Annotated in this window: 77 protein-coding genes, 1 tRNA gene and 1 pseudogene (2 of these 79 only partly in view); 67 read left to right on the top strand and 12 right to left on the bottom strand. The window is 50.1% G+C overall.

Annotation, left to right across the window (positions count from 1 at the left end):
• From E6C60_RS15450 to E6C60_RS15435, 4 genes are all read left to right on the top strand, one after another.
• Positions 1–472, top strand: the final stretch of a protein-coding gene (locus E6C60_RS15450) for an alpha-L-fucosidase (RefSeq protein ID WP_217496342.1). Its footprint begins 1001 nt before the window's first position; 472 of the gene's 1473 nt are visible here — the last part of the coding sequence; its start codon lies beyond the left edge, outside the window; it ends in the stop codon at positions 470–472.
• 172 nt (positions 473–644) lie between these two features.
• Positions 645–1034 (top strand): ZIP family metal transporter, encoded by a 390-nt coding sequence (locus E6C60_RS15445; protein ID WP_175415330.1) that lies wholly within the window; start codon positions 645–647, stop codon positions 1032–1034.
• A 36-nt stretch (positions 1035–1070) separates the two neighbouring features.
• Positions 1071–1817, top strand: coding sequence for a GTP pyrophosphokinase (locus tag E6C60_RS15440; protein ID WP_138226658.1), 747 nt, complete (start codon positions 1071–1073; stop codon positions 1815–1817).
• 197 nt (positions 1818–2014) lie between these two features.
• Positions 2015–2269: an AbrB/MazE/SpoVT family DNA-binding domain-containing protein gene (locus tag E6C60_RS15435; RefSeq protein WP_138226657.1), complete on the top strand. Its 255-nt coding sequence runs from the start codon at positions 2015–2017 to the stop codon at positions 2267–2269.
• Between the two features lie 304 nt (positions 2270–2573).
• On the opposite strand, the gene E6C60_RS15430 is transcribed toward E6C60_RS15435, so the two are convergent.
• Both E6C60_RS15430 and E6C60_RS15425 read right to left on the bottom strand, forming a co-directional pair.
• A complete protein-coding gene (locus E6C60_RS15430) occupies positions 2574–3641 on the bottom strand; it encodes a phosphodiester glycosidase family protein (RefSeq protein ID WP_407669167.1) in 1068 nt (355 codons plus the stop codon).
• Positions 3642–3649: 8 nt separating this feature from the next.
• Positions 3650–4060 carry a hypothetical protein gene (locus E6C60_RS15425; RefSeq protein WP_175415329.1) on the bottom strand — a complete coding sequence of 137 codons (411 nt, stop codon included), beginning with the start codon at positions 4058–4060 and terminating at the stop codon, positions 3650–3652.
• A 376-nt stretch (positions 4061–4436) separates the two neighbouring features.
• Here E6C60_RS15425 and E6C60_RS15420 point away from each other — a divergent pair, with 376 nt between their 5' ends.
• Entirely contained in the window at positions 4437–5093 is a 657-nt protein-coding gene (locus tag E6C60_RS15420) for a response regulator transcription factor (protein WP_138226655.1), read from the top strand.
• Between the two features lie 89 nt (positions 5094–5182).
• On the top strand, positions 5183–6394 hold the full coding sequence (locus tag E6C60_RS15415) for an aminotransferase-like domain-containing protein (protein ID WP_138226654.1): 1212 nt from the start codon (positions 5183–5185) through the stop codon (positions 6392–6394).
• Between the two features lie 12 nt (positions 6395–6406).
• Here the strand turns inward: E6C60_RS15415 and E6C60_RS15410 are convergent, their stop codons facing one another.
• Complete coding sequence (locus E6C60_RS15410; RefSeq protein ID WP_138226653.1) at positions 6407–7150, bottom strand: DUF2161 family putative PD-(D/E)XK-type phosphodiesterase; 744 nt, start codon at positions 7148–7150, stop codon at positions 6407–6409.
• 282 nt (positions 7151–7432) lie between these two features.
• Here E6C60_RS15410 and E6C60_RS15405 point away from each other — a divergent pair.
• A pseudogene (locus E6C60_RS15405) lies at positions 7433–8296 on the top strand (protein prkA); the annotation flags it as partial.
• Between the two features lie 15 nt (positions 8297–8311).
• Here the strand turns inward: E6C60_RS15405 and E6C60_RS15400 are convergent.
• Positions 8312–9955 (bottom strand): recombinase family protein, encoded by a 1644-nt coding sequence (locus tag E6C60_RS15400; RefSeq protein WP_138226652.1) that lies wholly within the window; start codon positions 9953–9955, stop codon positions 8312–8314.
• A gap of 491 nt (positions 9956–10446) precedes the next feature.
• Here E6C60_RS15400 and E6C60_RS15395 point away from each other — a divergent pair.
• Positions 10447–10518, top strand: a tRNA-Gly gene (locus tag E6C60_RS15395).
• A gap of 39 nt (positions 10519–10557) precedes the next feature.
• Here E6C60_RS15395 and E6C60_RS21000 read toward each other — a convergent pair.
• Entirely contained in the window at positions 10558–10701 is a 144-nt protein-coding gene (locus E6C60_RS21000) for a hypothetical protein (RefSeq protein WP_175415328.1), read from the bottom strand.
• 102 nt (positions 10702–10803) lie between these two features.
• Here E6C60_RS21000 and E6C60_RS15390 point away from each other — a divergent pair, with 102 nt between their 5' ends.
• From E6C60_RS15390 to E6C60_RS15225, 35 genes are all read left to right on the top strand, one after another.
• Entirely contained in the window at positions 10804–11091 is a 288-nt protein-coding gene (locus E6C60_RS15390) for a YjcQ family protein (protein ID WP_138226651.1), read from the top strand.
• Positions 11092–11110: 19 nt separating this feature from the next.
• A complete protein-coding gene (locus E6C60_RS15385) occupies positions 11111–11347 on the top strand; it encodes a hypothetical protein (RefSeq protein WP_138226650.1) in 237 nt (78 codons plus the stop codon).
• A gap of 47 nt (positions 11348–11394) precedes the next feature.
• Positions 11395–12126 (top strand): hypothetical protein, encoded by a 732-nt coding sequence (locus tag E6C60_RS15380; RefSeq protein ID WP_138226649.1) that lies wholly within the window; start codon positions 11395–11397, stop codon positions 12124–12126.
• Positions 12127–13326, top strand: a complete 1200-nt coding sequence (locus E6C60_RS15375) for an SGNH/GDSL hydrolase family protein (protein WP_138226648.1) — start codon at positions 12127–12129, stop codon at positions 13324–13326.
• A gap of 10 nt (positions 13327–13336) precedes the next feature.
• A complete protein-coding gene (locus tag E6C60_RS15370; RefSeq protein ID WP_138226647.1) occupies positions 13337–14005 on the top strand; it encodes a helix-turn-helix domain-containing protein in 669 nt (222 codons plus the stop codon).
• Positions 14006–14193: 188 nt separating this feature from the next.
• Positions 14194–14430 (top strand): hypothetical protein, encoded by a 237-nt coding sequence (locus E6C60_RS15365; protein ID WP_138226646.1) that lies wholly within the window; start codon positions 14194–14196, stop codon positions 14428–14430.
• A gap of 394 nt (positions 14431–14824) precedes the next feature.
• Positions 14825–15352, top strand: coding sequence for a hypothetical protein (locus E6C60_RS15360; protein ID WP_138226645.1), 528 nt, complete (start codon positions 14825–14827; stop codon positions 15350–15352).
• On the top strand, positions 15330–17201 hold the full coding sequence (locus tag E6C60_RS15355; RefSeq protein ID WP_138226644.1) for a phage terminase large subunit family protein: 1872 nt from the start codon (positions 15330–15332) through the stop codon (positions 17199–17201). The genes E6C60_RS15360 and E6C60_RS15355 overlap by 23 nt, the downstream gene beginning before the upstream one ends.
• Positions 17202–17226: 25 nt before the next feature.
• The gene (locus E6C60_RS15350; protein ID WP_138226643.1) at positions 17227–17466 is read left to right on the top strand and encodes a DUF6148 family protein; all 240 of its coding nucleotides are present in this window, start codon (positions 17227–17229) and stop codon (positions 17464–17466) included.
• Positions 17463–19073 (top strand): phage portal protein, encoded by a 1611-nt coding sequence (locus E6C60_RS15345; RefSeq protein ID WP_138226642.1) that lies wholly within the window; start codon positions 17463–17465, stop codon positions 19071–19073. Before E6C60_RS15350 ends, E6C60_RS15345 begins: the two co-directional genes overlap by 4 nt.
• On the top strand, positions 19042–20220 hold the full coding sequence (locus E6C60_RS15340; RefSeq protein WP_138226641.1) for a head maturation protease, ClpP-related: 1179 nt from the start codon (positions 19042–19044) through the stop codon (positions 20218–20220). The genes E6C60_RS15345 and E6C60_RS15340 overlap by 32 nt, the downstream gene beginning before the upstream one ends.
• Positions 20220–20603 (top strand): head decoration protein, encoded by a 384-nt coding sequence (locus tag E6C60_RS15335; RefSeq protein ID WP_138226640.1) that lies wholly within the window; start codon positions 20220–20222, stop codon positions 20601–20603. Before E6C60_RS15340 ends, E6C60_RS15335 begins: the two co-directional genes overlap by 1 nt.
• 15 nt (positions 20604–20618) lie before the next feature.
• Positions 20619–21653, top strand: coding sequence for a major capsid protein (locus tag E6C60_RS15330; protein WP_138226639.1), 1035 nt, complete (start codon positions 20619–20621; stop codon positions 21651–21653).
• 20 nt (positions 21654–21673) lie between these two features.
• The gene (locus E6C60_RS15325) at positions 21674–22006 is read left to right on the top strand and encodes a hypothetical protein (RefSeq protein ID WP_138226638.1); all 333 of its coding nucleotides are present in this window, start codon (positions 21674–21676) and stop codon (positions 22004–22006) included.
• 14 nt (positions 22007–22020) lie between these two features.
• On the top strand, positions 22021–22377 hold the full coding sequence (locus E6C60_RS15320) for a hypothetical protein (protein WP_138226637.1): 357 nt from the start codon (positions 22021–22023) through the stop codon (positions 22375–22377).
• On the top strand, positions 22374–22940 hold the full coding sequence (locus E6C60_RS15315) for a phage tail protein (protein WP_138226636.1): 567 nt from the start codon (positions 22374–22376) through the stop codon (positions 22938–22940). Before E6C60_RS15320 ends, E6C60_RS15315 begins: the two co-directional genes overlap by 4 nt.
• A complete protein-coding gene (locus E6C60_RS15310; RefSeq protein ID WP_138226635.1) occupies positions 22937–23452 on the top strand; it encodes a hypothetical protein in 516 nt (171 codons plus the stop codon). The genes E6C60_RS15315 and E6C60_RS15310 overlap by 4 nt, the downstream gene beginning before the upstream one ends.
• A complete protein-coding gene (locus tag E6C60_RS15305) occupies positions 23442–23771 on the top strand; it encodes a hypothetical protein (protein ID WP_138226634.1) in 330 nt (109 codons plus the stop codon). Before E6C60_RS15310 ends, E6C60_RS15305 begins: the two co-directional genes overlap by 11 nt.
• Positions 23772–23773: 2 nt before the next feature.
• A complete protein-coding gene (locus E6C60_RS15300; protein ID WP_138226633.1) occupies positions 23774–25213 on the top strand; it encodes a phage tail sheath family protein in 1440 nt (479 codons plus the stop codon).
• A gap of 14 nt (positions 25214–25227) precedes the next feature.
• Positions 25228–25752, top strand: coding sequence for a phage major tail tube protein (locus tag E6C60_RS15295; protein WP_138226632.1), 525 nt, complete (start codon positions 25228–25230; stop codon positions 25750–25752).
• 20 nt (positions 25753–25772) lie between these two features.
• Positions 25773–26123 carry a phage tail assembly protein gene (locus tag E6C60_RS15290; RefSeq protein ID WP_138226631.1) on the top strand — a complete coding sequence of 117 codons (351 nt, stop codon included), beginning with the start codon at positions 25773–25775 and terminating at the stop codon, positions 26121–26123.
• 169 nt (positions 26124–26292) lie between these two features.
• Entirely contained in the window at positions 26293–29151 is a 2859-nt protein-coding gene (locus E6C60_RS15285; RefSeq protein ID WP_138226630.1) for a phage tail tape measure protein, read from the top strand.
• The gene (locus tag E6C60_RS15280; RefSeq protein ID WP_138226629.1) at positions 29148–29360 is read left to right on the top strand and encodes a tail protein X; all 213 of its coding nucleotides are present in this window, start codon (positions 29148–29150) and stop codon (positions 29358–29360) included. The genes E6C60_RS15285 and E6C60_RS15280 overlap by 4 nt, the downstream gene beginning before the upstream one ends.
• Entirely contained in the window at positions 29357–30388 is a 1032-nt protein-coding gene (locus E6C60_RS15275) for a phage late control D family protein (RefSeq protein ID WP_138226628.1), read from the top strand. Before E6C60_RS15280 ends, E6C60_RS15275 begins: the two co-directional genes overlap by 4 nt.
• Before the next feature lie 3 nt (positions 30389–30391).
• Positions 30392–30805 carry a phage baseplate assembly protein V gene (locus E6C60_RS15270; protein WP_138226627.1) on the top strand — a complete coding sequence of 138 codons (414 nt, stop codon included), beginning with the start codon at positions 30392–30394 and terminating at the stop codon, positions 30803–30805.
• Positions 30802–31209, top strand: a complete 408-nt coding sequence (locus tag E6C60_RS15265; protein WP_138226626.1) for a phage tail protein — start codon at positions 30802–30804, stop codon at positions 31207–31209. The genes E6C60_RS15270 and E6C60_RS15265 overlap by 4 nt, the downstream gene beginning before the upstream one ends.
• Positions 31206–31535, top strand: coding sequence for a hypothetical protein (locus E6C60_RS15260; RefSeq protein ID WP_138226625.1), 330 nt, complete (start codon positions 31206–31208; stop codon positions 31533–31535). The genes E6C60_RS15265 and E6C60_RS15260 overlap by 4 nt, the downstream gene beginning before the upstream one ends.
• Entirely contained in the window at positions 31535–32662 is a 1128-nt protein-coding gene (locus E6C60_RS15255; protein WP_138226624.1) for a baseplate assembly protein, read from the top strand. The genes E6C60_RS15260 and E6C60_RS15255 overlap by 1 nt, the downstream gene beginning before the upstream one ends.
• The gene (locus E6C60_RS15250) at positions 32655–33215 is read left to right on the top strand and encodes a phage tail protein I (protein WP_138226623.1); all 561 of its coding nucleotides are present in this window, start codon (positions 32655–32657) and stop codon (positions 33213–33215) included. Before E6C60_RS15255 ends, E6C60_RS15250 begins: the two co-directional genes overlap by 8 nt.
• Positions 33216–33223: 8 nt before the next feature.
• Positions 33224–34687 (top strand): tail fiber protein, encoded by a 1464-nt coding sequence (locus tag E6C60_RS15245; protein WP_138226622.1) that lies wholly within the window; start codon positions 33224–33226, stop codon positions 34685–34687.
• Between the two features lie 17 nt (positions 34688–34704).
• Entirely contained in the window at positions 34705–35139 is a 435-nt protein-coding gene (locus E6C60_RS15240; protein ID WP_138226621.1) for a hypothetical protein, read from the top strand.
• Positions 35140–35189: 50 nt separating this feature from the next.
• On the top strand, positions 35190–35321 hold the full coding sequence (locus E6C60_RS21475; protein WP_267900157.1) for a hypothetical protein: 132 nt from the start codon (positions 35190–35192) through the stop codon (positions 35319–35321).
• A gap of 93 nt (positions 35322–35414) precedes the next feature.
• The gene (locus E6C60_RS15235) at positions 35415–35708 is read left to right on the top strand and encodes a hypothetical protein (RefSeq protein ID WP_217496399.1); all 294 of its coding nucleotides are present in this window, start codon (positions 35415–35417) and stop codon (positions 35706–35708) included.
• A gap of 1 nt (position 35709) precedes the next feature.
• On the top strand, positions 35710–35982 hold the full coding sequence (locus E6C60_RS15230; protein ID WP_138226620.1) for a phage holin family protein: 273 nt from the start codon (positions 35710–35712) through the stop codon (positions 35980–35982).
• Entirely contained in the window at positions 35975–36709 is a 735-nt protein-coding gene (locus E6C60_RS15225) for an N-acetylmuramoyl-L-alanine amidase (RefSeq protein ID WP_138226619.1), read from the top strand. Before E6C60_RS15230 ends, E6C60_RS15225 begins: the two co-directional genes overlap by 8 nt.
• A gap of 17 nt (positions 36710–36726) precedes the next feature.
• On the opposite strand, the gene E6C60_RS15220 is transcribed toward E6C60_RS15225, so the two are convergent.
• From E6C60_RS15220 to E6C60_RS15210, 3 genes are all read right to left on the bottom strand, one after another.
• Positions 36727–37392, bottom strand: coding sequence for an AP2 domain-containing protein (locus E6C60_RS15220; RefSeq protein ID WP_138226618.1), 666 nt, complete (start codon positions 37390–37392; stop codon positions 36727–36729).
• 177 nt (positions 37393–37569) lie between these two features.
• On the bottom strand, positions 37570–37788 hold the full coding sequence (locus tag E6C60_RS15215) for a hypothetical protein (protein ID WP_138226617.1): 219 nt from the start codon (positions 37786–37788) through the stop codon (positions 37570–37572).
• Positions 37789–37815: 27 nt separating this feature from the next.
• Positions 37816–38199, bottom strand: coding sequence for a hypothetical protein (locus E6C60_RS15210; RefSeq protein ID WP_175415324.1), 384 nt, complete (start codon positions 38197–38199; stop codon positions 37816–37818).
• A 167-nt stretch (positions 38200–38366) separates the two neighbouring features.
• On the opposite strand from E6C60_RS15210, the gene E6C60_RS15205 reads away from it, so the two are divergent.
• On the top strand, positions 38367–38582 hold the full coding sequence (locus tag E6C60_RS15205; RefSeq protein WP_138226615.1) for a hypothetical protein: 216 nt from the start codon (positions 38367–38369) through the stop codon (positions 38580–38582).
• Positions 38560–38835: a hypothetical protein gene (locus E6C60_RS15200; RefSeq protein ID WP_175415323.1), complete on the top strand. Its 276-nt coding sequence runs from the start codon at positions 38560–38562 to the stop codon at positions 38833–38835. Before E6C60_RS15205 ends, E6C60_RS15200 begins: the two co-directional genes overlap by 23 nt.
• Before the next feature lie 49 nt (positions 38836–38884).
• Here E6C60_RS15200 and E6C60_RS15195 read toward each other — a convergent pair whose 3' ends face one another.
• Positions 38885–39547 (bottom strand): hypothetical protein, encoded by a 663-nt coding sequence (locus tag E6C60_RS15195; protein ID WP_138226614.1) that lies wholly within the window; start codon positions 39545–39547, stop codon positions 38885–38887.
• Between the two features lie 63 nt (positions 39548–39610).
• On the bottom strand, positions 39611–39835 hold the full coding sequence (locus E6C60_RS15190) for a transcriptional regulator (RefSeq protein WP_138226613.1): 225 nt from the start codon (positions 39833–39835) through the stop codon (positions 39611–39613).
• Positions 39836–40033: 198 nt separating this feature from the next.
• Here E6C60_RS15190 and E6C60_RS15185 point away from each other — a divergent pair, with 198 nt between their 5' ends.
• From E6C60_RS15185 to E6C60_RS15165, 5 genes are all read left to right on the top strand, one after another.
• The gene (locus tag E6C60_RS15185; RefSeq protein ID WP_138226612.1) at positions 40034–40831 is read left to right on the top strand and encodes a ParM/StbA family protein; all 798 of its coding nucleotides are present in this window, start codon (positions 40034–40036) and stop codon (positions 40829–40831) included.
• Positions 40824–41033: a hypothetical protein gene (locus tag E6C60_RS15180; protein WP_138226611.1), complete on the top strand. Its 210-nt coding sequence runs from the start codon at positions 40824–40826 to the stop codon at positions 41031–41033. The genes E6C60_RS15185 and E6C60_RS15180 overlap by 8 nt, the downstream gene beginning before the upstream one ends.
• Positions 41030–41251, top strand: coding sequence for a hypothetical protein (locus E6C60_RS15175; RefSeq protein ID WP_138226610.1), 222 nt, complete (start codon positions 41030–41032; stop codon positions 41249–41251). The genes E6C60_RS15180 and E6C60_RS15175 overlap by 4 nt, the downstream gene beginning before the upstream one ends.
• Positions 41252–41416: 165 nt before the next feature.
• The gene (locus tag E6C60_RS15170) at positions 41417–42604 is read left to right on the top strand and encodes an FtsK/SpoIIIE domain-containing protein (protein ID WP_175415321.1); all 1188 of its coding nucleotides are present in this window, start codon (positions 41417–41419) and stop codon (positions 42602–42604) included.
• Positions 42605–42606: 2 nt separating this feature from the next.
• Complete coding sequence (locus E6C60_RS15165; RefSeq protein WP_138226608.1) at positions 42607–43215, top strand: replication-relaxation family protein; 609 nt, start codon at positions 42607–42609, stop codon at positions 43213–43215.
• A 76-nt stretch (positions 43216–43291) separates the two neighbouring features.
• On the opposite strand, the gene E6C60_RS15160 is transcribed toward E6C60_RS15165, so the two are convergent.
• The gene (locus tag E6C60_RS15160) at positions 43292–43480 is read right to left on the bottom strand and encodes a helix-turn-helix domain-containing protein (RefSeq protein ID WP_233281031.1); all 189 of its coding nucleotides are present in this window, start codon (positions 43478–43480) and stop codon (positions 43292–43294) included.
• Between the two features lie 258 nt (positions 43481–43738).
• Entirely contained in the window at positions 43739–44089 is a 351-nt protein-coding gene (locus E6C60_RS15155; RefSeq protein WP_138226606.1) for a helix-turn-helix domain-containing protein, read from the bottom strand.
• 237 nt (positions 44090–44326) lie between these two features.
• On the opposite strand from E6C60_RS15155, the gene E6C60_RS15150 reads away from it, so the two are divergent.
• The 17 genes from E6C60_RS15150 to E6C60_RS15075 form a co-directional block, all read left to right on the top strand.
• Positions 44327–44566, top strand: a complete 240-nt coding sequence (locus tag E6C60_RS15150; RefSeq protein ID WP_233281030.1) for a helix-turn-helix domain-containing protein — start codon at positions 44327–44329, stop codon at positions 44564–44566.
• Positions 44567–44606: 40 nt separating this feature from the next.
• Complete coding sequence (locus E6C60_RS15145) at positions 44607–44900, top strand: helix-turn-helix domain-containing protein (protein ID WP_233281029.1); 294 nt, start codon at positions 44607–44609, stop codon at positions 44898–44900.
• Between the two features lie 7 nt (positions 44901–44907).
• Positions 44908–45162, top strand: coding sequence for a DUF7667 family protein (locus E6C60_RS15140; RefSeq protein ID WP_138226604.1), 255 nt, complete (start codon positions 44908–44910; stop codon positions 45160–45162).
• Positions 45159–45449, top strand: coding sequence for a hypothetical protein (locus tag E6C60_RS15135; RefSeq protein WP_138226603.1), 291 nt, complete (start codon positions 45159–45161; stop codon positions 45447–45449). Before E6C60_RS15140 ends, E6C60_RS15135 begins: the two co-directional genes overlap by 4 nt.
• A 93-nt stretch (positions 45450–45542) precedes the next feature.
• Positions 45543–45719, top strand: a complete 177-nt coding sequence (locus E6C60_RS20995) for a hypothetical protein (RefSeq protein ID WP_175415320.1) — start codon at positions 45543–45545, stop codon at positions 45717–45719.
• Positions 45720–45886: 167 nt separating this feature from the next.
• Positions 45887–46099, top strand: a complete 213-nt coding sequence (locus tag E6C60_RS15130) for a hypothetical protein (RefSeq protein ID WP_138226602.1) — start codon at positions 45887–45889, stop codon at positions 46097–46099.
• 44 nt (positions 46100–46143) lie between these two features.
• The gene (locus E6C60_RS15125; protein WP_138226601.1) at positions 46144–46359 is read left to right on the top strand and encodes a hypothetical protein; all 216 of its coding nucleotides are present in this window, start codon (positions 46144–46146) and stop codon (positions 46357–46359) included.
• On the top strand, positions 46346–47917 hold the full coding sequence (locus E6C60_RS15120) for an AAA family ATPase (protein WP_138226600.1): 1572 nt from the start codon (positions 46346–46348) through the stop codon (positions 47915–47917). Before E6C60_RS15125 ends, E6C60_RS15120 begins: the two co-directional genes overlap by 14 nt.
• Complete coding sequence (locus E6C60_RS15115) at positions 47904–48119, top strand: hypothetical protein (protein ID WP_138226599.1); 216 nt, start codon at positions 47904–47906, stop codon at positions 48117–48119. The genes E6C60_RS15120 and E6C60_RS15115 overlap by 14 nt, the downstream gene beginning before the upstream one ends.
• Positions 48120–48123: 4 nt before the next feature.
• Positions 48124–48276 carry a DUF6906 family protein gene (locus E6C60_RS20990; protein ID WP_175415319.1) on the top strand — a complete coding sequence of 51 codons (153 nt, stop codon included), beginning with the start codon at positions 48124–48126 and terminating at the stop codon, positions 48274–48276.
• 15 nt (positions 48277–48291) lie between these two features.
• Positions 48292–49233 (top strand): recombinase RecT, encoded by a 942-nt coding sequence (locus E6C60_RS15110; RefSeq protein ID WP_138226598.1) that lies wholly within the window; start codon positions 48292–48294, stop codon positions 49231–49233.
• A gap of 362 nt (positions 49234–49595) precedes the next feature.
• Positions 49596–50102 carry a hypothetical protein gene (locus E6C60_RS15100; RefSeq protein WP_138226597.1) on the top strand — a complete coding sequence of 169 codons (507 nt, stop codon included), beginning with the start codon at positions 49596–49598 and terminating at the stop codon, positions 50100–50102.
• Positions 50099–50854, top strand: coding sequence for an MBL fold metallo-hydrolase (locus E6C60_RS15095; RefSeq protein ID WP_138226596.1), 756 nt, complete (start codon positions 50099–50101; stop codon positions 50852–50854). The genes E6C60_RS15100 and E6C60_RS15095 overlap by 4 nt, the downstream gene beginning before the upstream one ends.
• Positions 50854–51474: a 3'-5' exonuclease gene (locus E6C60_RS15090; RefSeq protein ID WP_138226595.1), complete on the top strand. Its 621-nt coding sequence runs from the start codon at positions 50854–50856 to the stop codon at positions 51472–51474. Before E6C60_RS15095 ends, E6C60_RS15090 begins: the two co-directional genes overlap by 1 nt.
• Before the next feature lie 20 nt (positions 51475–51494).
• The gene (locus E6C60_RS15085; RefSeq protein WP_138226594.1) at positions 51495–52409 is read left to right on the top strand and encodes a replication protein; all 915 of its coding nucleotides are present in this window, start codon (positions 51495–51497) and stop codon (positions 52407–52409) included.
• On the top strand, positions 52363–52725 hold the full coding sequence (locus E6C60_RS15080; protein ID WP_217496341.1) for a replicative helicase loader/inhibitor: 363 nt from the start codon (positions 52363–52365) through the stop codon (positions 52723–52725). Before E6C60_RS15085 ends, E6C60_RS15080 begins: the two co-directional genes overlap by 47 nt.
• Positions 52715–53175: the 5' end (the start) of a replicative DNA helicase gene (locus E6C60_RS15075; protein WP_138226592.1), read on the top strand. 883 nt of this gene lie beyond the right edge of the window; only the first 461 of its 1344 coding nucleotides appear in the window; the start codon lies at positions 52715–52717; the stop codon falls past the right edge of the window. The genes E6C60_RS15080 and E6C60_RS15075 overlap by 11 nt, the downstream gene beginning before the upstream one ends.

Here is a 53175-nt window from a genome sequence, read left to right as displayed (position 1 = left end):
CGATATTGTAAGCAAGAACGGCTGCTTGTTATTAAATGTGGGACCCAAGGCAGATGGAACCATCCCGGAGGAGGATGAGTCGATTCTGCTCGCTATAGGTGAATGGCTGGCGGTGAACGGAGAAGGCATTTTTGATACTACTCATTGGAAAATCTATGGGGAGGGCCCCACACAGTCGGGCGAAGAGATGCACACGGAAGGGAATCGCAGTCCCTACACGGAAAAAGATATCCGCTTTACCTTCAAGGGAGGGACGTTATACGCCTATGTCTTGAAGCTGCCAAGCCATGGAGAAGTGGTCATATCATCCTTATCTCTGGATTCACGGCATTTTCGGAGCGTGATTAAAAACGTAGCCGTGCTGGGACAAGGAGGTGTGGCATGGCAGCTTTCTGAGGATGGTCTTGTGATCGACACCTCCAATATCCCACCCACCCCATATCCGGTAGGCTTTGCAATCACGATGGATTAACGGCTGCGGCCACGGAAGAGGTCCTTTTACGGTATGGAGCCAGGCGCAGAGCATAAACAAAAACAAAATCTGATTCAAAAGGCTCAAGGCGAGATCTCTCATCGAATTGGTGTTGTAGCGACTCCATCTTTCATGAGTAGGTCTTCCTTTTGCTATAAACACAGGTAGTGTGATGGATGCCATTCCGGAATCAATTATGCTCGGTGCCAGTCTTTTGACAGGGAATGGAGTCAGTATCGTTCTTGCTGTTTCCATTTTCCTAAGCAATATTTCAGAAGGAATATCCAGTACAGACGGCTTAGTCAAAAGTGGATTTTCCCGCCGCAAAATCCTGTTGATGTGGGGCGCTGTGTTCCTGTGTGCCTCTTTATCCTCCATGGGAGGATTTTTGTTTCTTGAACAGCTCACAGATGAAATGGAGGCCGTCCTGGGAGCTTTAGCGGGAGGAGGTATCATTGCCATGATCTGCTCCACGATGATGCCTGAAGCATTTGAGGAGGGGAGGGCCTCTAGTAAGAACCGCACCTGTCTCATTTCAGTATTGGTGCGGTTTCTTATATAATAGTATCAAACGGATCAAGGAAGGAAGAGCTGTATCATGAATGCACCGTATCCCATCGACCAATTCAAGAAATTTAAATATGACATTACGCGATTTCTAATGACGTATAAATTTGCACTCGATCACATGGAGACGAAAATTGATGTGCTGAAGGAGGAATTTCAGTCCCTCCATGACTACAATCCGATCGAGCATACCAAGTCCAGGCTCAAGACCCCGGAGAGCATCATGAACAAAATGTTCCGCAAAAACCACGAGCTCTCCTTCGACAGCATCAAGCATCACATCAAGGATATCGCCGGGCTCCGGATCACCTGCTCCTTCATTTCCGACATCTATCGTGTCCAGGAGCTGCTGTGCGGGCAAAGTGATCTGCGGGTGCTGGAGGTCAAGGATTATATCAAGAACCCGAAGCCTAATGGCTATCAGAGCCTGCATGTTCTGGTTGATGTTCCGGTCTATATGTCCGATGGTGAGCAGCGGGCCTGTGTAGAAATTCAGATTCGTACGATTGCGATGGATTTTTGGGCTTCCTTGGAGCACAAAATATTTTATAAATACAACAAAGAGGTGCCGGAGCGGCTGACCCAGGAGCTGAAATGTGCCGCAGACGCCGCGAATGCACTGGATCTTCAGATGGAGCGGCTGCACCGTGAAATCCAGGAGATTAAGGATGCGGATGATGCGGCAGAGCAGGAGCTTCAGCGAATCGTCATCCAGAATCAGCAGTTTGCGCTTCCGAGCAACCTTCTCAAGCTGCTTGGCGGCGGGGGAGGAGACTAAGATCTTCTGGCAGCCTCGGCCGAGCTTGCCCCGAAACAGTTTCTTGCATTCAACAGAGGGAAAATCCTAAAAAATTTATGTTTTATTAAAAAACTAGCAGGATTCGACAATATGTTATCGAACTATTATACTAGGTCTATAAGATCATATTGTCGGTATACTTAGAATTTGTTGAATGAAAGAGGTGTTTCAATCGTATGAAGCCGGCCGGTGTTGTACGTAAAGTGGATCAGTTGGGGAGAATTGTGCTGCCAAAGTCTCTGCGTAAGAGATATCAGATGAATGAAGGAGACCCTGTCGAAATTCTGGTTCAGGGTGACCATATTATTCTGGAGCGCTACCGCCCGAAATGTGTATTCTGCGGCTCGATGGATGGAGTCAGCGAGTTCAAGGATCGTTATATCTGCTCTTCCTGCATGAATGAGATGACCCAGCTTCCGAAGCACGGTTAATAGAGCAGCCACGGCACCGCAGAAGCGGTGCTTTTTTATATATAAGGGCCTGAAATAACCGCTCCATGACATGAAAAAAGCTTCCCCGAATGAGGAAGCCGCGCCTTACAGGCCATTGGTTTTGTCTTCATTGTATGCGGCGGTCAGAATACCGACGGTATACAGTGCAAACACCAGCATGATAATCCAGAACGTTAATGAAAAGGACATTTAAGGCCACCTCCTGCTAAGCTACTCTCTATTATACCCAGCATGCCCCAAAAAAGAAATGGCAATATGCATGCAAGTTCATGCCACATGTGTTCTATTTAAAAAAGAGAAAGTGTGTCGGTACCGGGCGAAGCTGTCCATCCGAAGGTCGGTTAACTACCCGGCCGTTCAGAATGAGGGAGGAGGAGCCTCCTCCATCCAGATTGTAAGCGTCCTTCACGCCGAGCTGCTCCAGCTTTCGTTGAAGCTCCTGCAGGGTTGCACCTGAATTTCCGGTTTCATTATATCCTTCCGTGACGAGAATCAGTAGCTGATCATCCTTGTAGTTGCCAATCACAGTGCGCGGCGCGCGCGTAGGATCGGTCTTCCACTTCGCCGGAATTGGCGTTTTCACCCCGTTTTTCATAAGGACAGGCACAAAGGTTGCGCCATATTTCGGCTTCAGTCGATCCAGCTCATCCCGGCTCTTGAACTTCCCGCCGATGAGCTTGCCGTCTTCATTCAAGCCGACAAAGGCAAGATCCTTGAAGCTGGGCTGAAATCCGGTAACATAGCTTCCGTTGATGAAGGTGGTGCTTAAAGGGTGGCGTCCGCCATTACCGTCCGCATACCCGCCAGCATTAATGCCGGCCACCGCTCCATGATTTCGTACCGCCTGCAGGGTGGTGATGGCTTTGCCCGGCTGGCCGTTGCCGAGAACCATGGTCATGGCGTTCGGATCCTTCAGCTTGATCTTCAGTGCATGTCCCTGATAATAGCCCGGATTCACTTTATACAGCTCCAGCGTGATCCGTTCGGTATTCACCGTTTCGATGGGACGCCCCAGCTTGCTCGTAATCCGGCGGTTATAAATGTATTCCGGTAATCCAGCCTGAGACTCCGCCTGGGCCCGGATGCTGTTCATGGCAGAGGTGGTCTGACGATATAGCTGACCTGTTCTTTCAATAGAAGCAATCGTCTGATCGACTGTAGCACTGGCAAGCTCCAGCCCTCGGCTGACGTTTCCGGTCTGCGTCTCCAGGCTCTGCTGCGGAGTATAGCTCGAAATATCCAGCTGCAGCCGCGGAGGCTCGCTCAAGAGCCAGATGCTCAGCCCGATCCCGATAAAAGGGGCCAGCACCAGCAGGAACAACCGGTTGACTTGCTTGGGTGTCATCTGAATCATAGATCTCATTTCAACAGCTCCAGCTTCTTCTCCAGCTTGGAGAGCTGCTGCCTGACATCATTCAGCTGTGTATACAGCTTGTTGCTATTGTCCGTCTCCCCGGTGGCCTGATCCTTCGTAAAGGTAAGCAGCTCATTAAACGACTGCACCTTGCTGTCAATCTCACTCATCTGTGCTGAAAGCTCTGCAAAACGGCTGTCGTACTGAGCTTTCAATGCTGCCATTTCTCGCTGTGTATCCTGTTGAAGCCCCAGCATCATCTCCTGCTGCAGATGATTACTGTAATAGTAGGCGGCAGCCACTCCCGCTCCGATCATGAATAGCCAAAACAACCAAAAGTAACGCGCTTTCGGGCTCTTTCTGGAAGCTTCGCGGGATGGATAGGGAGATTCATTCTCTGTTTGCAGTATTGGCATCTCTTCACCCCTTGTAATTCCTATCAATTTTTCCAATCATCATTCTATCACGCGTGCATATATTTCGCAAAGACGAACAAAAAATGACATTTGACGAAAAAGAGATTGCCTATAATAACAAGAATAGGATACAATCTGTATAGATTTGCTAGCAAAGAGAGATACATATAAGCCATTTGCCATGTTATAGATGCATGAACTGAGCCTAATGCCTTACTCTGCCTGCGCTGGATAGGATCTCTTTGTGTCTGATACGCCAAAGCGGGAAACAACCGGAATTCGTGCGAAGTTAGCTCGGAGTTCTGCTGGTTTTAGGGCACACTACATTGTTTAACGAAAATTACCACGTGTTGAAACAGGAAACAGGGGGGTTAACATGAGTCAGGTTTGGAAGATCGCCATCATTGGAAGTCATCCTACGAGTATGCTGGGCACCAAGTTGATTCTGGAGGAACAAAAGGACTTGCAGGTGATCGGAATGATACAGAATGGCCAGGAGGGTGTGAAATTTGTCGAAGACCACAGGCCGAATCTCGTGCTGCTGGATTATCGTCTGGGCGAGCAATCCGCAGAGCAGGTGCTGGAGCAAATGAAGCAGGTGTCTCCACAAAGTCATGTCGTGATGATGACCGATCATGATGGCTTATCGCTTCTCCAGGGCCTGATCAGCCGGGGGGCAAGCGGGATGCTGTCCAAGCAGGCATCGCCCTTTCAGCTCATTCATTTGATTGCCGGCCTGCGCGAAGATGTCACTGCACTGCCTTTGGAGTGGGTCAAGCAGGCAATCTGGCCGCTCCCTGCCTCGCCAATCGCCGAGGGCAATCTGCCGTTAACTGAAACAGAGACCTTCATTATGGAACGAATCGTGCAGGGCATTACGTATGATAAAATCGCAGTTGAAATCGAGGTCAGCCGCCGTTCTATCGACAACTATCTGCGTAAAATTTACGTCAAGCTGGGTGTGAATACGAGAGCTCAAGCGATCGAGAAATACGCTCTTTACACCCGCAAGGGGCGACAGCAGTATGCCTAGGTGCTTCACTGAGTTATAATCTGGAAGGTCCGAGAATAGTCTTAGTGGGTGTGATATTCACGTATTCACGGATGAAGGAGGAGGCCTAGATGCAGTATTCCTTTGCTTCCCGTACACATTCTCTACTAACCTCCCCGCTGCGCAGTGTCCAGAAGCTTGCGAAGCGGGATTCTTTGATTTCTCTGGCGGAAGAGCTGCCAGCGGAGGAGCTGTTTCCGGTATCCGCCTTGGCGGAGGCCGCCGGCTCTGTGCTTTCCGCCGATCCCCGCTCCCTGCAATACGGGGAGGCGGAGGGCTACGGACCGCTGCGGCAGTGGCTCAGCGAGAGCTGGAGCCGGCGCAAGGGACTACATATGGAGCCGGACCGCATTCTGCTGACGACGGGAACCCAGCAGGCGATGGATCTGCTGGTCCGCTCCTGCACGAACCCCGAAGACACCGTACTGGTCGAGAATCCGACATCGCCGGGCCTCCTGCAGGTGCTGCGCCTTCATGGTGTCCGCATGATCCCCGTTCGAAGCGACCATGACGGCGTGCTGCCGGAGCAGCTGGCCGAGCTGCTGCTTAAGCATCAGCCGAAGCTGTTCTTTGCGGCCCCGAACTTCAATAATCCGACAGGTGCCCTCTGGTCGCTGGAACGGCGCCTTGAGGTGCTCAAGGTTATCGCCGGAACTTCTCTGCTGGTCGTAGAGGATGATTCCCTCGGCGAGCTTTGCTTTCCCGGCAGTCCTGCGGCCCAGCCTCTTCCGCCGCTGGCGGCGCTGGAGGAAAGGCAGGGCGAGCAGGTGCTGTATGTCGGCTCCTTTAGCAAGACGGTGGCGCCGGCGCTGCGTACGGGCTGGGCAGCGGGGCCAAGCGAGGTCATCTCCATGATGACGGCTGTCAAGCTTATGGCAGACTGGCAGTCCAGCATGCTCATCCACCGGATGCTGCATCATTTGCTGTTATCCCGGCACTTCCATCTGGAGGAGCATCTCAGCGCTCTGAACCGGGAGTATGTCACCCGCCTGAAGCTGATGGATCAGCTCCTGCGGCGCAGTGCCTGGAGCGGTGCTTCCTATGAGCTGCCGAAGGGCGGCATGTTCCTGTGGGTCAGGCTGCCGGGCGGACTGAGCGGCGATGTCCTCCTCAAGGCTGCGGCCTTGAAGGGGGTCAGCTTCCTGCCGGGCTCCATGTGCTCGCCGGACGGAGAGAATCATGATTATATCCGCCTGAATTTCACCCATCCCGGCCGGGATGAGCTCATGCTCGGCATGAATCTGATCAGCGAAGCGCTGAGAGAGTTTACGGCCCGCAGCTAGACATCAGAGAAATCAGGTCTTCGGGGCAGGGAGCACCGCAGCATACTTGTCCAGCGCCGCAAAGCCTTCGGAGCTCAGGACGTACCGGCCCCGGCCAGTCCGCTCAAACCACCCGTAATAATTGCGCTGCAATATAGCGGCGGCATTCCCGATGCCGCTCGCCTCTTTGGCCGCCGCCGGAGATGTCCCCTTCAGGCTGTCTGCCGCGCCCTCTGCATGGGCATTCAAGGCGGCAACGGCCTGCGCGACGCGCAGCGCCTTCTCGCGGTAGGCGGTAATCAGCTTGGCGCGCGTGACGCCGCCGGTGTTATAATCTCCGCTCCGCTCGTGAAACTCCAGCAGCAGCCGGTCCCGCTTGCGGACAGAGCCCCGCGTGGACGGAGGCTCCTCGGCAGGACGGCACAGCTTCTCGACGAAGGGCGGCTTTGTTTTGTAGAAGGTGACCGTCACGAGCCCCAGTCCCAGCCGCCGGCACAGAGCCGTAAGCTCGCCCCAGCGCTGGTTGACGGCCCCCTTCTTGGCGCGGGACTTCTCCACCGCCAAATACACAAACGGACTCATCTTCAGACGTTCGATGCCCTGCAGCAGCAGAGCGAGGTTGAACGTTTTTTTCATTTCTACAATGAGCAGCTCCTCGCTGCCTTCCTTTATGCCCACCAGATCACAGTGGCGTACCTCACCCTTGACAGCATACCCTTCTTCCTCAAAAAAAGCCTTTAATGGAGCATACAGCTCGGCTTCGTGCTGAATCGCCATGGCTTCTCTCCTTTATGTCCATACATAGTCTGTTTAGGCCGCTTGCGCCGCGAATTATTTGTTCCATCAGTATAACATGCAGGGAACAGGTGCGCGTCTCCTTGCCGCAAATTCGGAGGCTCTAGGCGAAAAAAGAGCGGCTTTCCTATGAAATGAGGTCAACTATTCCGCGCCTGCCGCATAGGTATGTAATACACTTTTTTCGGTGGCTGAAGGCGTGAAGGAGTCTTGGGAAGCGAAAAGAACCAATCCTCAAAGTATGAAGTCATAGGAGGTCATGGGATGGATATTTTTGAACGCATCGCATCGTATCAGGCAGAAAGCGACCGCTTGGCATGGAAAGGTACATTCAAAGATTATATAGAATTGTTGAAAACAAACCCGGCGCCGGCGAAGACTGCTCATGCGCGGGTCTATGACATGATTGAATCCTACGGCGTGGAGGAGAGCGGCGGACGCAAAAAATACAAGTTTTTTGAGCAGGAAATCTTCGGGCTCGATCGTGCGGTGGAAAAGCTTGTGGAGGAATATTTTCATTCTGCGGCCCGGCGTCTGGACGTTAGAAAACGGATTCTTTTGCTGATGGGACCTGTCAGCGGCGGCAAATCGACACTCGTTACGCTGCTAAAGCGGGGACTGGAGAAGTATTCACGAACGCCCGGCGGTGCAGTATATGCGATTGCGGGCTGTCCCATGCACGAGGAGCCGCTGCATCTGATCCCGCTAGAGCTAAGGCCCGAGGTGGAGCAGGAGCTCGGCGTCAGAATTGAAGGCAATCTCTGTCCCTCCTGCCAGATGAGGCTAAGAACCGAATACGGCGGTGACATCCAGTCTGTGATGGTAGAGCGCGTGCTGATCTCGGAGGAAGGCCGCACCGGCATCGGCACATTCAGTCCTTCCGATCCCAAATCACAGGACATTGCCGATCTGACGGGCAGCATTGATTTCTCAACGATTACTGAATTCGGCTCGGAATCAGATCCAAGGGCGTACCGCTTTGATGGAGAGCTGAACAAGGCGAACCGCGGCCTGATGGAATTTCAGGAGATGCTGAAGTGTGACGAGAAGTTTCTGTGGAACCTGCTGTCCCTGACACAGGAGGGCAATTTCAAAGCCGGCCGCTTTGCACTGATCAGCGCGGATGAATAGTAGGTGTCATCATCATACCAAAATTACAGAATCAGTCAATCCCTTTTTAAATACGGGATAAATATTATACTTTGATGGTATTCTGCCGCGTCCACGCTCGATCAATTCGATCGTTACGTGCTCGAATACACTCCGCATTATGCGATTCCTATCTGACTTATCCTCGGCCTCTGCATAGGCATCGAGAAGCGAATTAAGGTTTGTTCTTACGACATCCACATCAATTTTGTATTCTTTGGACTCGGGCTTTTCGCTGTTATACTTCTTTTCAAGTTCCGACAATTCCGCAAGCCCTTTATCGATCTCAGCTTTACGCTCATCAAACATTTCATCAGTATATCGACCGGACTCATATTTTTCAAAGATGAAATTCATTCGGTTTTTGAGTTCCTTGGCTCGCTGCTCAATATACTCGTTTACATCTGGAATAAAATTGTTTTGCTGTCCATCCTGCGCCAGATTGGCCACCAATTCTTCTCGCAGTCTATCTGCTGATAAATCTTTGAAATACCGGAGAACGTCTAACAGGTCTTCCTCTACAGATCGATATTTCACAAATGTGCAGCCAGGTCGAGTACACCATAGGAATTCCTTATGATACTCTACCACATCACCGGTTTGCTTTTCGTATTTTTGTACGCTGTATTGTCGAACCATTCTCCCGCCGCATTTGTAGCACACACATAGACCGGCCAATTCACAGGGAGAGAAGTCCATTTTTGTTCTTGGCTTATGCGCGGTGTCATTGATCTTTGCCTGAGCTTTGTCCCATGTTTCCTGGTCTATGATCCGGGGCATCGCATCATGGACGATAATATGCTCTTCCTCAGGCCGAGTCTCAATCTTCCCATTAACGCGCTTGGTGGTTCTGAACTTCAGGATCCCGATAAACCGCTCATTTTGTAGAACGCCCTTTAGATACGTGGGATGCCAGTTCTTTTTGCCTTTAGGCGTGCAGATGACGGTGTGTCGCGATAAATACGTAGCCAGCGCTCTAAAGCTAACATCCCTGCGCTTACCATCTGCACCATCAGGGACGCCATTCACATACAAATCAAAAATTGCTCTAATCTGCTCTGCCTGCTGCTCGTTGATATCAAGCTTTTTAGTGGCAGGGTTGTAGTCGAAACCGAAGGGAGCCTCCCCGGATACCCACTTACCTTCCATGGCGCGGTTAACCCGGCCGCCAAACAGCCTTTCCCTGGTCGTCTCAAATTCCTCTCTGGACATAAATAACTCAAATCTGATTTGTCTCAAATCGGATGGGTTGTTCGGGTCAAAGGTCTTGTATGGCGTGATGATGAATATCCGCTTATCTGTAATAAGATCATAAATAACTCCCATGTCCGTATAAGAACCGCGGCCCATACGAGATATCTCTTTGACTGCAATGGCTTGGAATTTTCCGGACTGGAGGTCCTTGATGACGGTCTGGAAGACGGGGCGGGTGGATATTTTATCTCCGGACCCAACCTCTGATCTCTGGTCGTATGGGATGCCTAGAGGCTCTAGCACGCGGTCCATGAGCTCTTTCTGAGCCTGCAACACATCCTCACCGGTGCGCCGCTCTTGCTCTTCATCAGCTCGTGAACGTCGCAGATAATTGAGGATGCTTTCAATTCCCAAATCCAATAAATCCTGAGCTCTTAATGCCATAATGAGCAAACCTCATTCCTTTTGGTTTTATCATGATCGCGTCTATTATAACCAATCCAAAAGGAGAGCCGCAATGATATCGACGAAAACTCAAAGAAAAAGAAAAGTAATCAAAAAGAATAAATTAAGTAACTATAAATACCTCATTAGGTTTTAGACGTGATATATTTGTAGCATAGGAAATCGAGAAGAGGACACCACAGGGGCATGAATGCTCTGCAGATCGGGTCGGCAGCTGCCGGCCTTTTTTATTGGAGTGGTGTAAAAATCCTTTATCGGTTTTCAGAACATCACCCGACACAACAACCATACCTGTTTGACGGTGGTAGGCGATAAGACGAGCGGCACCAGTTAGCTCCTCGCAATAAGACCTGCAGTAGAGCCGCAAGGGTAGAACAAGCGGGTCAAATGTTCTAAACAAGTTGAAACGCCCCTCTCGGCTGCTGGAGAGCACCTTTTACGTGTCTGAGGTTCGCGAGGGGCGTTTATCTGCGGACATGGTATAAAGGCAGTACCCCAGCCTTCCAAGCTGGAGAAGACGGGTTCGAGTCCCGCTGTCCGCTTTTGGTATGTAAATGTGTCTTAAATAAACAATAGCCCCCTTAACGAGGGGCTATTGTTGGTCCATTCCAATTTTTCAGGTTGAACATCATGTCATTGAACACGTATTCGATAGCAGGCATCACTAACGCGACAAAGATAATTCCCGCAACAACCGCTATTATTCTTTTGGATATAAAGTCCATTTAACACTCTCCTTTCTAACCTTTCTAATCTGGTATTTTCGACATAGTGGAAGGTATTTCCTCCTATGGCGTCGAATGATGATGTTGAGGAGGTGGGTCGATTTGAATAAGGATAAATTACGCTATGCCATCTTGAAAGAAGTTAACGAAGGAAACACTCCGCTTACAGAAGAGGATTTCGATGTAAGTGAAGGTGAGTTTGATGACGCAGTGAATTTTCTATCAAGAGAAAAGTACCTAACAGGATTGTTTTGGGCAGATGACAGACCACATGTCAACAAAATTGGGCCTGAAGTCACCGAACGAGGTGAGAATTACCTGAAAGAAAACAGCATGCTTTCTAAAACATATAGAGGCTTAAAAGAAGTAAGAGAATGGATTAAGCTTTGAGATAAACATCTAAGGGTCGATGCCTGACAAGGGTACTGAGGAGGTGAATGAAATTAGATATAAACATTACTACCTGGTCGAATGGTTCGATAAAGAAGAACTTGTATTAGCAGAAACGACTGAAGAAGCACTGTTATTATTTTTTAATCATCAAAAAGAGGAACGACATAAGAATGAAATGAGGCTTTCATTCGATCCAATGGAATTGAGAGTTAAAAGGTTACAAAGAGAAGACTTATTAATTAAAGCACCCTAAACGGTGCTTTTTCTTTTGCTCAAAAGGGAGGAGGGAGGTGATACAAAGTGATACGAAACCAGTCCATTTATATCGGGCCGACGATACCTGAGCACGGATTATCCTTCGGCCAAGTGTTTTTTAACGGCATCCCGCGCAGGGTGTTCGAGCTGATGCAAACATCAGCAGCGCTCCAGCGGCTGATCGTACCCATTCACCTTCTGTCCATCACCAATCAGCGCACTCGGGTCCAAGGATCGCCAGAGCAAAGAGCATACAGCCTGCTGGCCAGCAGCAGGACCACCAATCAAAATGATGAAGGAGTGACGCATATCATGAGCAGCTCATATTACGAAACGCCGGTACCAGGCCGGCAGTACAATAGTGCAGGACAAATCGTAAACCCGGCTGACGGTGTTGATCCGGACGGAGCTCAAAGGGTGAGGGTGTTGGGAACGGCAGCAGCTCAAACAGTGACGCTGCAGAACAACGCTACGGCTGCCGGCAACGGCACCCCATTCGCTCCGGAGAACAGCAATCATACACTGACGTTTGAGATCACAGGCACCAGCACCAGCCGCACAGTCGTATTCGAGATTGCGGGACCGAGCGGGGTTTACACGCCGCACACCGCTTTTAACGTGACTGATCCGACCAAGTTTGGCACTCAGACCACAGGCGGTAGCAATACAGCTCCAGAGAGCTGGCAGGTTGAGGTTCCGGCAGGGTATTCATTCCGGGCGAGGATTGGCGCAGTAGTTGGTGGGAATGTGGCGGTCAAGGGAAAGGCGGTGGGGTAGGTGAATTTAGGAAGAATAGCGCTGGCATTGGCTATGGATAAACCAAAGGGGCTTGCGTCCGTTGCCTCTCGCGGTAAATGGTATAGCGGAACGTCTGACGGAACAGCCATAGATGTGACATACAGATCGATGCACGAAGCCTTGTGTGACTTAGAATCACTGGTTCTTATGTATGGTAATTTTTATAATGACGGCAGGTCAACAAATTTAGGTGTTCCTAAAATTAATGTATCTATCGATGTAGATGGGGTAACATACCCACTATTTTTTGACAACGGCAATAGTCACAAAACTCTGCCGTTAGGAGCAAGGACCATAACGGATGAAATTAGAATCAGTATTAAAAAAGGTACGAGGTTTTTTGTACGCACTCATGTGCTTCTGAATACAGGAGAAAAACATCCTACCGGACTTACTGTCATTGGAGCGCAGAATCCCGGAGAGGGCCTTATGGAGGGGGATGCTACAGCAGGGACCTTCACAAGTCAGAACAATAACCCAAAGTATGCATACGCACCTTTAGTCATTTTAGGCGAACCAGCGCACAGGGTAAACTTCAAAACGGTCGGTTTTTGTGGTAGTAGTTCGTCCACCGGGGCGGGCCACACCAATACAAGAGTCGATAATTTTCCGGTTGGCGAAGTTGGTTTCATGCAAATCGGAGCTTTAAGAGCTGGGTGGGGATATGTCACAGCAGGGCAGAATGGTCAGAAGGCATCAGATTTCGTTCAGCTTATCAAACGAACTAACCAATTACAAATGTTAAAGAATTGTGATTTGGTAATAGTGCAGTATTCGAGCAATGACCTTGCCGATAGTTCAACCACGTTCGAAGTCTTAAAAGAAAATATCTTGAAGATACACCAAGTGTACTGGAATATGGGCATTCCGACAGCTCAAGTTACTGTTAATCCTAGGACAACATCAACAGATGGATGGACAACACTACAAAACCAAACACCAATCAATGCTAATTTTGCACCAGGGGCGAATAGTGCAAGAGGTAAGTTTAACGCATGGGTTATGAATAATAATGACGGTATTGTAGGTATTGACTGTAACAAAGGATGGGAGTCATCACCAGACAGCGGATTGTGGGCGGTAGATCCGACTCGTACAAGTGACGGAATACATCCTAACAACAACGGACATGGCTTCGTTGCGGCAGATGCAGTCCAGGATTATCTGCTGGCGTTTTAACTGAACAAACGTGGCAACACACCGAGTCAATAAATCAGGCAAAAGAGCCCCGCCCTTCACCCGGATCGTTAACAGCTCGCTGCAGGATGCCAGGCTCTCTTTCAAAGCCCGCGGCTTGCTCGCCTACATGCTGACCAAGCCAGACCATTTCCGCTTCTATCTGGACGAGCTGACCAAGCATACGACCGAGGGTAAGGACAGCATCCGGGCTGCGCTCAAAGAGCTTGAGTCATTCGGCTATATCAAGCGTTACGTCATCAAGGACAGCCGAGGTAAAATCATGTCCTGGGAGATCGATATATACGAGCATCCAGGATCGGGTTTTCCAGTTGTGGAAAATCCAACACTAGTAACGAATGATAAAGTACTAACGAATGATAAAAGATTAAATAAATACATCGCTTTTAAAAACGATGATCATTCCTATATCAAAACGTATCTGAAATACTTCAGTCAGAAGAAAAACAAACAGCATATGAGGATAACGGAAGAGCAGCATCAGATGATCTATGGTCAGATTGAGGAGATCCAATCCGCAGGCATCACCCATGAAGAATGGGAAGCTGAGGTGAGAGATCATTTTGAGACTCTACCGAAGAGCAACAATGGGAATATCATAGCATTCCTGCATGCAGCTCCGAGGAGGTTTGACGTTAATCTGGACATAGGTCACTCATGAGAGTGGCTTTTTTAATTCCATGAGAGGAATGAGAAGAATGCACATCTTCCACAGATGGAAAACGGTGAAGAGATTCAGCATCCACAGGTACCAAGAATGCAGCAAGTGCGGCAAGCGCAGAGTGATCCAGACATTCAAAGGTGGTCATCAGCCGATTGATACGTCATGGCTTAAGGGAGGTACATGGAATGAGTAACCCGAGAAAAGCTAAAGCAGTCGCCCAGGCTGCCAAGGCCATTCACACTGAGCTGCTGAAAGAGTTTGATAAGGAGACAGCGCAGCAGCTGCTGATCGCCTCGATGCCAACGATTACTGAAGATGTGGTCAAGACTACCCCTATCCGCCTGTATGATGGTGGAATTGTTGATCCTAATGAAATGGTTGTATTTGGCGACAATGGACCGGAGAGGATTATTCCTGACTAAAGACAGTAAGGGTGAGTCGGGTCGGTATGCAAAGGAGTTTGAGAAGGCGGCGGCCGAGCTTAAACTTCGAGGTGGATTGAAGGTAAAGGTTAACGTCATCAGAACGAATATAAAGGGGCATACAGACGTTTGAGTTTCCGAACCACCAGACATTCATGAGATACGTTTAAAGAGCTGAGGCGGGCGCTCAGGAGTTCACGGGTCCTTCTGGAGGTTCAAAATGAGTGCGGGTGCGAATGACCCCGATTCTGGTGCAGTTTTATTTTCAAAATTTTGCTTTCGCTTTCGCTTGGCAGGCAGCCGATCGAGGGCGTTTTTATTTTTCGCTTCGAATAATGCCTGAAATATTCAAAACAGTACAATTCCATCTAAAGACGAAAGTGAGGCGGGTTGATTGACAAAATCAAAGGCGAAAGCAGATAAGCTGCAGGACAAAGAAATATTGACATCCGAATTGGCTGCGATCGTAGGGAAAACGCCCCAATGGTTGCGTCAATTAACCCGTGATGGAATCCTGCGGCAGGTCGGCCGGGGCAAATACAAACTCGGCGAATCGGTGCAGGCATACTGTGAGCATGTTTCAGGTGGTAAAGAGGAAGATGCGAAGCCGAGGTTGATTGATTATAAGACGGAGCACGAGAAAACAAAGGCAGAAAAGGCCCTGCTTGAGCTGGAGCAAATGAAAGGCAACCTGCATGCAGCGGCAGATGTGGAACGCCTCTTGTCCGACCTGATCCTTACCACTAAATCACGGCTGCTCGGGGTGCCCAGCAGGATTGCTACCGAATGCGAGAATGAGCCTGCGGATGTAGTAGAGTCAATTGTCCGCCGGGAGATCGAAACCGCGCTGTCATCCCTGGCAAAATACACCCCAGATAAGATTGGGGGCGAATTGGAACATGGCAGCCCGGAAGACGGTTGATTTATTTTCACAGGCCAACAAGCAGTGGGAGCCTAGACGTCGCCTGAGCGTCTCAGAATGGGCGGATATGAACCGGGTACTAACCACAGAGAGCAGCGCGGAAGCGGGGCCTTGGCGAACGTCTCGGGCGGAATATCAGCGGGAGATCATGGATTCCATAGAGCACTGGGAAGAGGTCGTTATCATGGCCTCAGCTCAGGTGGGAAAAACCGAATTTCTGCTGAATGTGACCGGTTCATACATCGATCAGGAGCCTTGCCCGATTATGCACGTGCTTCCAAACGAGGATCTGATCCAGGCCTACTCCAAAAAGCGGCTCACTCCTATGATTAATAACAGCGAAGTGCTGCGGAATAAGATCGGCGTCGCCAAGTCGAGGGACAGCAGCAACACCATCGAAGAGAAATCCTTCCCTGGCGGTTATGTGACGATCGTCGGAGCCAACGCGCCTTCGGGACTGTCTTCCCGGCCAGTGCAGATTGTTCTGTGCGATGAGGTGGACCGGTTCCCGGTATCTTCCGGCAAGGAGGGTGATCCGATTGCCCTAGCTACGGCCCGGACCAAGACATTCCGGCATAAGCGCCGGCATCTATTCGTCTCAACGCCAGTGGACAAGGAAACATCTCGCATCCATCAGCTGTACGAAGACAGCACGATGGAGCAATGGTGCCTGCCCTGCCCTCACTGTGGGGAGTTACAGCCCCTGCAATTCAAGCGGGGCGAAGACAACGGCATCGTATTCGAGCATTATGTCTCGGAGTCCGGTGAGATCGTTGTGACCAAAGCCGAGCATCGCTGCGCATACTGCGGCAATCTTGGCTCAGAAAAGGAATGGAAGCGGGGCGAGGGTGCCTGGGTTTCCAGGAAAGAGCACTCCACCCGCCGGGGATTTCATATCAATCAGCTTTCCAGCCCATGGTCAGATTGGCGCGAGGTTGCAAAGGCTTTTTTGGTGGCCAAGAGAGAGGGCGTCGACAAGCTGAAAGTATTCGTCAATACGGTTCTTGGAGAGCCGTGGGAGACGAAGGTCAAAGGCATGGACGACAAAACGCTTATGCAGCGTCGCGAGAGATATGAGTATGAGGTGCCTGAAGGCGTGAAGGTGCTCACGGCAGCCATTGATACCCAGGACGATCGCTTTGAAGTCGAGATTATTGGCTGGGGGGCTGGAAAAGAATCATGGCGTATCGAATACCAACGGATTTATGGAGACTTGAACAGGCCCGAAGTGTGGCAGGACCTGGACAGGTTTCTTTGTCGTTCTTGGATAGGTCCAGAGGGCCGGGAATTCCGCATCATTGGAGCTTGCATGGACTCTGGTGGTCACTACACCAAAGAAGTGTACGAATTCACCCGTGCTCGGGAGCATCGCCGGATTTACGCGATCAAAGGCCAGGGGATTAACCCCAAAACAGCGGAGCATGTACCGTTTATCGCCCGGCATTCCCGGACCCAGATGTACAATGCGATCCTTATCCACTTAGGTGTGGATGACGGCAAGGTGAAGGTATACGACAGCCTGAAGGTCGGGGAGCCAGGACCACTGTATTGTCACTTCCCTGATGATGAAGGCAAGGGATATACGCAAGAATATTTCCTCGGCCTGACTGCTGAGACTCACAGGACGATCAAGAAAGACGGCGTCAAGTATAAGGTCTGGGTGAAGACCCGTGATCGAAACGAGCCCTTTGACTTGGCGGTCTATAATCGGGCCGTGGTGGAGCTGCTCCGGCCGAATCTTTCCTTACCGATTGAACAGCAGCCCAATGGCCCGAAGGTGGATCCGGATACAGGTAGTCAGCAGCGCGCTAGGAAGAGCAAGAAAAGAGGCGTGGCAAGCAGCGTTTAACGCTTGAGAGGAGGTGAATAGGAAAATGCCATTGTACACAAAAGAAGTAGCTCAGCAACACTTGGATGCCTGGATGGCAGCGGAGCTGGCGCTCTCTACGGGGCAATCGTACAGCATCGCCGGCCGATCGCTCACCAGAGTGAACCTAACCGAGGTCATGCGGCAGATTCAGTATTGGCAAAAGCAGTTGAATGATGCCATTCGTTTTGAGCAGGGACTGGGCCCGCGTCGAAAAGTGCGCAGGTATGTTCCGATTGATCTATGAGCTGGCTGGATAAAACAGTGGCCGCTGTTGCTCCAGGGTTCGCTGCTAAGCGTGAAAGGGCCCGAACGGAGATTGCACGGCAGCGGGCCGTACAGGACGTGTTCAACCAGGGTTACGGTGATCACGGAGCCAGCCGCAGAAAGAAGTCGCTCACAACATGGACCCCGGCAGCTGGAAACGCCGATGAGGACATCCACGCGAATCTCGAAGCTCTCCGTCCTCGGGCGAGAGACCTTTTCATGGGCGGATCACTCGCGAATGGAGCGCTCAAGACGCTCAGAACCAATATAATCGGCACGGGGTTAAAGCTAAAGCCTTCCTTCGATGCCGATTTTTTGCGCCTGTCTGAGGAGAAGTCGGCACTGCTTCGCCGGCAGATTGAAAGGGAGTTTTCCTTGTGGGCCGACTCCAAAGACTGTGATGCCGGCGGGCTTCAAAATTTTTATGAGCTGCAGCAGCTGGCCTTCCTGTCGTGGGTCATGAGCGGTGACGCCTTTGTCCTACTGCCATTGCTTGAGCGAAAACATACCGTTTATGACCTCAGGGTCCGCATCCTGGAAGCCGATCGATGCAGTACACCGAAGAATGAACCACTTGAGTCTATCAAGCGGGTGCAGAGCGGTGTGGAAGTTGATGCTGATGGAATGGTGGCTGCCTATTGGTTCTCCAGTAAACATCCCGGTCACTTTGACCCGGGTATGAAGTGGCAGCGGGTTGCGGCCATCGGGGAAGAGAGTGGACGGCGGAATGTTCTTCATCTCATGGAGACAGAGCGGCCGGAGCAGCGCCGAGGCGTTCCAATCTTGGCGCCTGTTATCGAATCACTGAAACAGCTGGAGAGATACACTGAGGCCGAATTAATGGCGGCAGTAATTAGTGGGATGTTCACCGTCTTTATTGAGACGGAGAGCGAGGATACTGATGCCTTCGGTCTATCTCCTGAGGGTCCGATAGAGAACCCAACAGGAGAACCATTGCCTAGCGGCGATGAAGATTTACAGCTAGGGGTCGGGGCGGTCCAGTTCTTGAATCCTGGGGAGAAGGCGACGATCGCGAATCCGGGGCGTCCGAACAGCGGCTTCGATCCGTTCGTCACATCAATCCTCCGGCAGGTAGGCGCTTCGCTTGAGCTTCCGTATGAACTGCTGCTAAAACACTTCACAGCGTCCTACTCTGCGTCAAGAGCAGCCTTGTTGGAAGCTTGGAAGATGTTCCGGATGCGGCGGGCGTGGATGTCAGCAGATTTCTGTCAGCCGATCTATGAGGAATGGTTCGCTGAGGCAGTGATCAAAGGGCGGATCGATGCTCCAGGTATATTCGATGATCCTCTGCTGTTTAAGGCCTACACCAAAGCGGAGTGGCACGGACCTTCGCAGGGTCAGCTCGATCCGGTGAAGGAAGCAAATGCGGCTGTTATTCGGGTCGAGAATGGATTCAGTACCCGTGCTCGAGAAGCTGCAGAGCTGACAGGTACGGAATATGAGAGCAACGTCCGGCAGCTGGCATATGAGCAGCAGATTCGGGAACAAAACGGCTTAGTTTCAGGAAAGAGCGAACAAGGCCTGAAGGGGGGTGATGAAGAAGATGCCGAAGAAGATCAAACTTAACGGGCCGGTTATCGGTGATGGGAGCGCATGGCTGTATGACTGGTTAGGTATACCTTACATTGGTGCCTCCAAGCTTTCAAAGGAACTGGATGCAGCGGGCGGCGGAGATGTAGAGCTTTACATCAATTCTGGTGGAGGTTCTGTCTTCGCAGGATCAGAAGTGTACACTCTCTTGAAAGAGTACCCCGGCAAAGTTTCGGCTAAAATCACGGGTGTTGCAGCCAGCGCTGCCTCCTATATCGCATTAGCTGCAGATGATATCCGTATGGCTCCACTTGCCCAGTTCATGATTCATAATGCTGCCATTGTTACCGACGGTGACAAGAGGGCTCATACAGGCCGTACAAACCTGTTGGCAGGAGTCGATGAGTCTCTTATCAACGTTTACATGAAAAAAAGCGGGAAAACACGCGAGGAACTAGCCGACCTGATGGACAGTGAGACGTGGATGAACGCGCAGAAAGCTGTCGAGCTTGGGTTTGCAGACGGGATTCTTTTCGAAGAAGAAGAGCTGCTATCGACAGCGACAAATAGCTTCAATGGTGAAATATCTTCGGAAGCGATGAACCAAATACGGGACATCATGATCAATAACATGTTGAAGGACGGCACCGATCCAGAGAAGCTACTCGGAAGTGGGGGTCCGCTAGCGGGTTTGGATTTAAAGGCTTTTGCACCGGAAGCTTCGGATGATGTCAAACAGGTTGAAAATAGCGCTGAGACTGCTTCAGTGCCAAAAAATATTAAAGAGCAACCAAAGGAGGAAGAACAGCCCATGAAATTGGAAGAATTGAAAGCACAGCACCCTGACCTATACAACGAGGTTGTGAATCTTGGTGTAACACAAGAAAGGGGCCGCATCACTGAACTGAATGCTCTTGCCACAGCGCCAGGAGCCGCTGAGATCGTCGCCAAAGCCATTTCTGAAGGAAAAACAGCAGGCGAAACTGCGATGGAGATTGTTAAGGCCTCTGCTGAACGTGTAGCCAATGAAGGTACTCGTCGTAATAACGACGCCCAGAACAGCGGTGTAGGCAATGTCGATTCGGACGAAGCGCCTGGGAAGCCAGATCCAGAAGCTGTATCTAAAGCCGAAGCCGATGCCCTTACTGCAGAAATCAATAACATGATTGGAGGTCGAAAATAATGCCAGCATACGAAAGCGTACCCTATGATAACCTGATCGCCGGAATGGTCCAGCCGATCGTCACCCAATCCATCATCATCGAGCCAGCGACTGGTGCTGTATTTACCCGCGGTACCGTAATGGCCAGAACAGGATTCGCGACTGACGGAACGTGGATCTGCACGATTGTTGATTCAGCAGCTGCCGGTGCTGCTCAAAAGGTTCCTGTGGCTGTTCTTGCAGATGAAATCGTGGATGCATCGACTGTTCAGCAGCGTGCTACGGTTTACACACAAGGCGAGTTTAATCGCGAAGCTCTGATTTTCGGCGGAACCGATACAATCGCAAACCACGAAGCTGCGCTCAACAACGCAAAAATTTATACCAAACGGGTTGTAAACTAAGGAGGGCTCACAACGATGGCCATTAAAGATCTGTATTCATTTCCGACTCTGTTGAAAGTAATCGGTCAGCTGCCGCCGCCAAGCACTTATATCCTGGATACATTCTTCCAAGACGGCGAGTCATTTGAAACCGAGACTGTAGAAATTCAAACGATGAAAGGCAATAAGCCGATCGCACCTTATGTGTCCGAACTGCAGCCGGGCAAGGTCATCCAGCGGACAGGCTTCACGGCGAAACAATACAAGCCGGCCCTGATCAAACCAGCTCGCCCGATCACTGCTATTGACCTTAAGGTGAGAGCAGCCGGGGAGAACCTGATCAATCCGGATCAGCCAGAGGTGCGGGCCCGTAAACTGCTTGCAAAGGATATCATCGATCTCCGGGATACCATCACCCGGCGTCTTGTTCAGCAAGCAGCTGAACTGATGTTCACCGGCAAAGTAACCCAGGTCGGTGAAGGTGTGAGCCAGGTTATCGATTACGATTTCACGAATATCGTAACCCTGTCTGGAACGGACCTCTGGAGCGATCCGAATTCTGATCCAATTGGATTCCTCGCATCTCAGCGTAAAGTGGTCATGGATGGGAACGCTCCGACTCCGAATATCGTCCTGGCTGATTATGACGCTGCCGTAGCGCTGATGCGTCATCCGAAGATCCTTAAGCTGGCCGAAAACAGAGGCGTGGATGTCGGTACGATCGATACCACACTGCTTCCTGACGGTGTTACCTACCACGGCCGCCTGCGTGACGTTGGACTGGATGTATACAGCTACACTGGCACTTACACCAACGATGCTGGTCAAGAAGTTCCGTTCATTCCAGCCGGCACAATCGCGATCATGTCCACAAGAGACAAGTTCACGTTCCACTATGGAGCGAATGTGATCATGGATCCGCGCTCAGAGCAATTCGTTCGAGTTATGGGTAAAATCACGCCGCAATCCTGGGTAACTGTAGAACCGGCTCAGCGCTGGCTGCAGATGCTCTCCCGCCCGTTGCCTGTACCAGCAAACGTTGCTGGCTGGGTTGTCGCGAAAGTACTTTAACTTAGAGGAGGGAAAATACGATGATTCGAGCAATTAACAAGGTTATTCATAACGGAAAACTTTATCAGCACGGGAAGGAAATCCTCGGTTTGACCGAAAAAGAAGCTCAGCGATTACTTGAACTGGGGGCTGCAGAGGAAGAAGGGGATACATTCTACGAGCCTGAACCTGATAAGGATAATCCGCTTTTGAATGATCTGACTACACCTGAACAATTCACAAAATTGAAGGCGGAGGAGCAGAAGGAGTTCCTTGAATCACTATCGATCGATCCAGCTGGGAAAGCGGAGGATCGTGTCGCCCAATTTGAAGAATGGTACACCGAACAAGTGACAGCTGACGACCAAAACTAAGGCGGTGAGAGGCTATGAACCTTCGAGAGCAGATGGCGAAGGATGTCCAACTGACCTTCATGAACTCGAATGAATTCGCCGAGATCCACACGGTAACGACCTATACAAACGATGCTAAACAAACCGGCCAAAAAGACCGGCAGCTGGAGATGATCGTCGAGAAGTTTACTCTGGACGGCAAGCCGATTCAGAGCGCTGATGGGGTTTCCGCCCACAATGTCATTATCCATATCGATCCCGATGTACTGGTGTATACCCCAAGGGTTGACCAGTATTTTTATTTGGACTTTATGCGGTATACGGTCAAGGGCGTCTCCAACGACACGGGCATCCTGAAGATCGTCCTCGAGGCAAACGGTAAGCGGCCATGAGTAATTTTATCGATGTTAAGGACAACTTTCAGCAGGTCAATCGGTCACTGAAGCAAATGGACAAGGCTGTTCGCAAGGCGGTCTTGTCCAGCCTTAACCGGGCCACGCAGCGTTCAAAGACAGAAGCCGGGAGAAAGACCCGGGAACGGTATTTGGTCAAGCAGAAGGAAGTTGTCGAGACTATTCGAATCAAAAAGGCATTCGGAAACAACCTTCAAGCCACTTTGACTTCGCGAGGCCATAATATCCCCCTGATCAAATTCGGTGTAACTCCCAAGCGCAAGCTTAAGCGAGCACCGAAGTTCTTAAAGGCTGCGGTCTACCGGGGAGGAGCCAAGAAGCCGATCCCGGGTGCCTTTATTACGACAGCTGGAAGTCATACAGGAGTATTTGAGCGGGTAGGGAAGAAACGGCTACCAATCAAGGAACTGCGAGGACCAGCGGTACCTTCAATGGTGGGCAGTGAAGAGGTCCGGGAACACGTTCAGCAGGTGTTTGGTGAGGAAATGGAAAAGCGCCTGCCACATGAACTTTACCGTACTTTAGGGAGGCTGAATACGTGACACCGAGTTTGCTGATGAAACATCTGCAGCGGTACTTGCAGGAGATTACAAAGGATATGTTCCTTGGTCCACTACGGTTGCCTTTAAACATATATCTAGTTGATCTTCCTGCGCGGGCAACTCCGGAATACGAGGAAAATGACTACGGCACAGATATTCAACCAGCGGAAACCACATTACCGGAGGAACGAGACGAGCGATGGCCGTATATATCCGTCGTTTTTCTCGGGCCAGCTGAGGATAACGATGAAGGGTATCGCACGTTAAACATGGACTTTATATTTGGTTGCGAGGGATTGGGGCCGGATGGATACATGGATGTTCTGCATCTCATGGAATTTGTTCGAGCCTCTTTTTTACGCGAGACATATGAAGGGTGGCCGGCACGATTATCGCTTCCACTCTCCATGGGGTTTCATGAAGAACAAGCGGATCCCTACTGGACGGGCTATATGACCACTACATGGGAAATGCCATCAATCGAACAGGAGGTATGGAAGAATGGCTACTAAAAGAGAACGAGACAAGGAGCAACAAGAGCAGGAACAGCAAGACATTACGGCGGCATCTGCTCCAGAGGCTCCAGCAGCTGCTGATAAGCCGGTGCAGTTGATGTACATCGGGCCATCCATCCGCAAGAACGGGATTAGTCTTAGGACAAATCAGGTGTTCCTTGGCGGGCATCCGGCGTATCTCAAACCGTTGTACACAGATTATCCACATATCAGAGCGCTGTTTGTGCCGGTGGTTACCCTGCAGGAGTCCTTAAAACAAATCAGAAAGACGGGCACGGCATTGAATCATGCTGCCCTGTCGATGAAAGGAGTTTAACCATGGCTGAATTTCACGGTGTAAAAGCCAAAGAGGTGTTTCAACCGAAGGCAGCGGTCGTTCAGACGAACACGCTGCCTATTTATTTCGGCACGGCCCCGATCAACCAGGTCGCGAACCCTGCCGGAGCGGTGAATAAGGTCATTCTTGCTAAGAATCTGGACGATTTCCGCACCAAGCTGGGCTATTCCGATGATTGGGAGTCCTTCACGCTCTGCGAGGCTGCCCACGCTCATTTTGTTGACTCGGAGCAGGGACCAGTTGCCTTTGTGAATGTCCTGGATGTGACGGACGTAGAGGCAGTGCCAGCGGCTGCAGCAACGTTTAAGGATGGCATGCACACAATCGACACAGAGGGCGTGCTGAAGGACTCTGTGACGGTGGCAGACGGCTCCACGACGTTTGTACAAGGCACTGACTATACGCTGACCTTCAACGCTGCTGGTAAGCTGGTGATTGCCATCGTAAGCGGCGGCGCGATTCCGGCGGGGACCACATCCCTGCAGGTCGGATACAGCGCTCTGAAGCCATCCAATGTGACGGCCAGCCGGATCATCGGCGGCACGGACGCACTGACTGGTGACAGAACAGGGCTGGAGCTGATCGAGGACGTGTTCCTTGAGACATCATTCGTGCCAAACTTGATCGTTGCACCTGGCTGGTCGGATGATCCTGTAGTAGCTGCGGTCATGGTGGCCAAAGCTCAGGGGATTAACGGCCTGTTTGAGGCTCATGTGGTCACGGATATGGACGCAAGCCTGAAATACGTGGACGCTGCGTCGTGGAAAGAGGATAACGGATATATCAGCCACCTCCAAACCAATGCCTACCCGATGGCCTCATATAAGGGCCGCGTTTACCACATGTCCACGCTGGTCACAGCAGCTATGGTGGCAACGGATGCCCTGAACGAAGGCGTGCCTTATCAGACTCCATCGAATCAGCCTATCACTGCTGACGGCCTGCTGTACAAAGATGGAACAGCCGTCCGGATCCCGTACGACCAGGCTAATGCGCTGAACGCCAATGGCATTGTCACCGGCATCCGCTGGACGGATGGATTCAGGGCGTGGGGCAACTACACGGGAGCATATCCGGAGTACACGGATGCACAGCGTACATTCATCCCTGTGCGGCGGATGTTCTCTTTTATCAAAAACCAGCTCGTGTTGCGGCACTGGCAGCAGGTGGACAATCCGCTTAATCGCCGCCTGCTCGAATCGATCGCGGATGGAGCGAATGTCTGGCTTAATGGTCTGGTTGGTGCAGGGTATCTGCTCGGCGGCCGTGTGGAATTCCTCGCCGCTGATAACCCGGACGATCAGCTTGGTGCCGGAAAAATGGTCTATCGCATCTTTATTACTCCGCCTTCCATGGCTCAAGAAATCGAATTTGTCGTCGCTTACGACGTATCATATCTGGCTGCTTTGACAGCGGCTTAAGGAGGCTTAACTTCATGAAAACTATTCCGATCAAGGTCGAAGGTTTATCTGTTTTCCCGGAAGGGAGCAATAATAACTTCGCAACAGGTGATATCACCCTCCCGAATTTAACGCCTCTGACATCAACAGTGTCCGGGGCGTCTATTTTAGGAGAAGTCGATCTTCCTTCTCAAGGTCATTATGGATCGTTAGAGGTAGGGATCGCCTGGCGGACAATTAATAAAGAGGCATTTGACATGGTGAGTCCCGATTTTAAAGGGTTAGAGATCCGTGGTGCTTTCAGCGAATTCGATAACTCAAGAAGCAGCGTGGTAACCAGAGCGATTAAAGTGGTGGTTCGCGGCTTCAGCAAAAGCCTCGACCTTGGAACCCTTGCGCAAAATGCAACTACCGGCACAACAAATACAATCGAGGCGACATACCTCAAAATCTTCATCGATGGCCAAGCGGTTTTTGAGCTCGACAAATTCAATTACATTTGCCGGATCAATGGAAAAGATGCTCTGCTGGACGTAAGAAAAGCGCTGGGCTTGGCCTAAATAAGAAGGGAGAATTAATTATGAGTGATGTAGTCGCAAGGACAGAAAATCTGGAAGAAATCCAAACGGCCGGAACAGCGATTAAGCTGTCCCGGGCTATTACTTGGGAAGATACGGAATACAAAGAACTGACGCTTGATTTTGACGGTTTGTCCGGTGATGACATTATGGCCATTGAATCGGATTTTATGGATTTCATCGCGGGTCAGAAGAATGTTTTTGTGAAATATAAAACAGAGCATCCGGGCTATCACGCTGTCGTGGCTGCCAAAGCATCAGGTGTGAATCCGTTAATGCTCAAAAAACTCACTGCACGCGACTTCCTGAAAGTGACAGGTGCTGCAAAAGATTTTTTGAACGGTTTGGTTTAGCGGATAACCCTATTCGCAGTCTTATGAAAATCTCGATAGGGCTATCACGAGCCATGAAAGGCGATGTCTCATATTGGATGAGCACACCGATCTGGTTGCTTTTCGAATGGCATGCGGCTGCTAAAGAATTTTACGATGAAGAAAAAGCTCGAAAGGGAGGGGGATAGATATGCCGAAGAAATATCAAATGTCATTCGAGCTTAACGGCGAGATCGACCCCCGACTAAAGAGAGCCTTTAGCGATCTTGGAAGCGATGTGCTCGATCTCAAAAAAGACCTTAACTCCCTCCGTAAAGGCGGGAGCTTTGATGAGATTACACGCGATGCAGGCCGGGCATCTGGTGCCTTCGGTGAGCTGAAAGAGGATGTTCGTGAGTTTGGTCAAGTGTTCGAACGTACGCTACAATTTACCGGAGCCTACGCCATTATTGACAAATTAACCGATTCTATCGGTGGTATGATCACTACAATTGGGGATCTGGATGCACAGTCTGGTCAATTAGGTGCTGCCACCGGTGCAACAGCAGAGGAATTGGCAGAGCTGCAAGAAATTTCACAGTCAATGTACCGCGAAGGCCTCGGTGAAGGCGTCAATGACCTCACGGATGCCTTGATCACTGCCCGCAATGTCACCAAACAGCAGGGCGATGAACTCGCTCAGACGACGAGGAACGCTATTGTTTTGCAGGACGTGTTCAGGTTTGATATCCCTGAATCTGTAAAGACCTCTGACACCTTGATGAGGCAGTTTGGCATCACTTCTGAACAGTCCATGAACCTTCTCGCCCAGGGGGCGCAGCAGGGCCTGGATAAGTCCGGGGAGCTCTTAGACTCCGCAAATGAGTATGCACCTCAGTTTGCAGCACTTGGATACTCCGCAAATGAGATGTTTGATGTCTTTTCTGCCGGCTTGGAAGCAGGTGCCTTCAATCTCGATAAAGTAGGAGATGCGGTTAAAGAGTTTAACATCCGTCTCCAGGACGGCAGCGAAAAAACAAGCGATGCTATGGCTGCGCTGTTTGCTCCCGAAGGTATCGAGGATTTCACGGCTGCTTTAACCAAAGGTGGTACTAAATCTGCGCAATACTTGGAGCTGCTGAAGCATGTCTCCGCCGATACGGCCAAGGAAATGGTCAAGGATCTGCAGAAGGGCGGAAAGAGCGCCGAAGATACCCTAACCACGTTATCCGGTAGATTGGGTGAAGGATTCGGCATCCTAGACCAGTTGAGATCTGGAGCCATCAAAGGCAAGGATGCTATGCAGCGGGTCATCACTGAGCTCAACACCATTGAGGACACGGTTTACCGTAATCAGCTCGGCGTTGAGCTCTTTGGCTCCCAGTGGGAGGATCTGGAGAAGGATGTCGTCGGTGCTTTGGGATCAACCAACAAGCAGTTTGATATGACGAAACAAACTATGGAAGAGATGGCTGCTGTCAAATACGACAATCTGACGCAGGAGCTCAAGGTGCTCGGTCGTGAACTTATGGATGAGGTGATCATCCCGATCGGTGAGGACCTTATGCCGGTATTGAAAGACATGACAGCTTGGGCAAAAGATAATAAAGACGTCATTAAAGCTATCGGGCTCGCTGTTCCGGCTGCCATGCTTGCGAAAAATACCGTTGGGATCGCAAAGGATTTGGGTCAGGTCGGTAAAGCAGTGTTCGATACCACAAAGGGAGTCGGTAAATTCGGCGGAGTGCTGGGGCTGCTTTCGAATCCGATTGGGATAGCTGTTGGTGCGGTTGGCGCTCTGACGGCAGGGGTGATTGCATATAAAAATCACCAGGAAGAGGCGCGGCAGGAATTGCTCAACATGGGCGATGATCTGGAACATGTCTTTGATAATTATGAAGACATAGAACACCAGACAAAGAGGACTAGGAACCTGATTCGTGAGTACGATCGCTTGGAGGAGAAAATCAACGACACAGCTACGCCGGCTGCTATACTCGCTGAGGCGCGTAGGAAACAGAAAATTGTTGAGGAAGAGCTCATTGCGCTTAATCCTGAAATTCTCAAAGCCGAGGATGCAAAAAAGGAAAGCTTCCGGGACCAACTTGATCTAGCCAATCGCTTGAACACAACCGAGCTTGAACGAGAAAAGAGAAAGATTGACGCAGAGATTCTCGATAAGAAGTCTCAGCTGCCTGAACTCAAGGAAAATTACGATGAATTGACGTCGAATTTATCTGGCTTTGAACAGGCTTATGAGGATGCCCGCAGGTCGTATGTTCAGTATCAAGAATTTTTGACAGCTCAACAGAAAATTATTGATACAACTACCGGAGAAGAACAGGCTAGAAAGCTTTCTGAATTAGCCGATAGAATTGAAGCTGCAACTGGTAGATACTACGGCAATAACTGGGCCAATCTGGCTTTCGAAACACAGGACCTTAAAAAGGCTTTCGAATCAAACCTGATTAGTTTTGAGAACACAGAGAAAGACATCGCGAATGCCAAAGATAGCTTTCAAGAGCTGTATGATAAGCAGGTCGCATTGATCAATTTGAATCTTGGTGCACCTATTGATGAGCTGATGGGCAAGTATGGTGAACTGAGTGCAACAGAGAAACAACGTGTTGATGCAGCCAAAGAGCAGATCATGGAGCTTAATCAGATGATGGCCGACATGCCATTAGAGAAGACAATCAACATCGGCGTTCATTGGAAACAGTATGGCGATATGGCCGGACCGCGGCTGGGTGTGCAGTCCATGCAGATGTATGCTGAAGGCGGCCTGGCAAACAAACCTTCCATTTTCGGCGAGGCTGGGCCTGAGATGGCTATTCCAATCCGTAAAGATCAGCGCTCCCGTGATCTCCATGCTTTGACAGGCAAGATGATTGGAGTGGATCAGTCTGATTCAGGCGGAGGTCAATTTATCTACAGCCCATCAATAGTCATTAAGGGTAATGCTGATGAGCAAACGGTCCGCAGGGTAATCGGTGATGCGCAGAAAGAGTGGGAGTCGCATTTAGGCGCATATCAGCGCAATAGACAGAGGGTGAGCATGACACAATGAAAACTTACAGAACAATTCAGGGCGATACGTGGGACAGTATCGCCTTTTCTGTTGCCGGAAAAGAGTCATTTATGGTCCAGTTGATGAATGCTAATCCAGACTATGCCGAGGTGGTTATCTTTCCGGCAGGAGTCCTGCTGCAGGTGCCGGTTATCCCTGTCGAATCCGCCTCCACTTTACCACCCTGGCGGCAGGAGGACGGATCATGAAAACCGTGGTAGACGGCCGTTACGCCTATCTCATGCTCAAGTATAACGGCAAGGAAATCGGTACCGAGTATTTGAGCAAGTATTTGATGGATTTTACGTACTCGGACGGAGCGCCCGGGGATCAGGACAGCATATCAATCTCCTTGGATGATCGGGAAGCAAACTGGTTAAATGCCTGGAAGCCGGAATTCGGAGACAAGCTGATCGCTGAGATCACGGTTGTCAATTGGGATATTCCTGGTCAGAAGGCGAAGCTGCCCTGTGGCACTTTCGAGGTGGATGCCATCGACATAGACGGCCCTCCGGACAAGGTAATGTTGCAGGCTGTAGCTCTGCCCCTCGGGGGAGCTCAGGCGCAGCAGGAGCCCCGCACAAAGGCTTGGGAAAAGGTGAAGCTCAAGACCATCGCCCTAGATATCGCGGCCCGTGCGAAGCTCTCTTTGGTATACTCGGCCTCTGTAAATCCGACATATGACCGCCTGGATCAAACCAACCAGGCCGACCTCACGTTTCTGGTCGATATTGCAAAAGACGAGGGCATAGCAGCCAAGATATCAGGAGGTAAGCTCGTGCTTTTTGACGAGGCTGAATATGAGAAGAAGCCGGCTGTCGCCGATCTCGTCCGAGGTGAGAGCAACATTATCACTTATGGCTTTAGCGAGAGCAGCACGAACCGGGCGTACGGCTCATGTATAGTCACGTACAAACCTACAAAAGGGAAGCTTATTACGGGTAAGTACAGCCTGTCGAATGCAGCCGGCCTGCCAGTCCTTAAAATCAATGAGCGGGTTGAGACTGTGGCAGAAGCCAACCGTCTGGCCCGGAACAGACTGCGTGAGAAGAATAAACAGGCCGGCAAGGCACGATTTACCCTGGATGGGGATATACGGATTGCCTCCGGTGTAACGGTCAATGTAAAGGGATACGGAAGGTTTGACGGTAAGTACATCATTGAGAGTGCGCATCACAGTATTGGTATGAATCCTTATCAAACTGACATTGAAATTAGAAAGGTGCTGGGGTGGTAAATCATGAAGGTTTTTCGAACAGGAGTATGCTCCACATCCAGTCCGGCTGCCGGCACGATCACAGCTGTATTTGAAGACCTTGAAGATGCAGTCTCCGGCGATCTTCCAGTCATCTCTCGCGGTGGTTGGGCACGTAGCAACGACCTGCCGGAACCTGGTCAAGAGGTGGCCTGTTTGTTTTTTACGAATGGGATCTCAGATGGGATATGTCTTGGTGTGATCGATGATAATGACCCTCCGGGCGCTCCGGATCAGAGAGGGGTTTGGTTTGAGGACGGTTCATACGTCTATTACAACCGGTCCTCCAAACAGCTCATGGTTAAGGCTTCCGGCGGCGTATCCCTTGAGGGCGATGTGACCATAACCGGCAGTTTAACAGTTGAAGGCAGCATAACGCGAGGCGGTGAGACCATATGAAGTTAGGGCTTGGAGCACTGGGGGATGTGGTCTTCATATCGTCGTTCAAGACCCCGATTAAAGTGCGCACATTCCGGGATTTCCAGCGCGATTCCTCGGCCAGATGGGGGAGCAATGATATACACCTGCATAAGCCCCGCAGCCAGTTTCTCGGCCCGGGGCTTGATACGATATCGTTCTCCATGACACTGGATGCACGGCTTGGTATGAACCCCCGGAAAGAAATGGAGAAGCTTCTGGTCTATCAGCGCGATGGAAAAGTGCTCCTGCTGCAGGTAGGCGGGAAGCCGCTAGGGCAAGGAAAATGGAAGATCCTGAGCCTGTCCCAATCCTGGGCTGACATTGACCGGGAGGGCAACCTGATCAAGGCAGATTTATCGATCACATTGGAGGAATACGTATGATCGAACATACAGTAAACGTAACGCAGCCGGCAGCCATGAGATTTGGGCTGACAGGCATTGAATCCATCAAGCAAAACATACAGGTCATAGCAACGACATACGCAGGCACGGTCCCTCTGGATCGTGCCTTAGGTATATCTCCGGGAGTCGTTGACCAGCCCGAGGTTATAGCGCAGGCTCTCTTTGTGAATGAGCTCATGGCAGCCATCGAGGAGGGTGAGCCGCGGGCTCAAATCACTGACATAGACTATGAGCAGACCCCGGAAGAGGCGGCGCAGGGTAAATATCATGCTGTCATCAGGTTTGTTGAAAGAGAGGTGCTGTAATGGCGCAGCTAGTCGAATTACCCGATATCAAATTTGTCGAGGATGACGCTGACAAGGTCTTTTTAGACGTGGTCACCGTGTTCCAAGGATTTACCGGGCGGACCTTAAACCGTGCGGATCCGGAAATGCTAGCTTTGCGGGCCTTTGCTCAGCTGATCATCCAGCAAAGGGTGCTGATCAACAAGGTGGCAAAAGGAGAGTTGCTGAGGTATGCAAAAGGGATTGTCCTGGACTACTTGGGTGATCCGGAAACACCCCGGCTGCAGGCGGAGCCGGCAATCACCACAGAACGCTTTACACTCTCAATTCCTTTGGTCACTCCGCAAATTATCCCAGCTGGAACCCGCATTGCTCCCGAGGGGGCAGAAGGTTCTATTTTGTTTGCAACCAAAGCAGCGGCGACCATCCCTGCAGGGGTGACTACAGCAGACGTGCTGATCGAGTGTCTGACGCCTGGCGTCATCGGCAACGGCTTCTTGCCGGGTCAGCTGACCACGCTCATCGACCCCTTGCCGTTTGTGGCGTCTGTGACAAACCTTACGACTACAGCAGGCGGCGCAGATACCGAGGATGATGATTCGTACCGTGAGCGCATCAGAATGGCCCCTGAATCCTTTTCTACGGCCGGACCGGAAGAAGGATACGAATACTGGGCTAAGTCAGCGAGCGCCGCCATCGTGGACATAGCGGCTGTCTCCGAGTCGCCGGGAGAGGTTACGGTGGTACCTTTGCTGGAGGGTGGACAGATACCTATACAGGCTGTACTTGATGCTGTAGCTGCCAAAATCAACGGCAGACGGATACGACCTCTAACGGATCGAGTGACCGTCCAGGCTCCGGAGGTTGTGTCTTACGACATTGATTTGACCTATTACATCCACCGCGATCGTGCCGCAGAGTCGGCTGTTATTCAGGCTGCCGTAGACAATGCGGTAATGGCGTTCAGGTTGTGGCAAAAATCGAAGCTGGGGCGTCCGATTAACCAATCTGAATTGATCAGCAGGGTGATGAATGCCGGGGCTCAGCGCGTCGAGCTGATCAGTCCAATGTATACGCCGATCACAGAGCTGCAGGTCGCGCAGGAAACAAACGTTAATGTGGTATTTGGAGGGCTTGCAGATGATTAACATAGACCAGATCAGCGTGTATGACCTGCTGCCGCCGAATGCACAGGCAGATCCTACCGTCTCGGCTGCGGCCAGGGCGCTGGACAGTCATGTACAGCTGCTCAACAAAGAGGTAGAGGACTTGTCCTTTTATCGCAGGCTGATGCAGGGCCGGATCACGGATGCAGAGGCAGACGAGCGGGCTTGGCAGGATCACGTGGACTTTTGGGACACCACGCTGCCTCTGGAACAAAAGGTGCAGCTGCTCAAAAATGCGAAAGAGTTCCACCGGATCAAAGGGACGCCCGGCGCGATCGAGGACCTCATCACAATCCTCTTTGGTGAGGGTAAGGTCGAAGAGTGGTTTCAGTATGGTGGGGAGCCTGGATATTTTAGAGTCACCACCAATAATCCGGAGGTAACCCTGGACCGTGCACAGGAGTTCTACCGTGCGGTCGAATCGGTAAAACGTCTCACCGCTCACCTGGAAGAGGTGATCTTGTCACAAACCGAGAGCTTTAACCTATACCACGGCGCGGGCGTCCACGTTAGCGAGTACATCTTAATCAGGTAGGTGATCAAATGTCTTCATTTAGTGCAAAGGGATTAACAAACAAGGGCCGATCATTACAGGCCAAGGCCCAGGCAGGAGCGCAACTAAAATATACCAAGGTCGTAATCGGAGACGGTCAACTCGGGGGGCAGTCCATTACAGCACTTACAAACGTGATCAGCTCTAAAAAGACAATAGACGTCACGCGTTTAAAAATGACGCCGCCGAATCAGGCTACGGTGGGATTTGTACTGTCTAATCAGGACGTTACAACGGGCTTTTACTTTCGAGAAATCGGCGTTTTTGCCATGGACCCGGACGAGGGTGAAATTCTATATTATTATCTCAATGCGGGAGATACAGCAGACTATATTCCGCCTACCGGGACCGGGGATCTAATCAACAAAAATTTCGACGTGCTGGTTTATGTGGGCCAAGCCCAGAGCGTGACGCTTTCGGTCGATACAAATCTTGCTTATGTTACACACAAAGAACTCGATGAAGCATTGGAGGGTCTGGACCCTGATATCCCGGATGCCTCTCTAACCCAAAAAGGACTCGTGCAGCTTTCGAATGCAACGAATGGTACAAGAGAGAGCGTCGCAGCCACAGAAAAAGCGGTCAAGGCTGCATACGACGAAGCCCTCGCGGGAAAGCAGCTTGGAGTTGAGCGTAAAGCGGAAGTGGTTGCCGCGCTTAACTTCATTGGTGTAACGGCATCCACAAGCGAAACATGGGCTCAACTCATTCCTAAGATCGCGGCTGTAATCCGCGCGAGCGGCAATGCAACGGCAGCTGATCTCTTGGCTGGGAAGACGGCGAGTAACGCAAGCGGTCCGATAACGGGCAGTATGCCAAACCGGGGCGCACTCACGTTGACGCCTGGCCCATCAGCACTTTCTATCCCTGCAGGATATCACAATGGTTCTGGTGTTGTACCGGCGGTGGTGGTCCCAGCAGGTAATGTGCTTGCAGGCACGACGATCGCCGGGACACCCGGCACAATGCCAAACCGCGGCGCAGGCGGAACCGTCACACCGGGCACAATAAACCAAACCAAGGATGCCGGGTATTATTCTTCGCCAATAACGATCTTGGGTGATCCTGATTTAATCGAATCAAACATACGAGCAGGCGTGAATATTTTTGGGAAAAACGGGACGCTTCAAGAAGGAAAAAAATACATCGAGATCCAAGTGGGTGCTCTTGCCGGAAACCAATCTCAGCAGATCGATCTTGGTTTTGAACCTAAAGTGGCCGTTGTGTATGGCGTGAGTAATGCCTCCAGTTATCCTTATGGATCGTTGGAGGGTGAGGGCTTGGTGAAAACGCCGCCGATGCCGTCATCGGGGCAAAGTAACTATGTGACTATAATAACTTTCAAGGTTGGCGGTAGTTATTTGAAAATTTCGCCAAACCTACAGCGTGTGTTAACCGTTTCGAACACGCAAAGCGGATCTTATAGAGACGTAAAGGTCTGCGCGTGGGAATAATAAACTGAGGTGAGAAAATGACATTGTATACATTTGGGCGCTGGATCTATTACGACAAGATCACAGGCGAAATCTTGCATAATACAGGGATAAGTCATTCAACTGACCCGGAATATGAACTCAAGCGAAAACCGTTTGAGGCTGTATCGAAACTGCAAGAACGAGATGCATCAACGGTGGAGATTATAAAACTTGAACCAGAAGACTATGAGCAGGATTTCCGGGAGGGTGTGTTGGGTCGCGTCAATCCTGAAACGGGCACGTTAGAATTTGCATATCCGGACCCTGACGAACCCGAAACGCCGCCCGTTTATCAGCCTCCGTTGTCGGATCAGGTGAATGAGCTCAAACAGGAAAACGCGCTTCTTAAAGCTCAGAACGCGGCCTTATCCGAACGAGCCGACTTTATCGAGGACGTCATCGCAGAGATGGCCAATCAGGTGTACCAGTGATGCTCAACTTGCTTTATTGGCTTGTATGCCGCTTGAAGGGAGGTGAGGTCATGATGGCGATGTTTTTTGCTCAACGTGTGATTTTGGGTAAGACAGCATTTAGCGCTGTACCATCTACGCTGCAGCCGGGCGTGCGTGATATTCTGGTTGACAGCGGTCTGGAGTTTCTGATTGAAGAATAGTTTCACCAGCAGCGCCGCAAGGCGTATTTTTTATGCCCCTGGGTGGTCCGGGGGCTCTTTTATTTATAGAGAGGGAGACAGGGGGGAAGAAAGGTGGACATCACTGCCATGATTGCATTAATCGCTGCTATAAGCGGTATTGTGTTGGGTTGGATCGGCCGCACCAGATCATATCGTCAAGATCTGATCCAAGAGGCTGGAGCCGACGCGCTCCAACGCGCTGATGTGGATTACATCAAACGGGGAGTAGATGATATTAGGCTCGAGCAAAGGGTGCAAGGTCAGCGGATTGATGCTTTGTCTGAGCGCGTGACACGAGTCGAAGAATCGGCCAAGCAAGCTCACAAGCGCTTGGACCGAAAAGAAGAAATGGGAGGCGGAATTTGAAATGGAATGGAACATGATTTTTGAATTGGTTGATCCGCGGCTGTTGATCGTTGTGGCCGCATGCTGGGTGATTGGCTTCATCTTGAAACAGACACCCAAGGTGCCGGACTGGTCCATCATTTATGTTGTGCTGGCGGTGGCTATTCTCTTCACCGTTGGCGTCATCGGCTGGAGCATGGAATCCATAATCCAGGGCATCCTGGCCGGTGCCTTTGCCGTGTTTGGTCATCAGGTCGTTAAACAAACCAAGATTGGAGCTGATCAATATGAGTAAGAAGGTATGGATCGACGCAGGCCATGGCGGTAAAGATCCGGGTGCTACAGCGAATGGGCTGCAGGAGAAGGATATTGTACTGAAGTTGTCCCAAGGGATCAAGCAGCAGTTAGAAGCAGAGTATGAGGGTGTCGAGGTGTTGACATCCCGAAGTACGGACGTGTTTCTCGAACTGTCCGATCGGACCAGCAAGGCAAACAAAGCAGGGTCTGATATCCTTGTGTCCATCCATTGTAATGCTGCAGGCGGATCAGGCGGGTTTGAGACATTTCGATTTACAAATGCGTTACCTGCCTCCGTAGCTCTTCAAAATGCGCTGCACCGCGAGATCATGTCGGCGCTAAAACCCTACGGCGTTACGGATCGAGGACAGAAGTCCAAAAACCTGCACATGGTGCGGGAAAGTAAGATGCCGGCTGTGCTGACCGAAAACCTTTTTGTGGATGTTGCCAAGGATGCTGGCCTGCTGAAACGTCAGGAAGTGTTGGATGCTATTATTCAAGGGCATGTGACTGGGGTTGCTAAGCATCTAGGCCTGAAGAAAAGGGAGGGAGCAGGAGTGTCTAAGAATGAACGTGATATTAATGCTGTAAGCCCGTGGGCTGCATCAGCATGGAAGGCGATGACCGAACAAGGTTACGTGGATGGCAGCCGGCCGGGTGCGCCGATTACTCGGGAGGAAATGGCGGTTATGCTGAGTCGATTTATTAATAATCAACAGAAATAAGTATAGACCCTGCCGGCTTAATCGCTGGCAGGGTCTTTTTTTGCTTTGTACCATGCTAAAAAATCGCCATGCAGTTTTTCCTCGGCTTCTTCCCTGAGACGGATCGCATCCTTTTTGTCTGAGCGCCTGCCAAGTCGGTAACGTTTCCCTTGGAACATGATTTCCGCAGACCACTTATTCCGACTTGCATCATAAAATACGCCCTTTGTTCCGCTTTTGTTGCGGGAGCTGACTGTATTCGCTAATAGAGCAGCGACATTCGTACCTTCATCAAAAAAAGAATTAACGTGATCAGATACCAGGCAGCCACAGCTGCGGACATGGTTATGTTTCAGTTCGCTGGCTGCTACGGGTACCTGTTTGCCACAGTCACACTGGCATAACCACATAATAGACTTTTTGCCCTCAATTTTAATTTTGTGCAGAGCAATGAGCTTCCCAAACCGTTTGCCAGATAAATCAATATCGGTTTTAGCGTGTCTACTCGCGAGGTACTCTTGATGCAAACATCCGCAGCTTTTACAGTCTCCACGTTGTAAAACATTAGCGGCCGCTACTTTTGAGTTTCCACAATCACACAAGCATTGCCATAGTGAGGGTCCCCCATTCGGGGGCAGTTTATAGATTACTGTCAATCTTCCAAAACGCTGCCCGATCAGGTCAATCTTTTTAGGCATCTCCATCTACCTCAAAACGGCTTCTCAGCCACAGCGGCCGCCCCTCAAACAATGCATCCGGTTTGATCATAGAGCCCCGGTATTTTGGATTCAGCGCTCTCATGCCGGACTCAGTAACGTTTTGCTGCGAGGTGCCCTTGTGCCGGGCGACCCACGCAGCTCCAACGTATTCAAGGGGCGGTACTACTTTACCAGCATCAGGCCAGTAGGGTGATCCCAATCACACATTTCAGATTCGTCTTCGATGTTTTCCCAGCCTTCAACCGCTGCCCATGTCACAATATACTCGTTGCCCTCAGCGTCAGATGCTTGTGCTTTGTAAATCGGAGTTTCTCCGGCCGGTCCGTCGATATAAGGCTCTTGCTTCAGGGTGATTTCTTTGTTTTCAAATTGGATTTTCATTTAAAATCGCTCCTTTTATTTGGTTTATTATGCGATGTAAGAGTTGATCTCGTTTTGCGTTGCGCTGACCTTCACGCCGTTTTGAATCAAGAAGAACCCTCGGCGGTTACCGTTGTTAAACTCATACGCACCGTCTTTCAAGCGAAAAATTTTGTCACCAAACTCATCTGTGCCATCTTGGTTTAAGAATTTGCGATCCAGTTTGAAGGTTGGGTGTGTGCCGACGATTTGAGCCATCCACGTTCTGTGCTTGCGAGTATCGGCCTTCAATTCCACTTCTGTGTACTTAGGGGCTTTTGCTTCGGCCCACGCCATGGCAAGAGCCTGGGCAAAGTATTCTTTTACCTTACCTCCGAATTTCACAACAGCTGCCTTTGCGATCTCCCAAGCTCTCACCATAACGTTTTTCATTTTCATTCGCTCCTTTTCTTTAATGTCCTTTGCTCTGATATAAATATATCCCAATAACCTGTGTAATACAAGCGAACATAACAAGAACATAAAATTAAAATTTCGATTGCTTGAAATGTTAGTGTTTGGTTATAATACAAACAAACGTTCTTATTTTGGAGGCGAACATGATGGAGAAGTACATCGGAGGCGTCGTTGAGATCATCTACATAGACCGCAAAAACAACATCACACAGAGGCAGATTGAGGTGCTCGGGGTTAAAGATGGCCGAGTAAGAGCCCTGTGCTTGAAGACCGGAGCTCCGCGGGTGTTTCTTACTGATAACATTCTGGCCACAAAACGAGTGGGAGGTGGCCGGCATGCTGCCCGATCTGGAGCGTAAGCTGTTGCGGATCCTCGTTAATTATTCGATGCACCGGCGGACCATGCCTCCAGTTAAATTGATTGAGTATTTGACTGGCCGGGCTAAGGCTGAGATCACCCAAGGGCTGGAGAGCTTGGAGAACAGAGAGTTCATTACTTGGGCAGATAAGGGGACCACACAGGGGATTAAGATTCTGCGCGAAGAGGAGGACGAAGAGCCTCAGCTGCCGGCGCAGGATAGCAACAATCTGGATTACTGGACTTATTATTAAAAAAACAAACCTGTCAGCTATGTGAGCCGGCAGGTTTGTTTTTACATTTCTATTTTATTTTGCGCATATTATCATTCATTTGCTCTTCATTTGATTTCACAGATTCACTTTCCGGAGTTTCAGCGCCGCGATAAACGTATTTGCTGTTTTGGTAAAAATCATATGCGAATTGACTGGCTGGATGAGATTCTTGAAGTGAACGATTTAACACAACAGACCTAAAAATGTTACCTAACATATAGCCATCGTTGTCACTGTCCGCCAAGTATCTATTATTTTTAAATTCATAAACAATGTATTTTTGGAAGTCATCTAGTTCAGCATCACTCGGCTTGTAAGCTCTTGCTAACATTTCTGCAGCATCCGCTTTTTCAGTTTTCGAAGAATCCTCTGAAGCTATCTTCTTCAAATCCACTTCCCATGCATTATCGTTTGATTTCTCCTTAACAGGTTCCTTCACAGGTTCCTTAGCGGGTTGTTTCACTGGCTCTTTAGGTTTTTCTTCCTCGACGTCAGGTTTTTGATTCGATTCTGATTCCTCATCTGTTTTCTTCTCGTCCGGTTCACTTTCCGCTTCGTTTTTCGATTCATTGTTAACGTTAGATACGATGTTTGTGCTAGTAGGTTCTTTTGTCTCGGGCGTATCAGAGCAGGCCGTTGTTACAATTACCGCCAAAAATAAAGCAACACTCAGTTTCATAAAAGGCTTCAATGTCTTTATCCCCCTATAATAAAATTTCACAAGCACGAGTATAACAAATTTAGGAAATTATTTCTATCCCCAAAAACTCTTCTTGTCTATCTCCTTCCCGGATAATTTAGCAGCAGCCTTTACAAGAGCATCTTTTGTAATACTACGCATCTTAGGGTCAATTTCATTACACGCTTTTGAGATTGTGTCTTTATTAAGTTTGGTCAATTTTCGGATTTCTTCCTGTTCAATACCGTGCCTATCTAAAAACGCCCCGAATTTGCTTCTCTTCTTGCCCAGCCCAAACATACCGTTCACCTCATAAATAATGTTTTTACTGTCAGGATGGACAAATCTAGCGAAAAAGATACAAGCAGTATAAAAGAAAACGGATATAAATCGGAAACATGACCAGGCTCTGCCCATAGATATGTAACTAGATACGGCACAACGGGCTCCGGCGCGAGCCCAGTACCGTAACCAGCTATACAACAAGGCGGGATGCTTATGATATCGGCCATCGATGCGGGCAACTATCAAACCAAGTTTTATGATGGCAAACAGATGAGGTCGTTTCCCTCATTAATCGGCGAGTATAGGGATCGCAATCTTCGGCAGCAGCACGGTGATTATGATTTTGATTGGCAGTACGGCGGTCAGAGAGGTTTCGCTGGCACACTGGCCATGTATGAGAGCGAGTGCGCAGACAGCCGTAAGGGCGAGACCAAGGCACATCCTGATGCACGCCTCAGGGTGCTGCTGGCCCTGCACAGGTTTGCGGAAGGCACCGAGCATCAGATCATTGTGGGGCAGCCGATCAGCACGCACCAGGAGACGGAGAAAGCGGCCATAAAGGAAATGCTCTGCGGCCGGCATGAGCTCACGGTCAACGGTCAGCGAAAGCTCATTGTGATTCGGCGGTGTGAGGTGGCTGCTGAAGGGGTCGCTGCAGGCCTCTTGGTACCCGGTGGGGGAATCATCCGTATCATCGATGTCGGCAGCGGCACGGTTAATTTCGGCACCCTGATCGATCGCCGGTTTAACGATCGGGGCAGTTTTACACTCGGTACCGGCATGGAGACACTGCGGTCCGTCCAGCCATCAGACTTTGCTCGGCAGATCGCCCTCAGGGCGCTTGCTGGAGGCTGGTTGGGCACAGATAAGGTGTTTATATGCGGAGGAGGGGCAGAGGTCATCCTGGAGAGCCTGCGGGCGTACTTCCCAGGTGTCCTGATGATTGAGGGGGACGCCAGCTTTGCCAATGTAAAAGCATTTTATCTGATCGCGAGGAAGGTTTATGGCTAAAGAAATCAAGATCATACAGGTCGCCTTTAATATTTTGGATCCGGATCAGCTGCAGCTCTACGATCACGTCCAGGAACGGCCCAATAAATCCGGGTACCTTAAGAGGCTGATTCAGCGAGATGTGGATAGCGCCCTGCCACAACAGCAGCCGGCGGCAGCGATCCGGGAGACAGATGATTTTGCGGTAGAGGGTTTTATTTGAGGGGAGCGATTAAGATGGTGGACCTGACTCCAGTTTTTGAAGTGCTGGGCATTGGCGTGGTGGCTCATTTTAGCGGCAATGTGCTTGAACACATCGGGCACGGCGGAAAAGTGATGTACGTCCGGATCGGCTCGTATGTGGCCTGCGCTTATGTGGCGTTTAGCGCCTGGTGGGATTGTCTCAGAGAGGTTGCCCATACGTTTGGAGTACATTTGTAAATGTCTTTGTAGATACATCTCAATACATTTGCAGATAGCTTTGTAAGTGCAACAGTATCGTGACTTTTGTAATACAAGCAAAAACGTTGAAATGATGGTGAATTGTGAATTTGTTTTGAGCGAAAAGGGGCGAAGCGAATGATAATGAGCGGAGCAGGGGGGCTTATGGTTTTAAAGTTGGCGACGGCTGCCGGCTGCATTGGTGGAGCTTGGGGAGTTTGGCGCAGTGGCCCTGAATCGGTATATCGTGCCAAGATGCGGCGGTTGTTTATCACTGGGGAGATTTGTTATAAACGGAAGAAACGTAAAGGAGAGGAGGTCTGCAGGTACCCGCAGGTGAGCCGGGTGACTGTATACCATGACTGTGTGCAGGTGGTGTTTGTGCTGCCGGATGGGCTGGACCCAAAAGAGATCCACAAGCGAGCGTGGCTCTTTGAGCAGACCTTTGGCGATAACATTGATTTAAGCGGCACAGCTAAGACTTTCACGCTCAACGTGTACCAGCAGGATGTCCAGAGGTTTGATTACGATTCTGTTGCTGTCGAGCGGGCTGTGAGCGGGCTCAGGCTGCCGATCTATGTCGGACGCAGCCGGACAGGTGACGAGGTATACGATATGACGGAGCATCCACATCTGCTGGTGGCTGGAGAAACTGGTAGCGGCAAGTCCGTCGCACTGCGGTCCATACTTACCACCCTGATACGCACGGCCGGGGATCGTATGGAATTGTACTGCGCTGATCTCAAGCGGTCAGAGTTCCACCTCTTTAAAGGCATAGCCCGGCAAGTGGTGGTTGAAGCTCCCCGGCTGCACCAAATCGTGCTGCGGATCCGGAAGGATATGCGTAAGAGGGGGGATGTCTTGGACCGGGCCGGGATGGCCCATGTGGATGAGCTGCCAAGAAAAGAGCGGCCGCCGTATATCGTTCTGGCCATTGACGAGGTGGCGCTGCTAAAAAAAGAAAGGGATCTGATGGACGGCATCGAGGAGATCAGCGCGATCGGCAGAGCCTTGGGCGTGTTCTTAATCCTCTCCATGCAGCGGCCTGATAGCGATGTCCTGGACGGCAAGCTGAAAAACAACCTCACAGTCCGAATGGCCTTTAGGCACAGCGATGAGATCAACAGCCGCATCACTCTTGGCAGCGGGGAGGCAGCTGACATCCAGCAGAGCCAAAAGGGCCGCATGATGCTCAAGCTGGACGGCACAAAGACGGTGCAGGGGCCTTATCTGGACCTGCCAAAGGCAAAGACACTACTAGAGCCTTACAAGGCCGTAGAGGAGCCGACAGGGGCACAGGAGCCGCAGCCAGAGCCAGTAGAGGACGATGTGATAGAGATAGGGGTGTTGTAGGTGTGAATGCGCGTGATAAGGCTATTGTGGCCGACCTGGAGCGCTTCCGCTGCCTCACACGGGATGATGTGGCGGAGCTCCACTTTTCCAACGTTAAGAATCCAGTGACGCAAGCCAACATGGTCCTTAAGCGGCTGCGGCGGGATGAGATCATCTGTTGCTCTACGGAGCGCCGGAAATACATCTATTTTCCGGTACCCGGCATCAAAAAGGACAGTGCGAAGATCGGGCACTTCCTGGCGATCGTGGATTTTTATAAGGAGATCAGACAGATCGAGCTGCCGCGGGTATTTAATGTGGAGCCGAAATTAGGCGGGAAGGGACTACCTGAGCCGGATGTGTTTTGCATTTGGAAGGGAGCTCCGTGGTTTGTGGAGATCCAGCGGAGTCAGTTTTCGGACAGGGTCATGCAGGAAAAAATGAACAGGTATGAGAACTATTATTTAAGCGGCGAATGGGAGAAAGAGGCGTGGCAGCCGGCAGGAAAAAAGATATTCCCTTACGTATGGGTGGTCGGACTGGGAGCCGGCAAGTACAGCATAGAGGGGAGGTCGTTCAAAGTTTTTCAAGCTAATGTGGGGGAAATGAAACTCAAACTGGGATTAAAATAAAGATGATTGTTTGCATTTTGTGAACCTATACGTTCACAAAAACTCCAGGGGGCGGATTAATCCGCAACATGCCTGCTTAGTCGGCCGATAATCTCCACTGATATAAATCTTCCATGTGGATTTCAAGAATCATAGCAGCAGCATACATCGCCTCGACGCTCATTAAACGCTCGCCCTTGCACCAGTATGAAACCATACGAGTGGACCAGCCTGTCCGGCGGGCAAACTCTGCTTGTGTGATGTTGCGTTTATTGAGCCAGTACAATAGCAGGCACCTCCCACGGGAGTATGCCAAGACGCAATCCTCATCTCTATTCAAATTTTGTTCACTTCATGTTCGCTTAATGTTCGCATTTTTAAACGAGTGATGATATACTCAATTTAACATTTCAAAAACGGGAATATATTACATCTAAGGAGTGATGCACTATCGGCTCGAAAATTATTGATTTGGAGGCCTACTTGAACGCAATGAAGTTGAAAGGGTTGGAAGTGAAGGATGTTACCAGCTATTTGAATAAGCTTATTTCTTCCACCGTTTCAGCGCTGCCTCCAAAAGCTCAATGACGTCATCTGCCTCTTCTTGGCTCAGTGTGTGTCCTTTATAAGAGAGTGTGTATTGGTTCAGCTTTTCAATAGGAATATCCGCCAGCTCCGACTCTTCATGAAGATCGGAGTTTTTTTCATTTTCCATGAGCTCGGAGATTTTCACGTTCAGAGCTTTGGCAATAGCCTCCAGCGTCTCCACACTTGGGTTATAGCGCCCTCTTTCTACGTCAGCAACATATGATCTTGAGAGGTTAGTCTTCTCAGCTAACTGGTATTGAGTAAGTTGTCTTAGTTTTCTCCACGCTTTTATATTAGATCCAATCATTTTTGCGCTAACCTACCTCTACTATCAGTTTATTTTATTTTCATGATGATTATAAAGTTAAAATGTCGGCAATACAATTCACAAAAAGACGGAAAAACAAGTAATTAACAGGAAATAGACGGAAATACACGGTAATATATGCTTTTCTCGTTGATTTGCTCTTTTTTAAGAGAATTCCATGTTTTACAAAATAGACGGTTATACACTACATTATTAACACAGGAGGTGATGAAAATTATGGATAAAAAGTTGATTGGTAAAATCATTCAAAGCCAACGCAAAAGCAAAAAGCTCAGGCAGTATGAGGTGTCCGAGAAAACAGGCTTGTCCCGTAATTATATTTCGGATATCGAGAACGGTCGATATATGCCGAGTGTTGAAACTTTGTCCAAGTTGGCAAACTTCCTCGATCTGGATTTAAACTTGATCAAGATGACGGAAATACACGTCACTGATAATAGCATATGCAGGGAGTGAACAAGTTATGTTTTCCTTTTCAGAATGCATCAAATTAGCAATGAAAAAGGCTGATATCACCAAGCAACAACTGGCGGAGTCTACGGGCTACAGTTATCAGTACATTTACGATCTGCTTAATGGCCGGCGCCGCTGGAACGAGGAGTCATTGGAAAAGGTGTGTCATAGTATTGGACTTGAAGTGAATGTTGTTTCTTCGGTTAGTGCTCAAACCCCTAATCTTCCTGAACACACATCAGAAAGGTTGCGAGAAGTATTGGCTGAGAACAAGCGACTGTGTGAAGAGGTCGGTAATCTGAAGACAGCGATCAAGGCGCTGACGAAAGGGTGGTGAGCAGACCATGGCCGTTTTCATTCATCCGGCACACCGTAAGCTGGCTGCCATAACGCTAATGAACACCGATTCAAACGGCGTAATTCGGATGAGTCTTCTGGACCTGAGTATGATCCTGCCGCTACTAAGATTAAACCTTGAATTGGTACGCGAATCGGACGAGCTTAAGAACTTAGCTCTAGAAGCTCAAACCACCGGAGATATGGAATGGGTGCAAGAGATCACAATGAAACTCGACGAAATGGAGGCGAAATACTTATGAGTTTAGCATCAGCACTTAAAGCGCAGGGACTTACCCGCGGTCCGGTTTACGCTACTGGGATTATGAAAGGCTACGAGGCTGCCCGCATGATTGCAGACTTTAAAGCCCAGGAAACAATCAAGTCGATGACGGACCGGGTGCTGCAGGAAAACGGCTGCGAGCTGGACCGCGTTGAAAAGCTCGGGGTGTACTTTGAGCATCACAACGTCGGGAGCCGCTACGGGATCACATTTCAAGATTTTGTGGACCGAGTGGATCGGGGCACATGGGACCCGTATCTGGCATGATCGGGCTGCTCATCACCTTATGGCTTTTATCCATTGCATGGTTGGTCTGTCGCGTTTTGCTGGTGGCCGAACTGAACGAAAGGAGAAGCGAACTTGAACGAACAGAATTATCTGCGCATGAAAATGGTACAGGCCCTGCAAAACGAACCTCGGATGCTGGCCGAGGGAAATTACCTGAAGGCTCTCGATTCCCGTGGCGATTACCGTAAATACCGCCAGGAGCTGCTGAAGCTTTGGGGCGATCGCAAGCCAGCGCAAAACGCCGTATAAGCCGCACTCCTCTGAAGGGAGGTGAGAAAGAGGATGAGCGAGATGACCGAAATGATTTTGGAAGGTCTGATGTGCCAGGTATGCGGTTGCTACATGGATGATATGGAAGAGCCCGGCTATCCACGAACCTGTGAAGATTGCGAATAAATTAGGGGGTGAACAAGTCAATGCAAGTGATTCAGAAGCTGACGGTGGTCAGTAATCCAACGCGAGTGTTTGAAGTCGGGACAGAGGTAAATCGCAGAGAAGTCATTGAGATCAAGCAGGTTGGGGATGACAATATCTCGGAGTTTTGGGTGGTCGATGAGAACGCTCAAGTCATTGTAAGCATCGAGAACTGCCCGGTGATTGTGGAGTGGCAAGAAGTCGCTGAAGGCTAAGCTTATTATTTTTTTGCCAAAAACCCGATTTGAAGGAGGTTATAATGCGAAATTCGACGGGATTGCGATCTGAAAGCGAGTTATTCCAGCAGTTTAGAAACAGCCTGTCTCCTGATGTCCAGATGGATATTGACCGCTACCTATTTGCATATGAGATGTATCTTGATGAACAGGACCCTGCGGCAAGGCAAGTGCTCCGTGAAAGTATGAAAATGTTGGAGAAAAAATACAATCTGGAGGTAGATCATGACTCAAATTAAATTGATCGAGAGCACTGCTCATAACTTTAAATCCCACCGTGATCTTTGCGTTAAGTTTGGCGACCTGACCAAGATCACGGGGGACAACGCGGAGGGAAAGTCCAGCACACTGGAAATCCCTATATGGACATTGTACGGCACGGATACGTTTGGGAGCAAGATGGACCCGACTCCGACCAATTACAAATATGATCATGTGATGGCTGAGACGCTGTTGAAAGTGGACGGCAAGGAGATCAAATTCGGTCGGGGGATCGAGAAAGGCAAGACCACTTACTACGTCAACGACGTGCCCAGCAAGGCCGGAGACTTCGATGACATTGTAAAGTCACTGTTCGATAAGGATCTGTTTCTCGCCCTTTATAACCCGTCATATTTCTTCTCACTGCACTGGGAGAAGCAGCGTGAGCTGATGCTGAGATACACTGCTGCACCGACTCAGAAAGAAGTGTTTGCTGAAATGAGCCGGACGAGCTCGGACCAAAAACATAAGGACATCAAGTTGAATCCACAAGCCGAGAAACTGGCGGAGCTGGTCAAGAAACACACCATGCCGCAGCTGGTGGAGATCCATAAAAAGAATAAAAACGACAAGGATGCTGCTCATAAGCGGGCTCAAGGCCGCACCGAAGCACTGGAAGACCAGATTCATAAGCTGCCGGATATTCCAGCTGATATTGAAGCCATTAAGGCTGAGGACGCGGAGCTCGTAAAGAAGATCAAAGCAATACACGAAAAGATTGAACTGGCTGATGAGCCCAAGCGAAAGCAAGCCGTGCTCGAAGGGACTCTCGACAATCTTCGCCAGCAGGTAGCAGCTGCTCGGGATCGATATATGAGAGTCCACGGCGAGGATATTGCTGAGGAGTGCCCGACCTGTAAGCGCCCATTTGACGACGGGGCAAAGCAGGCTGCGGAAGCCAACAAGGAAAGTCGAAAGAAGCCGCTGCGTGAGGAGCATGACAAGCTAGTCGCTCGCAGGAAAGAGCTCGAGGCCGAGCTGGCTGCTGTGGAGCTGGTAGATGTATCAGAGCTCTGGCAGCAGATGAGAACACTTGAGCAACGGAGAGACGTTACGGCTGAAACCATCGGCTGGCACAAGCGGCGGGAGGCCCTCGTGGCCGACCTAGCCAAAGCCCGTGATGAAGAAGCAGCCACGCTTGAAAGCCGCAACGACTCCATCTTTATCCTGGATGCGATCAAGGCATTTGAAGCCAAGGAAGCTGAGGTGCAGGCAGCCAAGGTGCAGGGCCTGTTCCAGTCCCTGACGATCCGCCTGTTCAAGGAGCAAAAGAACGGCGAGATTAAAGCGGATTTTGTAATCGAGATGGATGGCAAGACGCCGGCACAGCTCTCGCTTTCCGAGGGAATCAGGGCGGGGCTAGAGGTCCGGGATGTGATCAGCACTCAAAGCGAGATGATCGCACCGTGCTTCGTGGACAATGCCGAGAGCATTACACGCTTCAAGTCACCTGCCGGCCAGCTTATTACCTGCAGAGTGGTGGCAGATCAAAAACTAAAAATCGAATCGGAGGAACTCACCCATGAAAACCAATAAAACCCGCTGGAAGTTAAAGCCTGAGCGCTGTAAGAAGGTGGCGTACAAGCCTGGTAGTATCGGTCCTTCCGTAATTGCAACGGCGATCAAAGACGCCTACAAAGACATTGTCCGGAAAGGGTACATCCCGAACCGACGTGAGCGGAAGGCTCTGGATCGAATGCCGGGCAGATCAAGCCAAAAATTCTACGCTCAGGGGTGATTGGATGAAAAACGGTAAGAACCCTACCCGCCGACAGAAGGCTGCCATCAAAGCAGCCGGGTTTAACCCTGACAATTGGCTGGTGTTCAAATCCGAAGCCAGCACGCTACACATCATCCACCGCAATACCGGTACCACAAAAATCATTCACATTTAGGAGGCGCTTATCCATATGGCAAACAAATCTACACAAATCCAAGAAGTACCTGAAGTCAATATTCATCAGCTTCAAGCAATTGGTGAGTTTGGTCTTCCAGAGATCATGACAATGAAGGAAACCCTGGGCAAGAAATTGACGATCCCGCAGTTCAACCTCTTCATGTACCAGATGAAACGTATGGGATTGGATCCATCCTTGAAGCATGCTTTTCCGATCCCCTACGGCGAAACGATTGATATCCGGATTGCTTATGAAGGGTATCACGCCAAAGCCCAGGAGTCTGAAGGATATGAAGGGGTGTACAACCAGGTCATATGCGAGAACGAGACTGATGATTTCGAAGCGGAAACTGACGACGAAGGAATTATCGTAAGTGTGAAGCACAAAATCAAATTCCCACGCGGTAAAGCGGTCGGAGCCTACTCCATTGCAAAACGTGAAGGTAAGAAAAATGTCATCATCCTGATGGACGCCAGCGAAGTACAGAAGTGGGTTAAGAAGAACCCGAACTTCTGGAAGCTTGACGATGGCTCAATAGATCCGGATATGTTCAAGAAGCATGTGGGCATCCGGGCTATAAAAGCTCAGTACGACATCGCGGCAGTGGTGGAGGAAAGTATGGAATCCATGAATGTGGGGTCATCTATTCCAGCATATGAGTCAACAGGGCGTAAGGATGTAACTCCTGCACCAGAGAAATTGAAGTCACCTGACACTGGCCAAGAGGATGAATCAGCTGCCCGCATCAAAGCACTCAAAGCTCAAGTGAAAACCAATTACAAAAAACTTGGTATTTCGAGTCCAGAGGCCATTGACGAACATGCCGGAGAGTTCTTCAAGGTTAGAGGAAACTCCCCGACCGAGGCCGAGATCAAAGCTTACCTGAAGATCATGGAAATGCAAATCCAAGAGAAACAGGCAGCCGATCAGGCAACAGACTCTCTGCCGGAGTAATTATGGAGGCGCGGGTCGAGATATTTGAACTTTGTCCGGACTGCGAGATATGCGGCCGCGAGATCAATCCCGGTCGAGAGGAAGATCATTACGGCACCCGAGTTTGCGGGATCTGCAAAGAGGCGTTGGAGGGGAGCAAGGATGAGCGCAAAAGACGAACCGGTTCAACTGGACCTATTCGGAGGCGGAGACCTTGACGTCTCTCCTCCGGACCCGGTCCGGATCCTGAATGGATTTTACTACGAGGCGTCCACGGATAAGTTTGTCTCGTTTTGCCTGGGGCGGCGGTGTTACGAAGAGCCTGCCAGGGGAAGCGGGCTGCCGAAAGAGTGGCGAGAACGAATAAAGAGGGAGCGTGCAATATGAGGCAAATTACTGCAAAGCATCTTACGTTTTTGCAAATAGCAATCAACGTTTTTGAAAGTGATGTACTCCGTGAGACTCACTGGAATAAAGATCGAGATTTGATTGCCCTTCGATATGGTGCAGATAGAGATTGTGTACAGATCTTCGAACTCGGCGAGGAAGTCGGTTTCTTTGCTCAAATGCTTCCAGCAACAGATAAGAATGAGCGCCTGGAGACCTTGAGAAAACGTTATGGTCTGGAAAACCAAACGGCTCGTCCTCAGGTGGCATATTTCTCTGGTGAGATGGAGAAGCAACTTCAGGCAAACGAGGATAAGGGTGGTTGGGAAACCGCAACGGATCAATTTTTGAAAAATCAACTTGAGAAGAACTTTCGCGCTCTTCGGCTTTGTCGCTCGCATGAGGAGTACCGCCGGCGCTGTGCAAACATTGCAAATTACGCAATGATGCTGGCTGACAATGACCGGCGTGAAGAGGATGAGCGGTCGGGGTTGTCAACATGAAGGTTGATATCCTCTCCTCCGGGAGCTCCGGGAACTGCGTCTCAATTACAACAGCAGAGAGAACGATCCTGATCGATGCCGGCGTGGCTCGAACCAAGATTGAAAAGCGGCTGCTTGAATCTGGTATCCGGCCGGACCGGATCGCAGCGATATTCGTGACCCATGCACATAACGATCACATAAAAGGGCTACCGCTGGCCAACAAATTTCGGATCCCGGTATGGGCAACGGAGGGCGAGTGGCAGAGAATCTCCGGCGTAGACGAGGAGCTGCGAAAGGTAGCGGAAACCCGTTGGAGTAAGTACGAGACGATCGAGCTGGGTGGCGTGCGTGTGTATCCCTTCGAGACTCACCATGACGCCAGGGAGCCGGTCGGATATGCCATAGAAGACGATGTAGGCAATCGCTGCTGCGTGGTCTTTGACACCGGGAAATGGACTGAGGAAATGCTCGAAATGATGGAGGGCAGCCATTACGTGCTGATCGAAGCGAATCACGAGCCAGACATGGTGGAGCTCTGCAGCAGGCCCGAGAGCGTCAAAGCCCGGATACTCTCTGACATTGGGCATCTGAGCAACGAGCAGACTGCAGCAGTGCTCAAGAGACTGATCCAGGGCCGCGGGGAGCGAATCTACCTGACGCACCTGTCTGGCGAAAACAACACACCGCAGCTGGCCGAGATGACGGTAAAGATGGCGCTTCGGCAGCGAGGATTCGAAGCAGGAAAACATTATCACTTGGAGGTGGTATAGTGCTTAACAAATTGACTGTATTTGACTTTGAAACTACTGGACTTGATCCAGTGAACGATAGAGTTATAGAAATGGCTGCTGTACGGGTTGTTAATGGTGAGATCGTGACTGGTTTTCACGCATTGATTAAATCAGAGGTGGAGGTTACGCCGAAGATCACGGAAATCACGGGTATTCAACCGGCAATGCTTCAAGGGGCTATGGAAGAAGAGCTTGCATTCCGGATCCTACGGAATATTATGGCCGACAGCTTGCTGGTCGCTCACAATGCAGCGTTTGATCTCCAGTTCTTGCACTATGCGCTTCAGAGAATGGCTGGTAAAACATTCACTAATCCATTCATCGACACACTCACGATCAGCCGAGAGCGTCACACATACCCTCACAAGCTGACAGACATGTGCGGTAAGTATGGGGTCGAGTTACAGGGAGCTCACAGAGCTCTGAACGATGTTGAAGGCTGCTGGAAGCTGCTTGAAGCGATGCACAATGAGGATCCGGTAGACAGATACATTAACCGGCTCGGATACCTCAGCAAATACGGACCGCCTAATTGGGCGCCGGCTCATGCAGATTTGTTTGGTACAAGCAACAGATACGAACCTCGGAATGTCGGATAAAAATGAACGGGTGAGGTGACATGGCAAATCCGCAACTTGAGGATGGTTTTACTCGAATTGCACATCAAATTCTGGAGGAAGTCGCAAAGCGCAAATTTAATGCCACACAATTTCGAATCATCATGGTCATATGGCGTTTCACCTACGGATTCAGGAGAAAGGATCATGATTTTGCCCTGAAATTCCTCCAGCAGACTACACATCTTCCCGAGAGTACCATCAAGCGTGAAACATCAGCACTAATCAGAGCAAAGGTCCTGCTTGTCACTCAAAGGGAAACCAGTTCAACACCACGGAAATTATCTTTCAACAAAAATTATGATCAATGGGATATCCAGAAAAGCGGTGAGGACATGAATGAAAATATGGATTTTCCTTCTACTTCCGGGGGTTCAGATTTGAGCCCCCAGAAAGAGGAGGGGGGTATCAGATTTGATACCTCGGGGGTATCAGATTTGAACCCTCAAGATGCAGTTTTGGGGTATCAGATCCGAACCCCATATAAAGATATATATCTTTTAAAGATAATTATTAAAGATAATATAGCGATGTTTGAACAATTCTATGATATCTATCCTCGCAAGATAGCAAAAGCCTATGCGAAAAAAGTATGGGAAAAGCTCTGCAAGGATAAATCATTCAATCCTGTTATCGTCATTCAAAATACAGCGAATTTTGCAGAGACTCAGAAGCTGCTTAAAACAGACAAACAGCACATTCCCCACCCGTCCACCTATTTAAACCAAAAACGGTATGAGGATTATGAAGTGGTTGATCCGGAAGGACTGCTACAAGCAACAGAAATTAAAAAGGGGGGCGGCAGCGCGCTGGATCGATTACTGCGAAAGGAGATGGAGGGCAGTGGATCGGAAAGACGTGATATCACTGATGAAGTACATCGCCGGGGCTTACCGGAGCTTCCGGACGGCAGATGATACACAAGTTGCAGAAGAGGTAGCGGTCTGGCATGACATTCTCCAGGACATCCCAACCGAAATAGCGATACAAAAGACCAGAGAACTTTGCCGGATCAACACCAAATTCGCCCCTACTCCAGCAGAAATATATCAGGCTTGCACCGAACCAGAGACATACTCCATCTATGAGCTCCAGCGAAGGGAACAAGAGCAGCAGCTGCTTGAGCTTAAGGAATACCACGAGAGGGAAGAAGTCAAACCCATGCCGGATCATATCGCGAACCGGCTTGAGAAACTCTTTGCTAGCATGCGGGTGAATAACGATGAATCTTGAAGCAGAACGCGCGGTGCTTGGGTCACTGCTAAAAGATCATGAGCTCATGGATGGATGTTACCTGACCGCAGAGGATTTCAGTGACTTCGAAGAAAATCGTACGTTGTTCAAAGTGCTCCAATATGCCAAGGAACACTTCGAAGGAGAGAAGGAACCGTTTGATCCTGTACTCTTGGTTACCAAGTGGGGGGAGCGGCTGCAGCGAGTGGGTGGCCTGAACAGGATCATGTCCCTGAGATCATCAATTCCGAGCACATCTAGCTTCAATCATTACCAAGAAAGTGTACGAGCCAGCAGGATTCAGCGAGAGCTGCAGGAGATGGGGCAGCAGATTGCCGCGGGAGGCGGAGGAGACCTATCTGAGCTCCGACTCAAAATGAACCAGCTCGCAGAACTGCAGCGAGGTCAGGAAGGGTCAGGGCCGGTCCACATGGCTTCACTCCTGGACGG

This window comes from Paenibacillus algicola, assembly GCF_005577435.1.
Lineage (GTDB): Bacteria > Bacillota > Bacilli > Paenibacillales > Paenibacillaceae > Paenibacillus_AQ > Paenibacillus_AQ algicola.
This window is presented reverse-complemented; position numbering and strand designations above follow the sequence as displayed.

What these genes read in the sequence shown, in the direction of transcription:
- E6C60_RS15415 (WP_138226654.1), top strand. Translation starts at nt 5,183, where the DNA reads ATGCAGTATTCCTTTGCTTCCCGTACACATTCTCTACTAACCTCCCCG.
- E6C60_RS15125 (WP_138226601.1), top strand. Translation starts at nt 46,144, where the DNA reads ATGCGAAATTCGACGGGATTGCGATCTGAAAGCGAGTTATTCCAGCAG.
- E6C60_RS15350 (WP_138226643.1), top strand. Translation starts at nt 17,227, where the DNA reads ATGCCATTGTACACAAAAGAAGTAGCTCAGCAACACTTGGATGCCTGG.
- E6C60_RS15135 (WP_138226603.1), top strand. Translation starts at nt 45,159, where the DNA reads ATGAGTTTAGCATCAGCACTTAAAGCGCAGGGACTTACCCGCGGTCCG.
- E6C60_RS15080 (WP_217496341.1), top strand. Translation starts at nt 52,363, where the DNA reads ATGAAGTACATCGCCGGGGCTTACCGGAGCTTCCGGACGGCAGATGAT.
- E6C60_RS15150 (WP_233281030.1), top strand. Translation starts at nt 44,327, where the DNA reads ATGGATAAAAAGTTGATTGGTAAAATCATTCAAAGCCAACGCAAAAGC.
- E6C60_RS15425 (WP_175415329.1), bottom strand. Translation starts at nt 4,060, where the DNA reads ATGCCAATACTGCAAACAGAGAATGAATCTCCCTATCCATCCCGCGAA.
- E6C60_RS15315 (WP_138226636.1), top strand. Translation starts at nt 22,374, where the DNA reads ATGAGTAATTTTATCGATGTTAAGGACAACTTTCAGCAGGTCAATCGG.
- E6C60_RS15385 (WP_138226650.1), top strand. Translation starts at nt 11,111, where the DNA reads ATGCCTGACAAGGGTACTGAGGAGGTGAATGAAATTAGATATAAACAT.
- E6C60_RS15210 (WP_175415324.1), bottom strand. Translation starts at nt 38,199, where the DNA reads ATGAAAAACGTTATGGTGAGAGCTTGGGAGATCGCAAAGGCAGCTGTT.
- E6C60_RS15440 (WP_138226658.1), top strand. Translation starts at nt 1,071, where the DNA reads ATGAATGCACCGTATCCCATCGACCAATTCAAGAAATTTAAATATGAC.
- E6C60_RS15200 (WP_175415323.1), top strand. Translation starts at nt 38,560, where the DNA reads ATGCTGCCCGATCTGGAGCGTAAGCTGTTGCGGATCCTCGTTAATTAT.
- E6C60_RS15120 (WP_138226600.1), top strand. Translation starts at nt 46,346, where the DNA reads ATGACTCAAATTAAATTGATCGAGAGCACTGCTCATAACTTTAAATCC.
- E6C60_RS15365 (WP_138226646.1), top strand. Translation starts at nt 14,194, where the DNA reads ATGAGTAACCCGAGAAAAGCTAAAGCAGTCGCCCAGGCTGCCAAGGCC.
- E6C60_RS15435 (WP_138226657.1), top strand. Translation starts at nt 2,015, where the DNA reads ATGAAGCCGGCCGGTGTTGTACGTAAAGTGGATCAGTTGGGGAGAATT.
- E6C60_RS15215 (WP_138226617.1), bottom strand. Translation starts at nt 37,788, where the DNA reads ATGAAAATCCAATTTGAAAACAAAGAAATCACCCTGAAGCAAGAGCCT.
- E6C60_RS15250 (WP_138226623.1), top strand. Translation starts at nt 32,655, where the DNA reads ATGATTAACATAGACCAGATCAGCGTGTATGACCTGCTGCCGCCGAAT.
- E6C60_RS15155 (WP_138226606.1), bottom strand. Translation starts at nt 44,089, where the DNA reads ATGATTGGATCTAATATAAAAGCGTGGAGAAAACTAAGACAACTTACT.
- E6C60_RS15240 (WP_138226621.1), top strand. Translation starts at nt 34,705, where the DNA reads ATGACATTGTATACATTTGGGCGCTGGATCTATTACGACAAGATCACA.
- E6C60_RS15220 (WP_138226618.1), bottom strand. Translation starts at nt 37,392, where the DNA reads ATGGAGATGCCTAAAAAGATTGACCTGATCGGGCAGCGTTTTGGAAGA.
- E6C60_RS15110 (WP_138226598.1), top strand. Translation starts at nt 48,292, where the DNA reads ATGGCAAACAAATCTACACAAATCCAAGAAGTACCTGAAGTCAATATT.
- E6C60_RS15400 (WP_138226652.1), bottom strand. Translation starts at nt 9,955, where the DNA reads ATGGCATTAAGAGCTCAGGATTTATTGGATTTGGGAATTGAAAGCATC.
- E6C60_RS21000 (WP_175415328.1), bottom strand. Translation starts at nt 10,701, where the DNA reads ATGGACTTTATATCCAAAAGAATAATAGCGGTTGTTGCGGGAATTATC.
- E6C60_RS15190 (WP_138226613.1), bottom strand. Translation starts at nt 39,835, where the DNA reads ATGTTTGGGCTGGGCAAGAAGAGAAGCAAATTCGGGGCGTTTTTAGAT.
- E6C60_RS15285 (WP_138226630.1), top strand. Translation starts at nt 26,293, where the DNA reads ATGCCGAAGAAATATCAAATGTCATTCGAGCTTAACGGCGAGATCGAC.
- E6C60_RS15335 (WP_138226640.1), top strand. Translation starts at nt 20,220, where the DNA reads ATGCCAGCATACGAAAGCGTACCCTATGATAACCTGATCGCCGGAATG.
- E6C60_RS15325 (WP_138226638.1), top strand. Translation starts at nt 21,674, where the DNA reads ATGATTCGAGCAATTAACAAGGTTATTCATAACGGAAAACTTTATCAG.
- E6C60_RS15085 (WP_138226594.1), top strand. Translation starts at nt 51,495, where the DNA reads ATGGCAAATCCGCAACTTGAGGATGGTTTTACTCGAATTGCACATCAA.
- E6C60_RS15340 (WP_138226641.1), top strand. Translation starts at nt 19,042, where the DNA reads ATGAAGAAGATGCCGAAGAAGATCAAACTTAACGGGCCGGTTATCGGT.
- E6C60_RS15330 (WP_138226639.1), top strand. Translation starts at nt 20,619, where the DNA reads ATGGCCATTAAAGATCTGTATTCATTTCCGACTCTGTTGAAAGTAATC.
- E6C60_RS15300 (WP_138226633.1), top strand. Translation starts at nt 23,774, where the DNA reads ATGGCTGAATTTCACGGTGTAAAAGCCAAAGAGGTGTTTCAACCGAAG.
- E6C60_RS15345 (WP_138226642.1), top strand. Translation starts at nt 17,463, where the DNA reads ATGAGCTGGCTGGATAAAACAGTGGCCGCTGTTGCTCCAGGGTTCGCT.
- E6C60_RS15255 (WP_138226624.1), top strand. Translation starts at nt 31,535, where the DNA reads ATGGCGCAGCTAGTCGAATTACCCGATATCAAATTTGTCGAGGATGAC.
- E6C60_RS21475 (WP_267900157.1), top strand. Translation starts at nt 35,190, where the DNA reads ATGATGGCGATGTTTTTTGCTCAACGTGTGATTTTGGGTAAGACAGCA.
- E6C60_RS15290 (WP_138226631.1), top strand. Translation starts at nt 25,773, where the DNA reads ATGAGTGATGTAGTCGCAAGGACAGAAAATCTGGAAGAAATCCAAACG.
- E6C60_RS15185 (WP_138226612.1), top strand. Translation starts at nt 40,034, where the DNA reads ATGATATCGGCCATCGATGCGGGCAACTATCAAACCAAGTTTTATGAT.
- E6C60_RS15260 (WP_138226625.1), top strand. Translation starts at nt 31,206, where the DNA reads ATGATCGAACATACAGTAAACGTAACGCAGCCGGCAGCCATGAGATTT.
- E6C60_RS15100 (WP_138226597.1), top strand. Translation starts at nt 49,596, where the DNA reads ATGAGGCAAATTACTGCAAAGCATCTTACGTTTTTGCAAATAGCAATC.
- E6C60_RS15205 (WP_138226615.1), top strand. Translation starts at nt 38,367, where the DNA reads ATGATGGAGAAGTACATCGGAGGCGTCGTTGAGATCATCTACATAGAC.
- E6C60_RS15270 (WP_138226627.1), top strand. Translation starts at nt 30,392, where the DNA reads ATGAAGGTTTTTCGAACAGGAGTATGCTCCACATCCAGTCCGGCTGCC.
- E6C60_RS15230 (WP_138226620.1), top strand. Translation starts at nt 35,710, where the DNA reads ATGGAATGGAACATGATTTTTGAATTGGTTGATCCGCGGCTGTTGATC.
- E6C60_RS15265 (WP_138226626.1), top strand. Translation starts at nt 30,802, where the DNA reads ATGAAGTTAGGGCTTGGAGCACTGGGGGATGTGGTCTTCATATCGTCG.
- E6C60_RS15355 (WP_138226644.1), top strand. Translation starts at nt 15,330, where the DNA reads ATGGCAGCCCGGAAGACGGTTGATTTATTTTCACAGGCCAACAAGCAG.
- E6C60_RS15170 (WP_175415321.1), top strand. Translation starts at nt 41,417, where the DNA reads ATGGTTTTAAAGTTGGCGACGGCTGCCGGCTGCATTGGTGGAGCTTGG.
- E6C60_RS15130 (WP_138226602.1), top strand. Translation starts at nt 45,887, where the DNA reads ATGCAAGTGATTCAGAAGCTGACGGTGGTCAGTAATCCAACGCGAGTG.
- E6C60_RS15410 (WP_138226653.1), bottom strand. Translation starts at nt 7,150, where the DNA reads ATGGCGATTCAGCACGAAGCCGAGCTGTATGCTCCATTAAAGGCTTTT.
- E6C60_RS15420 (WP_138226655.1), top strand. Translation starts at nt 4,437, where the DNA reads ATGAGTCAGGTTTGGAAGATCGCCATCATTGGAAGTCATCCTACGAGT.
- E6C60_RS20990 (WP_175415319.1), top strand. Translation starts at nt 48,124, where the DNA reads ATGAAAAACGGTAAGAACCCTACCCGCCGACAGAAGGCTGCCATCAAA.
- E6C60_RS15295 (WP_138226632.1), top strand. Translation starts at nt 25,228, where the DNA reads ATGAAAACTATTCCGATCAAGGTCGAAGGTTTATCTGTTTTCCCGGAA.
- E6C60_RS15095 (WP_138226596.1), top strand. Translation starts at nt 50,099, where the DNA reads ATGAAGGTTGATATCCTCTCCTCCGGGAGCTCCGGGAACTGCGTCTCA.
- E6C60_RS15275 (WP_138226628.1), top strand. Translation starts at nt 29,357, where the DNA reads ATGAAAACCGTGGTAGACGGCCGTTACGCCTATCTCATGCTCAAGTAT.
- E6C60_RS15445 (WP_175415330.1), top strand. Translation starts at nt 645, where the DNA reads ATGGATGCCATTCCGGAATCAATTATGCTCGGTGCCAGTCTTTTGACA.
- E6C60_RS15180 (WP_138226611.1), top strand. Translation starts at nt 40,824, where the DNA reads ATGGCTAAAGAAATCAAGATCATACAGGTCGCCTTTAATATTTTGGAT.
- E6C60_RS15245 (WP_138226622.1), top strand. Translation starts at nt 33,224, where the DNA reads ATGTCTTCATTTAGTGCAAAGGGATTAACAAACAAGGGCCGATCATTA.
- E6C60_RS15225 (WP_138226619.1), top strand. Translation starts at nt 35,975, where the DNA reads ATGAGTAAGAAGGTATGGATCGACGCAGGCCATGGCGGTAAAGATCCG.
- E6C60_RS15320 (WP_138226637.1), top strand. Translation starts at nt 22,021, where the DNA reads ATGAACCTTCGAGAGCAGATGGCGAAGGATGTCCAACTGACCTTCATG.
- E6C60_RS15115 (WP_138226599.1), top strand. Translation starts at nt 47,904, where the DNA reads ATGAAAACCAATAAAACCCGCTGGAAGTTAAAGCCTGAGCGCTGTAAG.
- E6C60_RS15140 (WP_138226604.1), top strand. Translation starts at nt 44,908, where the DNA reads ATGGCCGTTTTCATTCATCCGGCACACCGTAAGCTGGCTGCCATAACG.
- E6C60_RS15280 (WP_138226629.1), top strand. Translation starts at nt 29,148, where the DNA reads ATGAAAACTTACAGAACAATTCAGGGCGATACGTGGGACAGTATCGCC.
- E6C60_RS15145 (WP_233281029.1), top strand. Translation starts at nt 44,607, where the DNA reads ATGAAAAAGGCTGATATCACCAAGCAACAACTGGCGGAGTCTACGGGC.
- E6C60_RS15305 (WP_138226634.1), top strand. Translation starts at nt 23,442, where the DNA reads ATGGCTACTAAAAGAGAACGAGACAAGGAGCAACAAGAGCAGGAACAG.